Below are 57230 nucleotides of genomic sequence, written 5' to 3' on the forward strand. Positions count from 1 at the left end.
GAACGGCCTGAGTCCTGTGCAGTACAGAACCCAGGCCGTCTAAGCGAGCATCCAACCGTCTCAGTTTAAGGGGTCACATCACTGCGCGGGAACGACGGATCATAGGCCAACGAGTGCCGTTGGCCGCAACCTTATTTCAACTTCGGCGTCGCAACCTGCACGTCGCCGCACTGCGCCCGGTTCATCAGCGCGTGATCGATCAGCACCAGCGCCAGCATCGCCTCCGCGATCGGCGTGGCCCGGATGCCGACACAGGGATCGTGGCGGCCGAATGTCTCGACCGTCGCCGGATTGCCGGCCTTGTCGATCGAGCGGCGCGGCACGCGGATCGAGGAGGTCGGCTTGATCGCCAGCGACACCGTGATGTCCTGGCCGGTCGAGATCCCGCCCAGCACTCCACCCGCATGGTTGCCGACGAAGCCCTCGAGGGTCAGTTCGTCGCCATGCTCCGAACCGCGCTGCGCCACCGAGGCGAAGCCGGCGCCGATTTCCACGCCCTTGACCGCGTTAATCCCCATCATCGCATAGGCGATGTCGGCATCGAGCTTGTCGTAGATCGGCTGGCCCAGGCCGACCGGCACGCCGCGCGCCACCACGTCGATGCGCGCGCCGATCGAGTCGCCGTCGCGGCGCAGCTGGTCCATCGCCTCTTCCATGCGCTGCAGCAGGGCCGCGTCGCCGGTGGCGGCGAAGAAGGGATTGGCGTGCACGTGTTCCCAGCCCTCGAACGGCACGGCGATATCGCCCAGCGCGCTCATATAACCCATCAGTTCGGTGCCGTACTTTTCGCGCAACCACTTCCTGGCGACGGCGCCGGCGCCGACCACCGGCGCGGTCAGGCGCGCCGACGAACGGCCACCGCCGCGCGAGTCGCGCACGCCGTATTTATGCCAATACGTATAGTCGGCATGGCCGGGGCGGAAGCTTTCGGCGATATTGCCGTAGTCCTTGCTGCGCTGGTCTTCGTTGCGGATCAGGAGAGCGATCGGGGTGCCGGTGGTGACGCCCTGGTAGACGCCGGACAGGATCTCGACCCGGTCCGCCTCCTGGCGCTGGGTGACGTGGCGCGAGGTGCCGGGCTTGCGGCGGTCCAGCTCGGGCTGGATGTCGGCCTCGGAAAGGGTCATGCCGGGCGGGCAGCCGTCGATGACGCAGCCGATCGCGGGACCATGCGATTCGCCGAAGGTGGTGACGGAAAACAGCTTGCCAAATGTATTGCCGGACATGGGAATGATGAGTTCGGATTGATCGAATTACCATTTTAACAGGCGATCTGGCAAGCAGAAACGACATCGAACGATCGACTGTCGCAAATATGTTTCCATCAAGATATATTTTTCAACGACGGGCCGGATCGTGCCCTTGCCTTTTTACAATTGCATATATACTGAAGTTATCCATGCCGAGCCAACCTGGAGACGTAGCACATGCCAGCATCGATTACGCCCTCGGTACCACTGAAGGATGACAGCGTTATTGACGACCTCGTCTTTGCCGACGAAGCCGCCGCCGCCGCATCCCCGAGTCCAGCATGGCGGATCCTGGTGGTCGATGACGATGCCGACGTGCACTCGACCACTACCTTCGCTCTCGGCAACGTCGAGATGCAGGGCCGCCCGCTGGTCTTCCTGCACGCTTATTCCGCCAGCGAAGCCTTCGCGCTGCTGGCGCGTGAACACGATATCGCCGTCATCCTGCTGGACGTGGTGATGGAACGGGCCGACGCCGGCCTGCTGCTGGTGCGCCGCATCCGCGACGAACTGGGCCTGCACGACGTGCGCATTATCCTGCGCACCGGCCAGCCCGGCTATGCGCCCGAGATGGAAGCCATCCGCGGCTACGACATCAACGATTACCGCACCAAGTCCGAGCTGACCCGCACCAAGCTGTATACGACGGTGGCGGCCGCGATCCGCTCCTACCAGCAGATTCGCGCGCTCGAGGCCAACCGCATCGGCATGGAGCGCATCGTCGCCGCCTGCGCCGAGCTGATGGCCCTGCACGGCGTGCGCGACGTGGCGGCCGGCATCCTGGCCCAGGCCGGGCGCCTGGTCAGCCAGCCGCCCGAGGGTGTGCTGTGCACCCGCGACAGCGGCCATGGCCGCCCCGAGACCCTGCGCGCCGTGGCCGCCGCCGGCGCCTGCCGCAACCTCGACGGCCGTGAACTGAGCGGCCATTTCGCAGTCGCCGCCGAGCGCGCCCTGCTCCAGCGCCAGTGTGGCGCCGAGGACGGCCTGCTGAATATGTACTTTCCGGGCAAGGCGGGACGCGATTTCGTCGCCTGCATCCCGCTCGAGCGTCCGATCGACGAGGTGGAGCGGCGCCTGCTGAAGGTGTTCTGCGGCATGGTCGCGGTATGCCTCGACAACTGCGAGCTGGTCACCAGCCTGAACAAGTCGGCCTTCCACGACCCGCTCACCGGCCTGCCGAACCGCACCCGCGTGGTCGAGCTGCTCGACGCCATCCTGGCCGGACCGCGGCGCACGACCTCGGTGCTGGCCCTGGTCGACCTGGATCACTTTGCCGAAACCAACGACGCCCTCGGCCACCATTTCGGCGACCTGCTGCTGGTGGCGGTCGGCCAGCGCCTGAAGTCGCGCCTGGCGCCTGGCCTGGACATCGGCCGCATCGGCGGCGACATCTTCTGCGTGCTGGGCGACGCCGACGCGGTGCAGCCGGCTCAGGTGCAAGCGCTGTTCCGCGAATCGTTCCGCATCGACGGCCAGGACGTGCAAGTCTCGGCGACGCTCGGCCTGGTGCGCCTGCCGGAGCACGACGGCAGCGGCGCCGACGCCCTCAAGGATGCCGACATCGCGCTCAAGCGCGCCAAGTCGCAGCAGCGCGCCGGCCACTTCTATTTTTCGCGCAGCATGGGCGTCGAGATCCGCGAGCGGGTGCGCATGATGCACGCGCTGCGCAGCGGCTTCCAGCGCGGCCAGCTGTTCCTGCACTATCAACCGCAGGTCGACCTGGCCACCAATCGCCCGTTCGGCGCCGAGGCGCTGCTGCGCTGGCGCCTGGAAGACGGCCGCATGGTGCCGCCCGACCGCTTCATCCCGATCGCCGAATACTCGGGCCTGATCGTCGAGATCGGCGAATGGGTGCTGCGCCAGGCCTGCGCCGAACTGATGCGCCTGCGCGCCGCGGGCCACCGCGACTTCACGATGTCGGTGAACGTCTCGCAGGTGCAGTTCCGCCATCCGCACTTCGTCGACATGCTGCGCCGCGCGCTGCTCGATACGGGCGCACCGCCCGACTACATCGAGCTGGAGATCACCGAATCGATGGCGATGGAAGAACCGGCGCTGCTGGTCGAGAAGCTGGCGCAGGTCAAGCGCACCGGCGTGTCGATCGCGATCGACGATTTCGGCACCGGCTTTTCGTCGCTCTCGCATCTGCAGCGCCTGCAGGTGGACCGGCTCAAGATCGACCGCACTTTCGTCACCGAGATCACGGGATCGGCGCGCGGCAGCAGCATCGCGCAGATGGTGGTGCAACTGGGCCGCAACCTGGGATTGTCGGTGATCGCCGAAGGGGTCGAGGACGAGCGCCAGGCGCAGATCCTGCGCCAGCTCGGCTGTCCGCTGGCACAGGGCTTCCTGTATGCGCGGCCGCTGTCGCCGGAAGCGCTGCTGGAGTGGCTGGCGGGGAATCCGATGACGCGCGCGGCGTGAACGATGTCGTGATCGGCATCGTCCTCTTCATCGGTACATCAACCAACGTCGTTCCCGCGAAGGCGGGAACCTAAGTAATTTCGCGCTGCCGCGACAATAAAAGGCGTCGGCGGCGCGACGACCTTGGGTTCCCGCCTGCGCGGGAACGACGTGCATCTGCCGCTATTGGCAATTAGTCCGGCGCGTTCTGCTCCGCCGGCCAATCGCGGATATACGCCTTGAGCATGCGGTTCTCGAAGCTTTGCGCTTCCAGCACGGCGCGCGCGACGTCGTAGAACGAGATCACGCCCAGCAGGGTGCGGGCGTCCATTACCGGCAGGTAGCGCGCGTGCTTCTCGAGCATGATGCGGCGCACCTCGTTGACCTCGGTGTCCGGGGTCACGGTGATCGGGCTGTCGTTCATGTGGCGGCGCACGGTGCCGGCACCAACCGCGCCGCCGTTCGCGTGCAGCGCATTGAGCACTTCGCGGAAGGTCAGCATGCCGACCAGGTCGCCGTACTCCATCACCACCAGCGAACCGATATCGTTCTCGGACATCGTGGTCACCGCGTCGACCAACGGCTGGTCAGGCGTTACGGTGTACAGGATATTGCCCTTCACTTGCAGGATTTCCGAAACTTTCATGTTCGCCACCCCCGCTTCGTCAATATTGCTGATACTGGATAAATTTGTATAAGGCATAACACCGACTGTAGCCTATGCTCGCCAAAAAATCCAGCGTTGCGCTGTATCATGGTGCAAGCTCGGTTTCAACATGGTGCAGCGCAGATTGCGCAACAAGCCATAACTGCTAGGATGCGCCATTCCCACTCACCACGAGTCCAGCATGAGCGCTCCCCGACCACCCGGTTTCGACACCCTGTCCCTGCACGCGGGCAGCGCCCCCGATCCCAGCACCGGCGCGCGCGCCACGCCCATCCATTTCACGTCCTCGTTCGCTTTCCGCGATTCCGACCACGGCGCCGCCCTCTTCAATATGGAACAGGCCGGCCATGTGTATTCGCGCATCTCGAACCCGACCAATGCGGTGCTGGAAGAACGCATCGCCGCGCTCGAAGGCGGTGTGGCCGGCATCGCCACCGCCAGCGGCCAGGCGGCCATGCACCTCGGCTTGAGCACGCTGGTGGGCGCCGGCGACCATATCGTGGCCTCGCGCGCCCTGTACGGCGGCTCGCACAACCTGCTGGCCCATACCCTGCGCAGGTTCGGCGTCGAGACCACCTTCGTCGATCCGCGCCACCTCGATGCCTGGCGCGCCGCGATCCGGCCATCGACCAAGCTGCTGTTCGGCGAAACGCTGGGCAATCCGGGACTCGACGTGCTCGACATCCCGGCGCTCTCGGAACTCGCGCACGCGCACGACCTGCCGCTGATGGTCGACGCGACCTTCACCACACCCTGGCTGCAGCGCCCCTTCGACCTGGGCGCCGACCTGCTGTTCCACTCGGCCACCAAATTCCTGTGCGGCCACGGCACCGCGATCGGCGGCCTGCTGGTCGATGGCGGCACCTTCGACTGGCAGGCGGCGCATGAACGAAGCGGGCGCTTCGCCACCCTGTGCGAGCCGTATGACGGCTTTCATGGCATGGTGTTCAGCGAAGAGTCGACCGTCGGCGCCTTCGCCCTGCGCGCGCGGCGCGAAGGCTTGCGCGACTTTGGCGCGGCAATGAGTCCGCACAATGCCTTCGCCATCCTGCAGGGCATCGAGACGCTCGGCCTGCGCATGGAGCGCCACGTCGCCAATACCCGGCGCGTGGTCGAGTTCCTCGCCGCGCAGCCGATGGTGGCGTCGGTGTCCTACCCGGAACTCGACAGTCACCCGGACCGTGCACTGGCGCAGCGTATCCTGCCGAAAGGCTGCGGCGCCGTCTTCACCTTCGAGCTGAAAGGCGACCGTGCGGCCGGCCGCCGTTTCGCCGACGGTTTACAGGTGTTCTCGCACCTGGCGAACGTGGGCGACGCCAAGTCGCTCGTGATACATCCGGCGTCGACCACCCATTTCCGGGTGCCTGCCGAACACCTGGCGGCCAGCGGGGTCACCGAAGGCACGTTGCGCCTGTCGGTCGGATTGGAAGACCCGGACGACCTGATCGACGACCTCAAGCGTGGCCTGAAGCTGGCCGCGAAGGGGATTTGAGATGCTGCTCGATGTCAATGGCAATCAAGCCTATTGCTACACCGGCGGCAAGGCCTTCGACCCAGGCCTGCCGGCCATCGTGCTGATCCACGGCGCACAGAACGACCATTCGGTGTGGGCCTTGCAGAGCCGCGCCCTCGCCCACCGCGGCTACGCAGTGCTGGCGCCCGATCTTCCGGGACACGGTCGCAGCGGCGGCACGCCCTTGTCCACGGTCGAGGCCATGGCCGCCTGGGTGCTCGCCGTGCTCGATGCGGCCGGCGTCAGTCGTGCGCTACTGATCGGGCACAGCATGGGTTCGCTGATCACGCTGGAGGCGGCCCACATCGCGCCGCAGCGCGTGAGCGGACTGGCCCTGCTGGGCGCCACCTACCCGATGCGGGTGTCGGACGCCTTGCTGGAGGCAGCGCGCACCGAGCAGGACGCGGCCATCGACATGGTCGCCGCCTGGTCGCATGCCGCCTGGCTGCCCGGCCCCTCGACCGCGGGCCCGGGCACCTCCGTGATCAACACGGCGCGGCGCCTGATGCAGCGCATGGCGGCGCGCGGCGCGGATGGCCTGTTCCACACCGATTTCGCCGCCTGCAACGCCTATGCCAACGGCGAAGCCGCGGCGGCCTCGATCGCCTGCCCGACACTGTTCGTGCAGGGCAAGAAGGACATGATGACGCCGCCACGCTTGGCGCAGTTGCTGACCGGCGGGATCAAGCACGCCAAGATCGTCGGCGTGGACGCCGGCCACGCGATGATGAGCGAAGCGCCGGACGCGGTGCTCTTCGCCCTACTCCGCTTCGCCCAGGACGCCCACGAAGTTCAGTCGAACGGCTGAGGCCTCTTGGTCTTGTCGCTCGATGGCGGCAGGATCGGCAGCACGACCCGGGGCTGGTCGCCGGTCAGCGTCTGCAGGAAGGCGACCACGTCGGCGATCTCGGCCTCGCTGAACTTCCGGCCCAGCTGCAGGCGGCCCATCGTGTCCACGGCCTGGGCCAGGGTGTCGGCCGCGCCGTCGTGGAAGTAGGGATAGGTCAGCTCGACGTTGCGCAAGGTCGGCACCTTGAAGTAGAAACGGTCGATGTCCTGCTTGGTGACGGCGAAGCGGCCTTCAGCCGTGTTGGTCGTCTTGTAGGGCTCGATCAGTCCCATCTTCTGGAACGAGGCGCCGCCGACGTTGGGGCCATTATGGCAGGCAATGCAGCCGCTGCTCTTGAACAGCTCATAGCCGCGCAGTTCCTGCGCATTGATGGCCGTCTTGTCGCCCTGCAGCCACTTGTCGAAGCGCGCATTGGGCGTGACTAGCGTCTCCTCGAAGGCGGCGATGGCGGCGGTGACTTCGTCGATGCTGAGCTTGTCGTGGCCGAACACAGCCTTGAACTCGGTCACGTATTGCGGGATCGAGCGCAGCAGGTCGACCGCCAGGTCGTGCGTGAACGCCATTTCGCCTGGGTTGGCGATCGGGCCGCCGGCTTGCTCCTTCAGGTCTTTCGCGCGGCCATCCCAGAACTGCGCCAGGTTCAGGCTCGAATTGAGCACCGTCGGCGAATTGATCGGACCTTTCTGCCACCGATCGCCGATCGACGAAGTGATGTTGTCCGAGCCGCCCATGCTCAGGTTGTGGCACGAGTTGCAGGAAATGAAGCCGGAGCGTGACAGGCGCGGATCGAAGAACAGCTTCTTGCCCAGGTCGACCTTGGCGGCGTTGGTCACTTTCACCGCCACGATCGGCGAGATCGGCTCGGCGGCGTGGGCGGCGCCGGCAGCGAGCAGCAGCGCGGCCGTCATTGCACCGAGCGGCCTGGCGAGGGAAGGGATTCGCATGTTTTTCATCATCACTCCTGGCTGGAAAACGCGACCGGATTTAATTTCCGGGCAGTGCTTTCAGCCTAAGCGTGAGTCTTGCCGGAGGCAATATTGCTGGCCCTAACAGCGCGCCGAAACATAGCCTGAGTCAAGAAATCGCCAGCCGGGCCGACCTGCTCAGTTGGCAGCACGCGCCTCGATGTCCGCCATTACGGCTTCTTCGGGATCGCCGAAGTGCGCCGCCAGCGTCTGTTCGAGGCCGGCCTCGACCGCCTCCTCGACCTGGCGCGCCAGGTCGCCGACGTCGAGCGCCAGCGGCGTGTCCGCAACACCATCTTCGCGCTGCATCGCCTCGGCCGCCGCGCAATCGAACACAAACAGCTTGTAGACGTCGGCCAGGCGCAAGGTCCCCGGATCGGCCAGCAAGACCCAGTTCTCCTGGTTGCCGCCGCGATTGAAGCGCCAGCGGGCCCGCGCCGGAGCGTCGTCCTGCACCCGGCCGACCCAGCCTTCGGCCACCATGCGGTCCAGCAGGCGCCCGAGCTCGTCATACCCGATACGGGTATGGTCGCGGATCGTGCTGCCGGCCACCAGCGCATTGCCGCTCAGCTTCGCGCTGCCGTGCAACACCTTGAGCACCGACATCGCATCGACGAAAGCGCCGCCAGGCGCCGGCTGGTACCACCAGCGCTCATGCTTGACCACCGGCAGCGCCGCGCTCAGGATCGCGCCGACCAGCGTGATCATCCAGGTCACATAGATCCAGACCAGGAACAGTGGCAGCGCGGCCAGCGCGCCATAGATGATGGCGTAGGTCGGGAACTGGCGGATGAACAGGCCGAAGCCGCGCTTGGCGATCTCGAAGGCGATCGCGGCCGCCAGCGCGCCCCAGAAGGCGTCGCGCCAGGCCACCTTGCGATTCGGCACCACGACATACAGCAAGGTATAGCCGGCGGTGGTGACCGCCACCGAGGCCAGGGTGAAGAACAGCGTGCCGAGCAGGGACGCATCGCGCTCCAGGCCACCCGTCACATCCACCAGTTGCGACGTGAAGCTGATCGACAGGCCGAACAGTAGCGGCCCCAGGGTCAGCAAGGCCCAATAGACCAGCAGGCGCTGGGGCAGCGGGCGCGGCTGGCGCACGCTCCAGATCTGGTTGAACACGCGCTCGATCAGGCTCATCGTGGCGGCCGTGGTGAACAACAGCACCACCGCACCCAGGGCCGACAGGCCCTTGGCCTTGTCGGCGAACTGGGTCAGGTTGCCGCTGATGGTGCTGGCGATCGCCTTGGGCATCAGGTTCTGCACGAACCATGCGTCGATCATCTCGCGCACCTGGCCGAAGGCCGGGAACATCGTGAAGATGGCCAGCACGATGGTCAGCAGCGGCACCAGGGCCAGCGTCGTGGTGAAGGTCAGGCTGCCCGCCACCTGCGGCAGGCGCTCTTCGCGCAGGCGGCGCACGGCGAAGCGCACCAGGTCGCGCGCCTCGGGCCAGGTCAGGCCGCGCTCGTCGCTGCCATTGACGAACTCACCGCCGGCACGCGACAAGCCTTCTACCGTCTTGTTCAGCATGGTGTTGGATTCACCGTCATCGTCGTCTTCGCAAGCATGTCATTTGAACAAACCGCACTATAATACCAAGGATGAACACGACCCCTCTGAGCATCCTCGTCCTCTACTATTCGCGCCATGGCGCCACCCGCAAGCTGGCCGAGCTGATTGCCCAGGGCGTCGACAGCGTGCCGGGGGCCGAAGCGCGGCTGCGCACCGTGCCGCCGGTCTCGTCGGTGGCCGAAGCGACGGCGCCCGGGATTCCCGACCAGGGCTCGCCCTACGTCGACCATGATGACCTGCGCGAATGCGCAGGCCTGGCGCTGGGCTCGCCCACGCGCTTTGGCAATATGGCCGCGAGCATGAAATACTTCCTCGACGGCACCGCCACCGAATGGGTCAATGGTACGCTGTCCGGCAAGCCGGCGGTCGTGTTCGCCTCCACCGGCAGCCTGCACGGCGGCCAGGAGGCGACCCTGCTGTCGATGATGATCCCCTTGCTGCACCACGGGATGATGGTGATGGGCCTGCCCTATACGCATCCCGAATTGATGAACACCGCCAGCGGCGGCAGCCCCTACGGCGCGACCCACTGGGCCGGCGTCGATGGCAAGCGCCCCGTCACCGAAGAAGAGCGTACGCTGACGATTGCGCTCGGACGCCGCCTGGCAGAGGCGGCCCTGAAACTGCAGGGAAGCCGCTGATGGGAACAGGGAAAAAAGTCTTTCACATGGGGGCGATCGCCAGCCTGATCTGGCTGATCGGCTGGCTGGTCGCCTGGGAAGCCTTCGTGGCGCCCCTGCAGCCCGGTAGCTGGCTGCTGGCCCTGAAGGCCTTGCCCCTGTTGCTGCCGCTCCGCGGCGTCATCAAGCGCGACCTGTACACCCTGCAATGGTCGTCGATGCTGATCCTGATCTATTTTGCCGAAGGCGTGGTGCGCGCCTGGGCCGACCAGAGCGCGGCCTCGCGCCATATGGCCATCGGCGAGATCGCCCTGGTCGTGGTGTATTACTTCTGCGCCCTGCTCTATCTGCGCCCGTACAAGAAAGAGGCGCAGCGCCTGGCCAAGGAATTGCTCGACAAGGTCAAAGTGCCGCATGGCTGAAGACATATTGGGTCGCTGCCGCGCCATCGTCGGCGACGCCCACGTCATTACCGATGAAGCGACGATGGCGCCGTTCATGGCGGATTGGCGCGGCCGCTACAGCGGGCGTGGCCTGGCGGTGGTGCTCCCCTCCGACACCGCGCAAGTGGCCGCCATCGTCGCCGCCTGCGCAGCGGCGCGCGTGCCCATCGTCCCGCAAGGCGGGCGCACCGGGCTCGTCATGGGCAGCGTGCCCGACACCTCGGGCGCGGCCATCGTGCTGTCGCTGCGGCGACTGAACCGCATCCGCGCCATCGATCCCCTGAACCGCACCATGACGGTGGAGGCCGGCTGCATCCTGGCCGACGTGCAGGCCGCGGCGGGCGAGGCCGGGATGCTGTATCCGCTGTCGCTGGCGGCCGAGGGCAGTTGCACGATCGGCGGCAACCTGTCGACCAATGCCGGCGGCACCGCCGTCCTACGCTATGGCAATACCCGTGAGCTGTGCCTGGGCCTGGAAGTCGTCAACGCCCAGGGCGAGGTCTGGGATGGCTTGCGCGGGCTGCGCAAGGACAATACCGGCTATGCGCTGCGCGAACTCTTCATCGGCGCCGAGGGCACGCTGGGCGTGATCACGGCGGCGGTACTGAAACTGTATCCGGCGCCGCGCGCCGCGCTCACCGCCCTGGTTGCCCTCGATTCTCCGCGCCAGGCCGTCGAATTGCTCGGCCTGCTGCAGGCGCGCTGCGGGGCGGCGCTCACCGGCTTCGAGCTGATGTCCGCATTTTGCCTGGACCTGGTCGCGGCGCAATTTCCCGACCTGCCGCGGCCGTTCGCGGATCGCCATCCGCAGTACGCGTTGGTCGAGCTCTCGAGCAATGAATCCGATGCACATGCCCATGGCCTGCTGGAATCGAGCATCGGAGAAGCGCTGGAGGCCGGCGTCGCACGCGACGCCGTGGTGGCGACTTCGAACAAGCAGGCGTTGGACCTGTGGCGGCTGCGTGAACACATCCCGCTGGCGCAGGCGGCGGCCGGCAAGAACATCAAGCACGATATCTCGCTGGCGGTGTCGCGCATCCCCGGCTTCATCGCGCGCGCCGACGCCGCGCTGCAGCAGGCGTTTCCCGGTTGCCAGCCAGTCACCTTCGGCCACCTGGGCGACGGCAACCTGCACTACAACGTGGCACCACCTGCCGGAGAATCGCACGAAGCCTTCCTGGGACACCAGGCGGCCGTGAATCGCATCGTGCACGACCTGGTGGCCGATTGCGGTGGCTCGATCTCGGCCGAACACGGCATCGGCATGCTCAAGCGCGAAGAACTGGCGCGCTACAAGTCGCCGGTCGAACTTGGCATGATGCGTGCCATCAAAGCCGCGCTCGACCCGCTCGGCATCATGAATCCTGGGAAAATACTATGACCAGGAGTCGCGCATGCACCGCTTGCTCTCGATCGCCACGGCCTGCATCCTGTGCCAGGGCCAGGCCCAGGCCGACCTCGCCATCTACAAATGCCATGAAGGCGGCAGCGTGACCTACGCCGACCGTCCATGCCCCGGCGCCGGCGCCGAACTGGCGCTGCGCGCCGCGCCTCCACCCGATCCCGAGACGCAGGCGCGCATGGCCCGCGCGCGCGACATGGTCCTCGAGATCGATAAAGAACGCGCCGGGCAGGCACTGCGCGAGGAACGCGACGGCGAGCGCGCCCGGCGCGCGGCGCTGGCCCTGCGCAAGCGCTGCGACAAGCTGCGCCTGCAGCGCCAGTGGCTCGAAGAAGACTTGGCCAGAACACGGGGCGACGCAAAAGAGGCGGCCCGCATCAAGGTGCGGCGCCAGGCCGAGACATTGGCGGTGGAATGCCCGGCCTGAGCCAGCTGTCGCGTTGGCAGCTAGCAGGCGAGTGGCGCGCGCATCCGGTGCGGGCACTGGTCGCCATCGCGGCGATCGCCGTCGGCGTGGCGATGGGTTTCGCCATCCACCTGATCAACGCCGCCGCCTTCAACGAATTCTCGGCCGCCGTCAAGAGCCTGTCGGGCCAGGCCGACATCCAGGTGCAGGGCCGCGAGCCGCTGTTCGACGAATCCGTCTACCCCTTGCTGGCCGAACATCCCGAAGTGGCGCTGGCCTCGCCCATCCTCGACGTCCAGGCCGGCGTGCCGGGCGCCGACGGTCCGCTGCGCATCGTCGGCATCGACCCGTTTCGCGCCGGCGCCATCTCGCCCGACCTGCTCGGGGTGACGGACGAGGGCCGCCGGCTCGACATCCTGGCCGACGACGCATTGTTCCTGTCGCCGGCGGCCGAGGCATGGCTGAATAAAAGGCGCGGCGACACCCTGGTGCTACGCGCCGGCACTGGAGAAATCGCCCTGCGCGTGGCTGGACCGGTGCAGCGCGCCCGCGCCGGCCAGCGCCTGGCGGTGATGGACATCGGCGCCGCCCAGTGGCGCCTCAACCGCCTGGGCCAACTGTCGCGGGTCGACCTCAAGTTGCGCGACGGCGTCGACCGCGCGGCCTTCCAGCGCGATCTCGCCGCCCAACTCGATCGCACCTGGCCGGGCCGCTTCACGGTCGGCCAGCCGAAAGACGCCGACCAGGAAAGCCGCACCGCGAACATGAGCCGCGCCTACCGCGTCAACCTGACCGTGCTGGCGCTGGTGGCGCTGTTCACCGGCGCCTTCCTCGTGTTTTCGACACAGGCGCTGTCGGTGATGCGTCGGCGCAGCCAGTTCGCGCTGCTGCGGGTGCTGGGCCTGGAACGCGGCCAGTTGCTGCGCCAGGTGCTGCTCGAAGGGGGCAGCCTAGGCGTGCTCGGCGCGCTGCTCGGCATCGGCGCCGGCTATGCGCTGGCGGCGGCCGCCCTGCATTTCTTTGGCGGCGACCTCGGCGCCGGCTACTTCCCCGGCATCCGCCCGCAGGTCGCGTTTACCCCCGGCGCCGCCGTCGTGTTCTTCGCTTTGGGCCTGGGCGTGGCCCTGTTGGGCTGCCTGGCGCCGGCCTGGGAGGCGGCGCGCGCACGGCCGGCGGTGGCCATCAAGTCCGGGGCCGACGAAGCGCCGCTCACGCGCCTGGCGCGGGTCTGGCCCTCCTTCGTGTGCCTGGCGCTGGCCGCCGCGTTTTCCTTCGCGCCGCCGGTGTTCGAGCTGCCGCTGTTCGGCTACCTGGCGATCGCCCTGCTGCTGGTCGGCGGCATCGGCCTCATGCCGCGCTTCGCGGCGCTGACCTTCCGCGCGCTTGAATCTCTGCTGGCGCGGCGTAGCAGCGAAACACCGGTGCTGGCGCTGTCGCTGGCGCGCCTGGCCAATGCGCCGGGCCAGGCCTCGATTGCACTGGGCGGCATCCTGGCCAGCTTCAGCCTGATGGTGGCAATGGGGATCATGGTGTCGAGCTTCCGGGTCTCGGTCGACGACTGGATGGGCCACATCCTGCCGGCCGACCTGTACGTACGCACGGTCGATGCTGGCGGCACCGGCTTCCTGAGCGGCGCGCAGCAGTCTGCCTTGGCGAGCCTGCCCGGGGTCGAGAAAGTGCAGTTCCTGCGCACCCGGCGCGTGTCATTGGCGCCCGAACGGCCGCCGATCGTCGTCATCGCCCGCGACATCGACGCGAGCGACCCGGCGCGCGTGCTGTACCTGGTCGGAGAGTCCGCAGCGATCCCGGCAGGCAGCAGGCCGGCCTGGGTGTCGGAAGCGATGCTCGACCTGTACGGCGCCCGCGTCGGCCAGCACCTGGCCCTGCCGCTGGGCGGCGCGCAAGTGGAGTTCTTCGTCGCCGGCGCCTGGCGTGACTATGCCAATCAGGGCGGCTCGGTCGTGATCCAGCTGCAGGACTACCAGCGGCTGACGGGCGAGCTCGAGGTCACCGACGCTGCCTTGTGGAGCGCGCGCGGCGTGGACGCCGCGACACTCGAAGGCAGCCTGCGTGCGCTGCCATTCGGCGCGTCGCTGAACATGATGCGGCCCGGCGACATCCGAGCCATGAGCATCAAGATCTTCGACCGCAGTTTCGCCGTCACTTACCTGCTCGAGGCGATCGCGATCGCCATCGGCCTGTCGGGCATCGCGGCAAGTTTTTCGGCCCAGACTTTGGCAAGGGCGCGAGAATTCGGTATGCTGCGCCACGTCGGCGTTACCCGGCGCCAGGTCTTGCAGCTGCTCGCCTTCGAGGGTGGGCTGCTGACAGGCCTCGGCGTCGTCGCCGGCTTCGCGCTCGGGCTGGTGATCAGCCTGATCCTGGTGTACGTGATCAACCCGCAGTCCTTCCACTGGACCATGGGTTTGCACCTGCCCTGGCCCCTGCTTGGCAGCGTGGCCGCGGTATTGGTCGCGGCATCGGTTGCTACCGCGCTCGTTTCGGGACGCCAGGCTTTGTCCGGCGGTCCGGTGCGCGCGGTCAGAGAGGATTGGTAATGCGTTTTATTTTGTGCCTGCTGGTGTTGCTGTCGTTGTCTGCCCATGCCGCGCCGCCCGTGTATGCGCCGGTCACCCCTGGCGCCGGCCTGTCGTTCCCGCGCGACTACGGCGCCCATCCGGAATTTCGCACCGAGTGGTGGTACGTCACCGGCTGGGTCGAGACGCCGGACAAGCGCCCGCTCGGCTTCCAGGTCACCTTCTTTCGCAGCCGCACCGGCACCGACAATGCCAATCCGAGCCACTTCGCGCCGCGCCAGCTGGTGATCGGCCACGCGGCCCTGTCCGATCCCCAGGTCGGCCGCCTGGTGCATGACGAGCGCAGCGCGCGCGAAGGCTTCAGCATGGCCTGGGCCCGGCCCGGCAATACCGACCTGAAACTGGACGACTGGCGCATGGTCCGCGACGCGAACGGCATCTACCGCGTCACCATCCGCTCCAACCAGCTGACGCTCGAACTGCGCCTGAAGCCGACGCAGCCAGTGCTGGTGCAGGGCCAGGGCGGCTATTCGCGCAAGGGCCCCAGCGCCCAGCATGCGAGCTACTACTACAGCGAACCGCACCTTGAGGTATCCGGCACGGTCGGCCGCGCCGGCATGGCGGCCACCCAGGTCACCGGCAGCGCATGGCTCGACCACGAATGGTCGAGCGAGGCGCTGCAGCCGGACGCCGTGGGCTGGGATTGGGTCGGCGCCAACCTCGACGACGGCGGCGCCCTGATGGCTTTCCAGATCCGCGACCGCCAAGGTGGTAAACTATGGGCGCACGCCACCCGGCGCGACAAGGCCGGCAAGGTGGTGCACTACGCGCCCGAGCAAATCGCGTTCGCGCCGCAGACGCACTGGAAGTCGCCGCGCACCGGCGCCACGTATCCGATCGCGACCACGATCACCACGGGGACCGAGCGCTGGCAGGTGGTGCCGCTGCAGCAAGACCAGGAACTCGATTCGCGCCGCTCGACCGGCGCCGTGTACTGGGAAGGCGCGGTCACGATCGAGCAGGACGGCCGCCGGATGGGCCGCGGCTACCTCGAGATGACCGGCTACGTGCAGCCCATGAAGCTTTAACCAGACAACGATAATAAGAACGACCGAAACACCAAAACACGATGACCACCCGTAATACCGGCAAGACCGACCCAGAGACATCCCGCAAGAGCAGCCTGGCCACCCTCAGGGGCTTGAGTCCTTTCCTGCGTCCCTACCGCCGCCAGTTCCTGCTGGCCGGCATCGCCCTGCTGTTCGCGGCCGGCGCCACCCTGGCGATCCCCGCCGCCTTCAAGCAAATGATCGACCTGGGCTTCGGCGCGGCCGGCGCGGCTTCTGCAACCGCGGCCGCCGGCGCCGCCATCGAAGGCGGCAGCCTGGAACACATCAACGCCACCTTCCTGGCCCTGTTCGGCGTGGCCGCCGTGCTCGCGGTGGCCACCGCCGCCCGCTTCTACATGGTGTCCTGGCTGGGCGAGCGCGTCACCGCCGATATCAGGAGCGCAGTCTACGGCCACGTGGTGCGCCAGAGTCCCGAGTTCTTCGAGACCACCCGCACCGGCGAAGTGCTGTCGCGCCTGACCACCGACACCACCCTGATCCAGACCGTGGTCGGCACCAGCATCTCGCTGGCGCTGCGCAATACGCTGCTGTTCTTCGGCGGCCTGGTGATGCTGTTCGTGACCAGCCCGCGCCTGACCTCCATCATCCTGGGCCTCTTGGTGCTGGTGGTGCTGCCGATCGTGCTGTTCGGCCGCCGCGTGCGCAAGCTGTCGCGCGATTCGCAGGACCGCATTGCCGACGCCTCGGCGGTGGCCGGCGAGATCCTGAACGCGATGCCGACCGTGCAGGCGTTTACCCGCGAAGGCCATGAATCCGGCCGCTTCGGCAAGGAAGTCGAAGGCGCCTTCACCACCGCCATGCGCCGCATCCGCGCCCGCTCCACGCTCACCATGCTGGCCATCGTGCTCATATTTGGCGCCATCGTGTTCGTGCTGTGGCTCGGCGCCCACGCCGTGCTCGAAGGCACCATGACCGGCGGCGACCTGGGCCAGTTCATCCTGTACGCCGGCATCGTGGCCGGGTCGGTCGGCGCGCTGTCGGAAGTGATGGGCGACGCCCAGCGCGCCGCCGGCGCCACCGAACGCCTGCTCGAGCTGCTCGGCGCGCAATCGGAGATACAGGATCCGCTGCAGCCCAAGGCCCTGTCTGCACGCACCGAGAACGGCGCCCGCGTCACGCTCGACGACGTGACCTTCGCCTATCCATCGCGCCTGGACGAAGCCGCCCTGTCGCACCTGGCGCTCGACATCCGCCCCGGCGAAACGGTGGCCGTGGTCGGCCCTTCCGGCGCCGGCAAGACCACCCTGTTCCAGCTGCTGCTGCGCTTCTACGATCCGCAGGCCGGCGCCATCCGCCTCGACGGCGTCGACGTGCGCGACCTGGCGCTGCATACGCTGCGCGGCGCGGTCGGCATCGTGCCGCAAGATACCGTGATCTTCTCGCTCGACGCCATGGAAAACATCCGCTACGGCCGCCCGGACGCCAGCGACGACGAGGTGATCGCCGCGGCGAAGATGGCCGCCGCCCACGATTTCATCGAGCGCCTGCCGCAGGGTTATACCTCGTTCCTGGGCGAGCGCGGGGTGCGCCTGTCGGGCGGCCAGCGCCAGCGCATCGCGATCGCGCGCGCCCTGCTCAAGAACCCGCCGTTGCTGCTGCTGGACGAAGCGACCAGCGCCCTCGACGCCGAATCCGAACGCCTGGTGCAGCGCGCGCTCGAAGCGGCGATGGTCGGCCGCACCACCATCATCATCGCCCACCGCCTGGCGACGGTGCAGCGGGCCGACCGCATCATCGTGCTGGACGAAGGCAGGATCGTCGAATCCGGCACCCACGCCGAGCTGATCGCGCTGCGTGGCGTGTATGCCAACCTGGCGGCGCTGCAGTTCCAGACGCATGCGCCGGTGGCTGCGTAAAGACACGGCTTGAAACTACAATCCGTAGTATTACGTAACAACCCACCAAGCTGTTGTACCGGGGATACCAGGTAGCATTCCAAAACTCACTAATTGTTGCGGCAAGAAAAGTTTGCGAGGTATGATCGCGGGTTATATCCCTCTATTTTTCCTCACAATACATGAGCAACCGTAAATTTAGCCCAGCGAGCTGGAATGTCGGCACGCGCATCAGCGCAGTCACCTTCCTGCTGGCCGGCGCCATCATTGCCGCCCTGATCGCGACCATCACTGTCCTGACCTCCGGCATGCTGGAACGGCGCGCCATCGACGGCGTGAGGAACGAGCTGCATGGCGTCACCAGCACCGTCGAGCTGTTCAACAAGACCGTCAGCAGCCAGGCGGTCAGCTTCGGCCGCATCTTCCGCGCCGGCCTGCCTGGCGACTTCGCGCTGGACGAGGCGACCACCATCGATATCGGCGGGCGCCAGGTGCCGACCCTGAGCGTGGCCGGCCATCCGCTCAACCTCGATTTCAGCGCCCCTGACGCATTCACCGAACGCACCGGCGGCAACGCCACCATCTTCGCCGCCGCCGGCGAGGACTTCGTGCGCGTGACGACCTCGGTCAAGAAGGAAAACGGCGAGCGCGCGGTGGGCACCGCCCTCGACAAGGCCTCGCCGGCCTACCCGGCGCTGCGCGCCGGCCGCACCTATGTCGGCCTGACCACGCTGTTCGGCAAACAGTTCATCACCCAGTACGAGCCGGTGCGCGACGCGGCCGGCAAGGTCGTCGGCGCGCTCTACGTCGGGGTCGACATCACGGCCGACGTTGCCGCGCTCAAGGAGCGCATCCGCGCCGTCAAGGTCGGCGATACCGGCTACTTCTTCGTGCTGTCGGCCGCGCCGAAGACCTATGGCGACCTGATCGTCCACCCGAACAAGGAAGGCGAGAATATCCTCGACAGCCAGTCGGCCGACGGCCACGCCTTCATCAAGGAGATGCTGGAGAAGAAGGAAGGCACGATCAGCTACGACTGGCAGAACCCGGGTGAGCTCCGTGCCCGCGAGAAGTTCGCAGCCTATGCCGAGATGAAGGACTGGAACTGGGTCATCGCCGGCGGCACCTACCGCGACGAGATCACCGCCGCCGCGACCGAGCTGCGCAACCGCTTCATCGTGTTCGGCCTGGCGGCGCTCGCCGTGCTGGCCACCGTGCTGTACTTCCTGGTGCGCGCCACCGTCACCCGTCCGCTGGCCGAGGTACAGGCCGTCGCCACCCGCATCGCCGACGGCGACCTGACCGCGTCGGCCACCGCACGCCGTGACGACGAAATCGGCCGCCTCGTGGGCGCCATCAACGAGATCGGCGCACGTTTGTCGGGCGTGGTCGGCCAGGTGCGCGACGGCGCCGAGCACATCGCCACCGCCTCGCAGGAAATCTCGACCGGCAACCTGGACCTGTGCAGCCGCACCGAAGAGCAAGCAGCCAGCCTGGCCACCACCGCCTCGTCGATGGACCAGCTGACCACGACCGTGCGCCAGAACGCCGACAACGCGCGCCAGGCCGACCAGCTGGCCCGCAGCGCCTCCGAAGTTGCCCAGAAAGGTGGCAGCACGGTGTCGCAGGTGGTGGCGCGCATGGACTCGATTTCCCAGGCCTCGCGCAAGATCTCGGACATCACCAGCGTCATCGACGGCATCGCGTTCCAGACCAATATCCTGGCGCTGAACGCGGCCGTGGAAGCGGCGCGCGCCGGCGAACAGGGCCGCGGCTTCGCGGTCGTCGCGAGCGAAGTGCGCAACCTGGCCCAGCGCTCGGCGGCAGCGGCCAAAGAGATCAAGGTCCTGATCGACGCCTCCAACAGCGAAGTCAACGCCGGCAGCCAGCTGGTCGCCGAAGCCGGCGTGACGATGCAGGAAGTGCTGGACAGCGTGCAGCGCGTGACCGACGTCATTTCCGAGATCAGCAGCGCCAGCCAGGAACAGACGCAAGGCATCGAAGAGATCAACCGCTCGGTGGTCGAGATGGACACCGTGACCCAGCAGAACGCAGCACTGGTCGAAGAAGCCAGCGCCGCCGCCCAGGCCATGCACGAACAAGCCGACGCGCTGGCGCGTTCGGTGCGCCGCTTCCGCCTGGCCGACGAGCGCGATGGCGCCGCGCTGGCCACGCCGAAGCGCCGCGCGCTGATCGGGAACTGATAGAGTAGCGGGCTCGCCTTCCAGGAGCCCGCTTTGCCTGACACCGACCTGCAGCGCCGCTGCCAAACGATCTTCCCCGGCCATCGCCAGCCGCGCCCGGCCGAACTGTTCGCCGCCATGGCCGCCTGGTGCGAGGAGCACGACGTCGACCACGACGTCTACGGCAACGGCGCCCTGATCCAGGACTTCGAACGCAAGGTCGCCGTCCTGCTGGGCTTCGAGGCGGCCGTGTTCTGCATCAGCGGCACCATGGCCCAGGTCACGGCGCTGCGCCTCGGTGCAGACGACCGGGGCAGCCGCCTGGTGGCCCTGCATCCGACCTCGCACATCCTCAACCACGAACGTTCCAACTACCAGTTGCTGGACCATTTCCAGGCGCTGTCCGTGGGCGACCGTCACCGTCCCTGGGTCGAGGCCGACCTGGCGGCGGTGCCGGACCGCCTCGGCGCCGTCGGCCTCGAGATCCCGATGCGCGAGATCGGCGGCCAACTCACGGACTGGGACGAGCTGGAAGCGATCAAGCGCCATTGCCGCACCCGCGGCATCCACCTGCACATGGACGGCGCGCGCCTGTGGGAAGCGGCGGCCGGTTATGGCCGCAATGCCGCCCAGATCGCGGCCGGCTTCGATTCCGTTTACGTCTCGCTGTACAAGGGCATCGGCGGGCTGGGTGGCGCCATGCTGCTCGGCAGCCGCCCCTTCGTGGACCGCTGCGCCGAGTGGTTCCGGCGCCAGGGCGGCAACGTCATCCATCGCTCGCCCTATATCGTGGCGGCGGCCATGGGGTTCGACGCGCGGCTGGCGGCGATGCCCGCGTATTTCGAGCGCACCCGCTTCTTGTACCAGGCCCTGGGCGCCTATCCCGAGCTGCGCGCCAACCCGTTCGCGCCGCAGGCGAACATGCTACATATTCATCTGCCGGTCGACCGCGAACGCGCGCTGGCGGTACGCGATGCGCTGGCGCGCGAGCACGGAATCTGGATGTTCAACCGCGCCGTCCATGGCGCGCTGCCGGCGTCGAGCGTCATCGAGATCTACGTCGGCGACAACCTGCTGTCGATGTCCGATGACTCAGTGCGAGAAGCACTGCGGCTATTCGCCGCGGCGCTGGCGGCGAATGCTAAAATGACCGATTCTTCAACCACGTAACGCAATGCGCCAATATCTCGAATTCATGCGCCATGTGAAAGAGCATGGCGCCATCAAGACCGACCGCACCGGCACCGGCACCCGCTCCGTGTTCGGCCACCAGATGCGCTTCAACCTGCAGGAAGGCTTCCCGCTGCTGACCACCAAGAAGGTGCACCTCAAGTCGATCATCCATGAACTGATCTGGTTCCTGCAGGGCTCGACCAATATCGCCTACCTGAAGGACAATGGCGTGTCCATCTGGGACGAATGGGCCGACGCCGAAGGCAACCTGGGGCCGATCTACGGCTATCAGTGGCGCAACTGGCCGACCCCGTCCGGCGAGCACATCGACCAGATATCGCAGGTACTCGAACAGATCCGCGCCACGCCCGACTCGCGCCGCATGATCGTCTCGGCCTGGAACGTGGCCGACGTGCCGCAGATGAAGCTGCCGCCCTGCCACGCGCTGTTCCAGTTCTACGTGGCCGACGGCAAGCTGTCCTGCCAGCTGTACCAGCGCAGCGCCGACATCTTCCTGGGCGTGCCCTTCAATATCGCCTCGTACGCGATCCTGACCCATATGATGGCCCAGCAGGCCGGACTCGAAGTGGGCGACTTCGTCTGGACCGGCGGCGACTGCCACCTGTATTCGAACCACATGGAACAGGTCGAACTGCAGTTGTCGCGCGAGACCCGCGCAATGCCGCGCCTCGAGATCAAGCGCAAGCCCGATTCGCTGTTCGACTATCGCTTCGAGGACTTCGAGATCACGGGCTACGATCCACATCCCGCGATCAAGGCGCCGGTGGCCGTATGAACAGCGCTCCCCGCCTGACCCTCGTGGTTGCGGTCGACGCCAACAACGGCATCGGCCTGGACAACCAGCTACCCTGGCACCTGCCCGAGGACCTGGCGCACTTCAAGCGCGTCACCCTGGGTAAACCAATCATCATGGGCCGCAAGACGTTCGACTCGATCGGGCGCCCGCTGCCCAAGCGCCGCAACATCGTGGTCACCCGCAATGCCGGCTGGTCGCACGAAGGCGTCGACAGCGCGGCCTCGCTGGGCGCCGCCATCACGCTGCTCGATGGCGAGCCTGCCAGCATCATCGGCGGAGCCCAGGTCTTCCACGAGGCGATGAACGTGGCCGATGCCATGATCGTCACCCACATCGACCACGCCTTCCGCTGCGATACCTTCTTCCCGCCGATCGACCCGGGCTTATGGGTCGAGACCGCGCGCGAAACCCACCGCGCCGACGAACAGGGATTCAACTATGCCTTCGTGACCTACGAACGCAAGGCTGCCTGATGAGCGAAGCTTCACGCCCACCGGGTTCGCGCGGCGGCGACGGCTTCGCCGGCCGCGTCGCGGTATTGATCGCGGTGCTGGCCACGCTCGGCACCCTGTTCGCCTTCCTGGGCACGTCGTCGCACAACGACGCCAGCCTGTACAAGACCCAGGCGGCGATGGAAAAGACCAGCGCCGCCAATGCCTGGAGCCACTACCAGGCCAAGTCGAGCCGCCAGAACCTGGCCGAACTGGCCGCAACGCTGCCCGGCGTCGACGGCGTGCGCTACCGCGACGAAGCGGAGCGCTACCGGGAAGAAAAAGACGTCATCCGCAAGGAAGCCGAGCGCTGGGAAGCGGCGTCGGGCGAATCGAACCGCCGCTCGGACGAAGCCCTGCACCGCCAGCGCCAGTGGGCCGCCGCCTCGGTGGCCCAGCAGATCGCGATCTCGCTGGCCGCCGTCACGCTGCTGGCGCGCCGCACCTGGCTGCTCACGCTCACCGGGGCCGTGGCGGCCTTCGGCATCACGCTGGGCCTGTTCGCCTTCATGCACGGCAATGTCACGGCGCTGTCACCGATCCCGCTCCTTGGCGCCCTCGTCGCTGCGCTATTGACTGAGGGCATCCGGCGCGCCGGACGCCGAATGGATGGCTGAATGCGACTAGAGTGCGCCACCCTTCCGGAACAGTGGCTAACCTAGCAAAAAAACTTGCACCGGGACCCGTGTTTTCTGCGAAAATCCGCTTCTCATTTTTCTACGGTGCCGTGCGCGGCGGCCAGACCTTCCGGAACGTTCCGGCGAGGACCTGCCGCCTCCACGGCGCTTCGTTTTGGAGCTGTCCATGAAATTTCGTTTCCCTATCGTCATCATCGATGAGGACTTCCGCTCGGAGAATACCTCCGGTCTCGGCATTCGCGCCCTCGCGGCCGCGATGGAACAGGAAGGCATGGAGGTCGTCGGTGTGACCAGCTATGGCGACCTGTCCCAGTTCGCCCAGCAGCAATCGCGCGCATCGGCCTTCGTCCTGTCGATCGACGACGAGGAATTCGGCGGCGGCTCGCTCGAAGAGACCGACTTCGCCCTGACCGGCCTGCGCGCCTTCGTGAAGGAAATCCGTCACAAGAACGCGAATATCCCGATCTATATCTATGGCGAGACGCGCACCAGCCGCCACATCCCGAACGACATCCTGAAGGAGCTGCACGGCTTCATCCACATGTTCGAGGACACCCCGGAATTCGTGGCGCGCCACATCATCCGCGAGGCCAAGGCCTACCTCGACAGCCTGGCGCCGCCGTTCTTCCGCGCACTGGTCAACTACGCCTACGACGGCTCGTACTCGTGGCACTGCCCGGGGCACTCGGGCGGCGTGGCTTTCCTGAAGTCGCCGATCGGCCAGATGTTCCACCAGTTCTTTGGCGAGAACATGCTGCGCGCCGACGTCTGCAACGCGGTCGAGGAACTCGGTCAGCTGCTCGACCATACCGGCCCGGTGGCCAAGTCCGAGCGCAACGCCGCGCGCATCTACAGCGCCGACCACTGCTACTTCGTGACCAACGGCACCTCGACCTCGAACAAGATGGTGTGGCACTCGACCGTGGCGCCGGGCGACATCGTCGTCGTGGACCGCAACTGCCACAAGTCGATCCTGCACTCGATCATCATGTGCGGCGCGATCCCCGTGTTCCTGATGCCGACCCGGAATCACCTGGGCATCATCGGACCGATCCCGCTCGAAGAATTCACGCCCGAATCGATCGCCCGCAAGATCGAGGCGAATCCGTTCGCGCGCGACGCCGTCAACAAGAAGCCGCGCATCCTCACCATCACCCAGTCGACCTACGACGGCGTGGTGTACAACGTCGAAACCCTGCGCGAAATGCTGGACGGGAAGATCGACACCCTGCACTTCGACGAAGCCTGGCTGCCGCACGCCACCTTCCACGATTTTTACAAGAATATGCACGCGATCGGCCAGAACCGCCCACGCGCGAAAGAGTCGATGATCTTCTCGACCCAGTCGACGCACAAGCTGCTGGCCGGCCTGTCGCAGGCTTCGCAGGTGCTGGTGCGCGAATCCGAATCGGTCAAGCTCGACCAGGACGCCTTCAACGAGGCCTACCTGATGCACACCTCGACCTCGCCGCAGTATTCGATCATCGCCTCGTGCGACGTCGCCGCGGCCATGATGGAAGCGCCGGGCGGCACCGCCCTGGTCGAGGAATCGATCCTGGAAGCGCTGGACTTCCGCCGCGCGATGAAGAAGGTCGACGAGGACTTCGGCGACGACTGGTGGTTCCAGGTCTGGGGTCCGGATAAATTCTCGGAAGAAGGCATCGGCACCCAGGACGACTGGATGATCCGCGCCGAAGAGAACTGGCACGGCTTCGGCAAGCTGGCGCCGGGCTTCAATATGCTCGACCCGATCAAGGCCACCATCGTGACCCCGGGCCTGGACCTGTCGGGCCAGTTCGGCGAGACCGGCATCCCGGCCTCGATCGTCACCAAGTACCTGGCCGAGCACGGCGTCATCATCGAGAAGTGCGGCCTGTACTCGTTCTTCATCATGTTCACCATCGGCATCACCAAGGGCCGCTGGAACACGCTGGTGACGGCGCTGCAGCAGTTCAAGGACGACTACGACCGCAACGCCCCGATGTGGCGCGCGATGCCGCAGTTCGCCTCGGCCAATCCGCGCTACGAGACGCACGGCCTGCGCGACCTGTGCACCGAGATCCACACCTTCTACAAATCGCGCGACGTGGCCCGCCTGACCACCGAGATGTATTTGTCGGACATGATCCCGGCCATGAAGCCGTCGGACGCCTTCGCCCATATGGCGCACCGCAAGATCGAGCGCGTGGCGATCGACGAACTCGAAGGCCGCATCACCGCGATCCTGCTCACGCCATACCCGCCGGGCATTCCGCTCTTGATCCCGGGCGAGCGTTTCAATCGCGTGATCGTCGACTACCTGCGCTTCGCGCGCGACTTCAACGAACGCTTCCCGGGCTTCGAGACCGACGTCCACGGCCTGGTCAAGCGTGAAGTCGACGGCAAGCGCGGCTACTTCGTCGATTGCGTGATGCAGGACGCGTAAACCGAACCGGGGGCTGGGGCTGGAGCCTCTGCCCGCCGAGAGAGGCCCGGATCGAATCCGGGCCTTTTTTTTCGCGTATCATTTTCGCCCATGGATACCTTCGACATCGACTCCGCCGCCTTCTTCACCGCCCGCCGCCCGCGCCTGCAGCGCATCGCCTACCGCATGCTCGGTTCGGTGGCCGAGGCCGAGGACGTGGTGCAGGACGCCTGGCTGCGCTGGCACGGCGCCGACCAGGAAGCGGTACGCGAACCGGAAGCGTTCCTGGTGCGCACCGTGACGCGCCTGTGCCTGGACGTGCTCAAGTCGGCGCGCATCAAGCGCGAGGAATACATCGGCCCCTGGCTGCCGGAACCCTTCATCGATCCCGCCGATGAGGACGACGACGACATCACCCTGCCCCTGATGCTGGCGATGGAGCGCCTGTCGCCGCTGGAGCGCGCCGCCTTTTTGCTGCACGACGTGTTCGATATGGACTTCGACGAGGTGGCCGAGGCGATCGGCCGCGAACCTGCGGCCTGCCGCCAGCTGGCCAGCCGTGCGCGCGCCCACCTGGCCGGCGCGCGACCGCGCTTCCCGGTACCGCAGGCGCGCCAGGAAGAGATCGCCGCCGCCTTCTTCGCCGCCTCGCGTAGCGGCGACGTGGCCCAGCTCACCCGCTTGCTGTCGAGCGACGTGGTGTTCTATGGGGACGGCGGCGGCAAGCGCCAGGCCACCATGAACCCGATCTTCGGGCAGGAGAAGGTGCTGCGCTTCCTGCTGGCGCAGAAGGTGAAGGCGGCGTGGGACGCGGCCGAGCTGCTGCAGTCGGCCAGCATCGACGGCCTGCCGGGGCGGATCACGCTCGAACCGGATGCCATGCTGCAGACGATGGCGCTCGAGATCGACGACGGGCGCATCAAGGCCATCTATGTGATGCGCAATCCCGACAAGCTGGGGCACCTGGCGCCCTCGGGACACCGGGCGCGCCAGGACGACTGAAAACCGCTCAGGTCTTCGGCAGGGTCACGCCGTGCTGGCCCTGGTACTTGCCGCCACGGTCCTTGTACGAGGTTTCGCAGACTTCGTCGCTTTCGAAGAACAGCACCTGGGCGCAGCCTTCGCCCGCATAGATCTTGGCCGGCAGCGGGGTCGTGTTCGAGAACTCCAGGGTCACATAGCCTTCCCACTCCGGCTCGAACGGCGTCACGTTGACGATGATGCCGCAGCGCGCATAGGTCGACTTGCCCAGGCAGACCGTCAGCACATTGCGCGGGATGCGGAAGTACTCGATGGTGCGCGCCAGCGCGAACGAGTTCGGCGGGATGATGCAGACGTCGCTCTTGACGTCGACAAAGGAGTTCGAATCGAAGTTCTTCGGGTCGACGATGGTGCTGTTGATGTTGGTGAACACCTTGAATTCGTCGGCGCAGCGGATGTCGTAGCCGTACGAGGAGGTGCCGAAGGAGATGATGCGGCGGCCGTCCTGCTCCCGTACCTGCTGCGGCTCGAACGGCTCGATCATGCCGGTGCTTTCCGCCATGCGGCGGATCCATTTGTCGCTCTTGATAGTCATTGTCGGTTTCCAGCAGGGAGAAAATCCCGCGATTTTACGCGAAATGACGGCGCCGGTGATGGTCGTCGATAGCTGGCCTGTCAATATACATTGCGAACAAGTGCAATTGTGAATACCATAAGTCACCCTATTCGATGGAGATCCACATGCAGCATCTGCCCAAGGCCCTGATCGGCGTGTTCGTCCTGACCCTCGCCGCCTGCACGGCCGCGCCCACTACCGACCAGCCGACGCCCGCGGCCGCGGCGGCGCCGACCGTCGCGGCCAAGGTCGACGATGAAACCATGACCGGCTCGCGGATTCCGAAAAAAGGCGGCGGCGACCGCACCGTCAAGACCATCGGTTCGCGCGACGCGCGCGACTCTTTCGACAACCAGACCAAGCCGATGGACCGCCAGTGAGCTAGGGCCGCATCGGTGCGGCCAGCAGCCGCTCGATCATCGCCTGCGTGAGGCGCGCCGTCTCCTGCGGCTTTTCGAGCGGGTACAGGTGGCCGCCCTCGATCATCACCAGGTTCTCGCCCACCAGCTTGCGGGTGCCGTCCATGCCGGCCTGGCGCATCTCTTCCGAGCGGGTGCCGGCAACGAAGCCGACCGGCACCGGAAACGGTTCGCGGATCACGGCGTCCATGTGGTGCGGGAGCGTCTGGTAGATGGCCGATTCCACGTCGCGCCGGAAACGCAGGGTCACGCCGTCCGGATGCGGCGCCAGGCCGTGTTCCAGGTAGTCGTCCAATGCGCCCGGGGCCCAGGCCTGGAAGATCGGCTTGGCGTTGAAGTGCTGGAAAGCGGCTTCGCGGCTCGGCCACAGCTCGCGGCGCTTGCGGGCGAAGCGCGCGGGCGACAGGCGTTCTCCCCAGCCGGCCAGCTTGGCCAGGCGCCAGCCCAGCGCGCGCCAGCCCGCCACCACCGGAGAATCGAGCATCACCACGCAGCGCGCCAGGTCGGGGCGGCGCTTGGCGGCCAGCATGCACAGCATCCCGCCCAGCGAATGGCCGACCAGGATCGCCGGCCGGCCATAGCCCTCGAGGTGCTCGACCAGTTCGTCGACCAGCGCGCCCCAGCCGTCGGCGACCGGGTGGCGCGGATCGTGGCCGTGCATGTCCAGGGTGCGCACGTCGTAGTGCTCGCGCAGCTGCGCCAGCAGACGGTTGTAGGTGCCGGCCGGGTAGCTGTTGCCATGGGCGAAATGAAGCAGGGGTCTGGACATGGGGCGGGCGCGATCGGGTGCAGGAGCGGCCCATTGTAATGTCCAGCGCCGCCCGGCGGTCCGCCTTTAGAAGGAAACGCCTACAAGCAGCTCGGCGGTATAGCCCTGCACCGCATTGCCTGTTACGTTCGCCATCTGCAGCGCCGTGCCGTCGGCAAAGACGTTGTCCGTGGCGTAGCTGATGCGTCCCAGGTTGCGCACGCTGCTGGCGTAGCCGCTGCTGGCATAGGCATCAATGAGCGTCGCCAGCGGGAAGGCGAACTGCGAGGTCTTGATCCGGTTCGCCGCGCTGTTCGCCTTGGCCAGGCTCGGATAGACCTCGAAGTGCACGTGCGGCATACGGCCGTCGTAGCAGCCGGGGAAGATGGTCGTGAACGTGACCCAGCCTTCGCTGTCGGCTTCCTGCACGCCGCGCAGGTAGTTCTCGTCCACGATGCCGCTCGAGTACATCGAGTAGCCCCCTTCGCGCGTGCAATGCCACAGATAGACGGCCGCCCCGCCCGCCGCCGCGCACCCCTGAAGCACATTCTCGATCTTCAAGCGGATGACCAGCGGCACGCCCTGGGCCACGCCGCTGGCGCCGCCCACGCTGGCGCGGATGTCGCCGCGCACGATGCCGGACAGGGTCAGGGCATTGGCCACGCCGTTGGCATTGCGGTTGGTGCCGTCGCCCGGATAGGGGCCGCCGGTCTCCTCGGGGATGACGGAACAGGCCACGTTGCCCCCGGCCGTGCTGCCGCTCGTGCCGCTGCCGGTCGTGGTGGTCGAGGTCGAGATGCCGTAGCCATCGTCCACGCTGCCGCCGCAACCGGCCAGCGGCATGACCGCCGTGCCGACGCCTGCGCCCAGCCAGCGCAGCGACTGGCGGCGCGTGACCGGACGCGCCAGCATGCGCGCGAGGTCGGCGGCCAGTCCAGGGTGGTGGTCGTCGCTGTCCTCGTGTAGGGCCCGCGGGGCCGCCAGTGCGCTCATTGGCCGGCCTCGCGCTGCTTCGCACGCGCGCTTGCCTTGGCGCCGCGGCCCTTGCGGCCCTCGCCGCGCGGCGCGTCGAGCTGCGCGCGCTGCGCGGGGGTGAGCACCGCCTTGATCTGGGCGCCGGTCTGCAGCCGCAGCAACTCCTGGTCGGCGATTGCCTGGCCCAGGGCCTGGGCGCTGGTGGAAGCACGCGCTTCGTCCAGTTGCGTCGCGCGCGCCAGGTCGCGCAGCGCCTGGAAGGCCTTGCGCTCGGCCTTGTCGAGTGCGCGCCGCTTCGGCGCCTGGGCGTGCAGGATGGCGGACACACGGTCCTGCTGTTCCTCGCTCAGGTCGAGGTCGCGCAGGAACGGTGGGCCGGCGTGCATGCCTTCTCCAAAGGCCCAGAACGGCGCCCCGGCGCGGGCGTCAGGCTGCTCGAAGCCCGGCCCGGCATCCGGACCGTCGGCAGGTGGCATCGCTTGCGCCAGGACGGCGGGCGCGGCCAGCAGGCAGGCGCACAATGCGGCGGCGGCGCGCAAGGCAGTGAATGTGGTTGGCAGTGTCATCGAGGGTCCTCCTGTGGTGTTGAACGCGGCCATTGTGTGGCGCCCGGGTGTAAAGCGCGCCTAAGCGAGGTAAATCCGGGTAAAGCCCCGCCATGCGGAAAAGACCGCGGCGCGCGACTGCGCTATCCTGTCGCCATGAACCATGTATTGCTTATCGACGACGACGTCGAACTGGTCGGCATGTTCGCCGAATACCTCGAACAGGAAGGCTTCAGGGTCACCTGCGTCCACAACGGCGACGATGGCGCGCGCGAAGCGCTCAGCGGCCGCCACGCCATTGCCATCCTCGACGTCATGATGCCCGGCACCAGCGGTATCGACGCCCTGCGCCAGATCCGCGCCGCCAGCCGCATCCCGGTCCTGATGCTGACCGCGCGCGGCGACGACGCAGACCGCATCCTCGGCCTCGAACTGGGCGCCGACGACTACGTGGCCAAGCCCTGCACGCCGCGCGAACTGACGGCGCGGGTGCGCGCCATCCTGCGCCGCACCCAGGCGCAGCCGGAAAGCATTCCTGGCGCGGCCCTCACGGTCGGCAAGCTGACCATGCATCCTGAGGGGCGGCGCGCGACCTGGGACGGCGCGCCGCTGGACCTGACCAGCACCGAGTTCAACCTGCTGGAGGTACTGGCGCGCAATGCCGGCAAGCCCGTCAGCAAGAACGAGCTGTCCGAACAGGGGCTGGGGCGACCGCTGGCCCGCTTCGACCGCAATATCGACGTCCACCTGAGCAGCCTGCGCCACAAGCTGGGACCGCTGGCGGACGGCCGTTCCTGCTTACAGACCATCTACCGCCAGGGCTACCAATTGATCAAGGAGTAGCATGGGGCGGCTGTTCTGGAAGTTCTTCCTTTGCATTCTGCTGGCGCAGCTGACGGCCACCATCGCCATCGGCGGCGCCTTCTGGCTACGCGACCAGGCGCGCCAGAAGGCCAGCTCGAGCCTCGATTCCGGCCCGCCGGCCGCGGTCGCCCTCGACGCGGCGGCCGCCACCCTGCGCCACGGCGGAGAAGCGGCGCTGCGCGGCCTGCTGGCCGACCTGCGGCGCCCGCAGCTGTACGTGCTCGACGCGGCGCGCCGCGACCTGCTCGGGCGCCCGGTGCCGGCCGAGCTGCCGAAGGAAGCCGAGCGCCAGCTCGGCAACGGTGAACAGCGCGGCGCCTGGCGCGGCGCACGCTATCTGGTCGGGCCCGGCGGCGAGCGCTATCTGGCCTTCGTCCCGCGCCAGTCGGGCCGACCGGAGGGGATGCGCGGCGGCCCGTCGGACCCGCTGACGCCGGCGCTCGACCCCGGCGCGCGCCGCCGCATCGGCCAGACCGTCGTGATCGGCGCCGCTGTCGTGGCCAGCCTGCTGTTCGCGGCCCTGCTGGCCTGGTATTTCTCGCGTCCGATCCGCGCCCTGCGCAGCGCCTTCGAGGCCGCCGCCGCCGGCGACCTGGCGCCGCGCTTCGGCCGCGCCACCAAGGGCGGCGACGAACTCTCCGACCTGGGACGCGACTTCGACCGCATGAGCGGCCGCCTGCGCACCCTGATGGATGGCCAGCGCCGCCTGCTGCACGACGTCTCGCACGAGCTGCGCTCGCCGCTGGCGCGCATGCAGGCGGCGGTCGGGCTGGCGCACCAGCAGCCGGACAAGTTCGCGAGCACGCTCGAACGCATCGAGCGCGAAAGCAACCGCATGGACAAGCTGGTCGGCGAGCTGTTGACCCTGTCCCGCCTGGAGGCCATGCCCGACGCGCTGCGGCGCGAGCCGGTCGACCTGACCGAGCTGGCCGACGGCATCGTGGCCGACGCGCGCTTCGAGGCGGCCGAGTCGACCCGGATCCTGATCGAGGCCGAAGGCGTGGTCAGCGTGACCGGCGACCCCGACCTGCTGTGGAGCGCCCTGGAAAACGTGGTGCGCAACGCCGCCAAGCACGGCGCCCAGGGCGGCATCGTGACCGTCGCGCTGTGCGCCGACCAGGGGCTGGCGCGCATCGACGTGCTCGATCGCGGGCCGGGTATCCCGCCAGCAGACCTGGCGGCGGTGTTCCAGCCGTTCTTTCGCGCCGGCGCCTCGCGCACGGGCGTCGACGGCCACGGCCTCGGCCTGGCGATCGCCCAGCGCGTGGTGCAGGCCCATGGCGGAGAGATCGTGGCGCACAACCGCGAGGATGGCGGGCTGCGGGTAACGATCACCTTGCCGCAGGCGTGAGCCGGCACAACATCAGCGGCCGTGCCAGTAGCGGGCGTGCGTTTCGCGATGGGTCTCGACCTGCAAGCCGGGACCGAAGCGCAAGGTGACGGCGCCCCGCTCGTCAGTCCGCAGGCGCCGTATCCCCTGCTCGGCATAACGCTCGTAGACCTCTTTTTTGGGATGTCTGTAACGATTACGATGGCCGACCTGGAAGATGCCCAGCGACGGCCCCACCGCCTGCAGGAAGGACGCGGTCGACGAGGTGCCGCTGCCGTGGTGGGGCGCAAGCAGTACGTCGGCCCGCAATCGTGCGGCGTCCGTGACCAGCAGCGCGGCCTCCTGCGCGGCCTCGATGTCGCCGGCCAGCAGGATCGCCTTGCCATCGGCGCTCACTCGCAGCACACAGCTGCGCGCATTGGCTTTCAGGCGCGGATTGGCGTAGCTGGCGGCGTCCGGCGCCAGCATCTCGAAGCGCACGCCGTCCCACTCCCAGCCCTGGCCGGCCAGGCAGCGCTGCCGGCGCGCAGCCGTCCGCAGCAAGGGGTGCGCGGGCGATAGCGACGACCTCACCTCTCCCACCTCCAGCGTCTCCAGCACGGCGTCGGCGCCGCCGACGTGATCCAGGTCGCTGTGCGAAACCACCAGGGTGTCCAGGCGCCCGATGCCGCGCCCGCGCAGGTAAGGCAGGATGACGCGGGTAGCGCCGCTGGCGCCCGGCGCGTACTGCGGGCCGGTATCGTACAGCAGGCGGTGGCGCCGGGTTTCGACCAGCAGCGCCATGCCCTGGCCGACGTCGAAGGCGGTGACGGTGAACGCGCCGGGTGGCGGCGCCGACGGCAGCTGCGTCAGCAGCGGGGTCCAGGCCGCAAGGCCAACCCAGCGCCGGGGCCAGCCGCGCGGCGCCAGCATCCATGCGGTGCCGAGTAGCGCCAGCGCGAGGATCCAGGGCGACGGCGCCGGCGCGGTCCATACCGCCAGCGCCGGCGCCGCCAGCCGCTGCAGCGGCCAGGCCAGCCATTCGATCGCCAGATGGGCCATGCCCAGGACCAGGCCGGCCAGCGGCGACGGCAGGATGCTGCCGACCAGCGCCAGCGGCGTCACGAACAGGCTGATGACGGGGATCGCGACCGCGTTCGCCATTGGACTGACCAGCGAAATCTGGCCGAACAACAGCAGCGTGAGCGGCGCCAGGCCGATGGTGACGGCCCATTGGGTGCGCGCGGCCACCAGCAGCCCCGCGCGCCAGCCGCGCGTCCGTTCGCCAAGCCGTCCGCTGCAGGCGTACAGGATCGCAGCGACCGCGCCGAAGGACAGCCAGAAGCCGGGCCACAGCATGGCCCAGGGATCGAGCAGCACGACGATGCCCAGCGCCAGGCACAGAACGTGCGAACTGGATGCGATGCGGCCGCACCACACTGCCGCCGCCACCACCGCCAGCATGTAGAAGGTGCGCTGGGCCGGCACGCCGAAGCCGGCCAGCAGCACGTACATCAGCGCCACGGTCGCTCCCGCCAGCGCGGCGGCCTTCTGGGCTGGGAGGCGCAGCGGCAGCTGGGCGTCGGTCCAGAACGAGCGGCGCCACAGGCTCGCGGCGATCCAGGCCGCGAGGCCCGCCACCATCGTGATGTGCAGGCCGGAGATCGACACCAGGTGACTGATGCCGGTGCGGTTGAAGACGTCCCAGTCGTCCTGGTCGATGCCGCGCTGGTCGCCGATGACCAGGGCCACGATCACGCCCGCGTAAGGCTCGCCTTCCAAGATGGCCAGGATGCGCGTGCGCAGGTAGCCGCGTGCGCGTTCGATCGCGTAGCCGGCGCCGGGAGTCCAGTCGTCGAGGCGTTCGTTGCGGCTGCCGGCGGGACGCACGTAACCGGTGGCGCGTACGCCCTGCTCCAGCAGCCAGGCTTCGTAGTCGAAGCCGTGGGGGTTGGCGTTGCCATGGGGGCGCTGCAGGCGCACGACCAGGCGCCAGCGTTCGCCGGGGTGGATGAAGGCAGGGTCGGCGGCGGTGGCGCCGTACCAGGACAGGACGATCTTTGGCGGGACGGTGGCGTTACGGGTTTCCGTATGCGCGACGTCGAACTGGAAGCGCACGCCGCCGTCGAAGCGATGCGGAAGGCTGGCGATGGCGCCGGTGACGGTAATGTCGCGGCCTTCGTCGTCGTGGGGCAAGGCCTGGCTCAGTGCCAGGTGGGCGATGAAGGCGGCCCAGCAGAAGCCGAGCAGGAGGCCGGTCGTGATCGTTCGGGGCAGGCCGCGCAGCCGGAGGCAGGCCACGATCGTCGTGGCTGCGCAGGCAAGCATCACGCTGGCGGGCGGCAGCGTCGATTGAAGCTGGAGACCGGCGGCGCCGGTGGCGAACGCGAGGATCGCGCTGCGCATGGAATGGGAACGTTACGTTTCCAGCCGATCGGTGTCAGCATGGCTCGGGTTATCCGCATAGCGTATGAGCTGCCAGGCACTGCGCCGATGAATCAGTTCAGGATGTGTATTGACTCGCCCGTGCAACTGCGCACGGAATGTTGCCGCAGGCAACAAACTCCCGGCGGCGAACCAACGGGTCCCGTCGAGGGCATGGCTGTCCTCGCATCGCCACCATCCACTTGCCGGGCATGCCGTCCCCGTTTTTGCAACGCTGCCGATCGGTGCTTCGATATGCGCCGTCGGCGTATCACTGGCAGGGATCGTGAGCAGTTCGAAACCCGATATGGCTTGCTCGAGAACAGCCGGCGTCGAGACGCGCACACTATTCCTCTTGTCTACCAGAGTCCATAATGTCGGATGACGGTTCTCATAGCTTGGCTGCACACCGCGCAATCGTTGCCACATGGTGGGCTGGGGCAGCAGCAAGGCTTGGGGCATTCGCTGGCCTTGCTTCAGGAACTGGCGTTCGCCGCCCAGGATCCCGGTCGCAGGACTACTGTCGCCGCACTGCCACCAGCCTGTCTGTGGGCAGATGTCCCAGGCGTAGGCGCCAGTTCCGAGCGCCATGGTGACAGGCTCAGGCAGCGTTGCCTTGTCCGGCTCGGTCGGCCGCAAACGAATGCTGCTCGCAATCTGTTCCCAAAGATCGAACATTGCCTCTTCTGACAATGTGGACTGTACCGGCTTGCCGCCAGTAACAGGATTTGTGCCAGACTCGAGTTCGAGGGTCAATAAAGGCGCGAGAACGTCTTCCCTCTCGACCTGCGCCTCCCATTGAAACGAATAGCCGGTGGTAAAGTTAGACTCGCGTATGCGCGTTACCAGTTCCTCGCCCTGGAGTCCATTGACGGCGCGTGCCTGCTCACGCAGATTGGTGAATGCCATTTGCACGAACACAGGCTCACGCGCTGCCGCAGCAGCATTGCGTTGCAACAGTCCGGGCGCAGGACTGCTGCCCGACATCGACGATAGAACGATGTTGACGTCAGGATGCCCCGGGAGACCGGCGAACATGACAACGCTTTCGGAATTTCGGTGCTCGTATGGATCACGCACCAGGGCATCGGCGAGACAGAAGCCGCGTTCTTTGGGAATCTCATGCGGATGCAACGGTCGAATTCGTCCCAAAAGACGCACCACATCATCGACATAATCCGGGTCCAGCCAATCCGCATTACCGGTAACGCTCAGACCAGGAAAGCGTAGCACGCTATGGACGGCAACATTCTCCACGGAGACGATGTGGTCTCCCCTATGCAGTTTCGACCGCCTCCGATTGTGGACAAACAGCGTGCCTTTGGCCGCCTCGCCTGAAAGCTGCCGGACAGATTCAAGGCTTTCCCGGGAGTCTTCGTTCAGCGTTCCCGCGATGTCGGTCTCCGTCTTCTGGACCCGGCTTGCAAACTCTTCCTCCGATTCGTGCATGGTACTCGACAAGTCGATTCCACCGATGGCTCCTCGACCGATCGTCACCTCGGCTGCCGCAGGAAGGTCGATCAGAAAGCGACCAACGCAAACGGTCTTCATCTTGTCCGTCATCTTTGCCACCTTTTGCTTGTCATGGACGGTCTGGACCGAGTTGGCGAAGAACGACGCGAGCGCCAGTGCCAACGCTGTGACCCCGCACACCCACCGCACTCTCCGGCTGCCAAGCCGCTTCATTGGACTTCCTGGACAATCTTGACAATGAGATGCCTCGTCAGAAGAAGCATCGACTCATGCTGAAAACTCTCTTGATGACGAAATCCTTCCGGTGCGAATATCTGGCGTATGTACTGAGCCGGGGCAGAAGCGGATTGGACCGGGACAGTCTCATCGCCATGGGAGTCCTGCGGCCACAACGCGAACCGCAGCCGCAGGTTAGTTTCGATTTCCACCTCACGCGCGCCATTCTCGGCAGACAGGACCAGTCTCCCCGAGCGAATATTCCCCGCCGTTAGTGCGGTCGAACCGGTACGCTCTTCACGAGCCACCCACCGAATCTGCCCGTACGCTTTGAATGTCCGATCTGCGCCGTAGAACGCATACGAGTTCGGGTGATAGTAGGGCCGCAGTGGTCCACCTTTGCCGTCACTCGTCGTGAGCACCTCGGTATGAAAGCGCTCAGCCTCGTCGATCGACTTGACGATCAGGGCTTCGGCGCCTCCTCGGGATGCAGTATATCTGCCGGCCGGATCTGCCAGCATCGGGTCGATCATGCGGTACCACGACTTCATATCACGATAGAAATCGTATGGATTTCCGTCTGGTAGCGAAAGGTGATCCCGCACCTGTTCCCGCCGATTGACCACACTGACCGTCTTAATCGATAGCCAGGGCTTAGGGTAAAGATGATTCGGCAGCAACTGAAGTATTCCGGCCGATACGGCCATCACCGGTGTGGTCTCGGCGCTTGTGTCACCCGCTACCTCGGCGAACTTCCCTGCCCTTAGATTGTCGGAAAGCCCATTCGTGAAATTACCTCCCTCAGTACCGCTGGCAATCCGACGGTATGCGACCGGCGCGCCCAAGGCCGGCATCACGGCATGAACAATGCCTGCGATATCCGGCGCACTGCCATCACCAGGTTGACTCGCCCGAGCACATGCCCGCGCAACCAGTCCGCCCATCGAATGGGTCACGAGGATCACCGTCCGACATTCATGCTTCCGATCAATCCAGAACTTCTTGATCTCGTCGATCCGCTGACGCAGCCGTCGCGCCGAGACGGAACAGGACTCCAACCAGTTGTAACCGAACGCATAGACGGGATACTGAAATGCCGCGTACTTTTCCAACTCGCTTTCGGTAACTCTGTCGACACTGCGTACGCCCCACTGTGCCGGCTGACACTGCATCACCCGGCGCCAGAAGTGACGGATCTCGCGGTTGCCGTGCGGCGTTACCTGGAACGTCTTGTCCAGATGCCTCTGCAGATCCACGAGCAAGGCACCGTAGGAATCCGCAAAGACCTCACCCCAGCCGCGCTCTCGCAACTCTCGACGATCGAGCGCATAAGGTGCGAACTCCAGCTCACCTCCGGGATCGACTTCCAGAAGACTTCCATCCAGAATGCGCTGGCGATGCGACGGGCCTCGGCGCGACCATTTTCGTGCCTCTTTGTATCCATCAACAGCGCCATTTGGCGGACGCCACGCCGCCTCCCCCGGCTTGAGGATATCGTCTTTGCGGGCCACCATGTCGCGCCTGGCCCGCAGATTCGAGCCCATGATGCCCGGCACGAATATCACCGGAATCACCTTGCGCGACCCAATAGTGACCCTGGCCCTCACCTTGAAGGCCGTCGGTGTCGCGACCGTATGCGCCACCAGGCTTCCATCGGTGTCGACAGTTGGCTGGGGAATTGGACGGGTCGGCTCCTTCATGCCCGGCCCGCACCGGGATCGTCTGCTTCGTCGTCGGGCAACAGGCGGATTTCAATGTCGCCCATGGCGTAGCTGCTCAGGATGCTGGTACGCCCCTCATCGTCGGTGACGCCCTGGATGCGGGTGCCGTCTTCGTGGCGGGCGACGTAGCGCTTGCCACGTGCAGGCAGGTTCGTCTGGCGATCGAGCACCACCACCCGCTCGTCGGTTTCCAGTTCGGTCGCCGGCAGGTGCAGGCCGGCCGGCGTGCCGCCGCCGGGAGACAGGTGCTCCACCGAGGCCGCCCTGACCACGTGCTTGCCGCTGCTCTGGTGCGTGATGGTGCCGCCGTCCCAATCGGTCTGGGTGCCCTGCGACACCACTTTCACCGACGGCGCTTCGAGCTCGATACCGGTGGCGGCGATCAGGCGGATGCGGCTGGACGACTTGATCTCGATATCGCCGCGGTGAGTCTCCACCACGATGTCGCCGCGGGCGGCGATCAGCTTCATGCCCAGCTCATAGGCGAACATGCTGAGCGCGCGCGAGGCGCGCAGGAAAAGGCTGCGGCCGGTCGCCAGTTCGGCGTCGCCGGTCGAGACGATGTCGATCTTGGTCTGGGCGCCGAGGGCGATACTGTCGTCGCTCGCGACCACCACGCCGGCCGCGGCGTTCACGGCCACCAGCGGCTCGCCCCCCGTCCCTGAACCAGGCGCGACGTTCGAGCCGTCGTGCCAATGGCGCAGGCGTTCGGCGAGCGCGTCCAGGCGGGGCTTGGCTTCTTCGCTCTCGCCATGGTCGCCCGCCAGCCGCCCGAGCGTATCCAGCACGCCGTGCATCGTTTCCACGATGCCGACCAGGCTGGCGCGCTCGAGCTGGGCGCCGGCGTCAATCTGCTTGCCGCCGGCGCTGAGCAGGATGCCTTCGCCGCCACGCAGCGCGACCGCCTTGTCGCTGCGCAGTTCAGCGCCTTCGCCGCGCGGGCCGGCCTGTCCGTTCGCGCGCGGCTCGGACAGCCAGCCGAGGTTCAGCTCCGACGCCGCATGCTCGCTGGCCAGCTGCACCGCGATCTGGCCTGGCGTGTCGTCGAACAGCAGTTGGCCGCCGCGCGCGCCCCCGATCTCGCGGCTGCGCATCCCCGACAGATACCGATTCCCCGGCAACTCCCCCGCCCGGCTCAGCGCCGGCGGCTGCGCGCGCTGGTTATACAGCTGCGACAGGATCACCGGCCGGTCCGGATCGCCACCCATGAAGGCCACCAGTACCTCGGTGCCGACGCGCGGCAGGCCAAGCGAGCCCGCCTGCTGCTGGCTGCCTGGCCCGGCCCCGGCCCAGTTGGAGGCCACCCGCACCCAGGCCGAATCGGCCGGCGTGTCGGAGGCGCCTGCGCCGTGCGCATGGCGGTGGTCGCCCGTGCGCATGCCGGGAAAGCGGATCTTGACCCGGCCCAGCGCGTCGCAATGCACCTCTTCGCCGGGCGGGCCGGTGACGATCGCGCTTTGCAGCTGCGGATGCGGCAGGTCGACACGCGGATCGAAGCTCGGCACCAGCGGAATGCCGCGCCGCACCGCGTCGAAGCTCACCCGTACCCGAACCGCGCCGAGCGATGGCGGGGTGTCGGGAAAGGCGGCGCTTTCCAGCCAGGCACCCATCAGGCGCCGCACGCGCGCCGAGACGTCGGCCGGGAGGTTGTTCTCGGCCTCGACGTGCAGCGCGGTGATGGTGAAGTCACGTTCGGGCGCCGGGTGGGTATCGATCTCGGGGTGGCCGCAGAGGGTGAACCATTCGCCGGCGCGCAGGTCGCGTACCCCGCCTTCGCCATGGAAGCACTTGGTCTCGAATTCGTGCCGGTTCATGCGCACCTGCCCGAGGCGCCAGTGGTCCTCGACGTCGTTGCCGGCATGCGGCATCTCGACCTGGTAGTCGTCGAGGCTGGCGGCGAGCTGGTTGCCACTGCGGCCCTGGTCGGCCATGCTGCGAGCGGTGGCGGTCATGAACTGGGTGCCGAGCGGGTTGCGGTAGTCCCAGCTGTGGCGCGTGGTGCTGCCCGCTTGCAGGCGGCGCGCGGCGCTCCAGGACACGATGGTGTCGCGCTCTTCGCTGGCGCCGCCGCGGTGGTAGCGCACGGTGCCGGCGCCGTTGCGCGGCAGCGAGTTGGAATCGGCGAACAGCACCAGCGTGTGCACCGGCGAGGTGTCGCGCTCGACCTCGAGCGTGCGAGTGCGCGCATGGCCGGGGCGGAAGGTCCAGGCCACCCCACGCCGGCGCAGCAGGCGGCGCACGAAGGCGGCGTCGGACTCGTTGTATTGCATCGTCTGTTCGCGCGGCGGGAACTGGCGCATGTCGAACAGTGGATCGAGTTCGTACTCGAAGGCGCTGGCCAGCACGCCATTCGATTGACGCCATTCGTCGAACAGCACCTGCACGATCTCGAGTTCGTTCTGGTAGCGGAACACGCGGCTGTTGACGCGCTTTTCCATGATCGCCAGCGCGTCGCGGATCACCAGCTGGTAAACACCCAGGCCGCCGTCATAGTCGCCGGCCCTGGCCTCGGCCACGATGCCGCAGGCGCTGCGCAACTGGCCGCGGTCGGTGACGAACTGGATTTCGGCCGGCAGCGCGATCAACTCCTTGAGCGGCAGGCGCGGGGTCGAGGCGACGCAGGTGACGATGTATTCGAGGCTGCCGCAAACGGACTCGCTGCCGCTGACCCGCTGCGGCAGCAGGACTTCATCGGCGAGGTGGTCGGCGTGACCGAGGCGTAGCCGGATGGCCCGATGGGCCGTCGTCAGCGATTTCTCGTGCTGCAGCATGCGCAGGAATTCGCTCGCGCTGTCCAAGTGTGTCTCCTGTCCGGTGATCGCTGAAGTCAGCGCAACTCGTCGAAACAGAATCTTGGCACGGCGGTATCAATTACGGTTTGCTCGCGCTCACAATTGACGAGTGAACTACGGCGAAAAACGATACTCGTGGCTTTCGTGTCAAGGACACAGCGCCGCCAGGCGGGGAATCGCTGCCAGCGAGGCGCGGTAAGCGGCTTCGCGCACCTCGTCCACCCCGATCCCGCGCAACTCGGCCAGGGTGGCGCCGATGCCGGGGAGTTGATCGGGACTATTGCGTCCCGGATGAATCCAGCTCGGCGCGATGTCGGGCGAGTCGGTTTCGAGAACGATGGACTCCAGGGGCAGCTCGGCCGCCAGGCGCCGGATCTGCAGCGCACGCGTGAAGGTCATATTGCCGCCGAATCCCAGATGGAATCCGAGCTCAATGAAATTCTGCGCCTGCTGGAAACTGCCGTTGAATGCATGGGCAATCCCCCCTGGCGGGCGAATCTGGCGCAGGTGCTTGAGCACCTGGTCTTGCGAGCGCCGCACATGCGTCAATACCGGCAGGCCGAAGTCGCGCGCGATGCGCAGCTGTTCGCGGAAGAACCGTTCCTGCTTGTCGCGCATGGCGGGGTCAAGCAGCTCCGGGATGAAGAAATCCAGGCCGATTTCTCCAATGCCCACGAAGCGCGGGTCGCTCATCGCCTGCTCCACGCGGGTGCGCATATAGACCAGGTCTTCGTCCTGCGCCTGCGGCACGCAAATCGGGTGTATGCCGAGCGCATAGCAGGCATTCGGGCTGCCGTGCGCCAGGCCGGCGACGGCATCGAAATTGCCCCGTTCGACCGCCACGATCACGATCATCGACACCCCCGCCTCGCGCGCCTTCAGCGCCACGCCGGCACCGTCGCCGCCGTACTCGCGCGCATCGAGGTGGACGTGGGTATCGATCCACATCGCTCAGCCTTCCGCCGGCTGCAGGCCGTGCTCGGTCATGCGCAGCACGCGGTCGCAGCGGCGCGCCAGTTCCATGTCGTGGGTGACGATGACGAAGGCGGTGCCGAGGGTGCGCGACAGTTCCAGCATCAGGTCGAAGATGATTTGCGCCGTGGTGTGATCGAGGTTGCCGGTTGGTTCGTCGGCCAGCACGCATGCCGGCTGGGTGACCAGCGCGCGCGCCAGCGCCACCCGCTGGCGCTCGCCGCCCGACAGTTCGCCGGGGCGGTGCACCACGCGCTTGCCCAGGCCCACCCGTTCCAGGATCGCCTGCGCACGCTCCATCGCGACCGCGCGCGGTTCGCGCCGGATCAAGAGCGGCATCATGACGTTGTCGAGCGCCGTGAATTCGGGCAGCAGGTGGTGGAACTGGTAGACGAAGCCCAGCGCCGTGTTGCGTAACTCGCCGCGGCGCGCCTCGGACAGGTTGGCAAAATCCTCGCCGTGCAGGGTCACCGAGCCGCTGCTCGGCGTATCCAGGCCGCCCAGCAGGTGCAGCAGGGTCGATTTGCCGGAGCCCGAGGCGCCGACGATGGCGACCCGCTCGCCGCGGTGGACGGCGAAATCGATGCCGTCGATCACGCGCACATTGGCGTCGCCCTGCTTGAAGGTTTTGCCAAGGCCGCGGCAGGCGAGCACCGGCGCGCCGTTGAATGCATCACTCATAACGCAGCGCCTCCGCCGGTTTCACGCGCGAAGCGGCCCAGCTTGGATAAACGGTGGCGGCAAACGCCAGCAGCACCGAGATGACGCCGATGATGGCGACGTCCGGCCCGTGCAGGTCGGACGGCACGGTACTGATCAAATATATATCTTTGGACAAGAACTCCACTCCCAGCAAACGTTCGATGAACGGAACGATGACATCGATGTTCATGCTCACCATCACCCCCATGCCGACGCCGGCCAGCGTCCCGAGCACGCCGATCACCCCGCCCTGCACCATGAAAATCTTCATGATCGATTGCGGCGAGGATCCCAGCGTGCGCAGGATCGCGATATCGGCCTGCTTCTCGGTCACCGTCATCACCAGGCTCGAGACCAGGTTGAAGGCGGCCACCGCGATGATCAGGGTGAGGATAATGAACATCATCTTTTTTTCGGTCTGTACGGCAGCGTACCAGTTGGCGTTGAGCTTGGGCCAGTCGCGCACCGTCAAGTCTCCCGTCATCTGGCCCTTCAATTGCTCGGCCACTTCAGGCGCCTCGCGCATATTGGCGATGCGCAGGCGCAGGCCCGACGGTGCCGGCAAGCGCTCAAGGCGCTGGGCGTCTTCCACGTGGATGAAGGACAGCGCCGCATCGAAATCGAAGTGGCCGGCCTCGAAGATGCCGGCGACGGTGAAGCTGCGCGTGCGCGGCACCATGCCGGCCGGCGTGACCTGGCCCTGGGCCAGCACCATCGTGACCTTGTCGCCCAGGCCGACGCCGAGCGCACGCGCCAGCGCATAGCCCAGCACGATATTGAACTGGCCCGGCTTGAGGGCATCAAAACTGCCGGCCCGCACCTGGCGCGCCACGGTCGATACATTGTCTTCCTCGCCCGGCAGCACGCCGCGCACGATCGACGGGCGCATCACGCCGTCGCGCACCAGCAGGCCCTGGGTCTCGACGAAAGGCGCGGCGCCCAGCACGTTCGGATTGCGCAGCGCTTCTTTTGCGGACGCGCGCCAGTCCGGCATGCTGCCCGAATCGTCGAATACCTCAATATGCGCCAGCACCGACAGCATGCGGTCGGTGACCTGCTTTTGGAAGCCGTTCATCACCGACAGCACGATGATCAGGGCCGCGACGCCGAGGGCGATGCCGGCCACCGAGATCAGCGAAATGAAGGAGATGAAGCTGCTGCGCCCGCTGCGCTTGCCGGCGCGCGTATAGCGCAGGCCGACCTGCCACTCATATGGCAGTTTGTGGATGATGCTCATGCGTTCCTGAATCGAAAATGTGAACCGGAGTGTGCCATCGCGCCGCGCTCATTCATACCGCAGCGCCTCGGCCGGCTTGACGCGCGACGCCGCCCAGCTTGGGTAGATCGTGGCCAGGAAGGACAGCACCACGGCCATGCCGCCGATCCAGCCGACGTCGTTCCAACGCAGCTCGGACGGCATCTCGCTGATCAGGTAGACCTCTTGAGACAGGAAGTGCACGCCGAGCAGGCGCTCGATGCCAGGGACGATCACGTCGACGTTCAGCGCGACCAGCACGCCAAAGGCCACGCCGAGCAGGCCGCCCAGCATGCCCACCAGCGTGCCCTGCACGATGAAGATCTTCATGATGCCGCGCGGAGATGCGCCGAGGGTGCGCAGGATGGCGATGTCGGCCTGCTTGTCCTTGACCGTCATGACCAGGGTCGAGACCAGGTTGAAGGCGGCCACCGCCACGATCATGGTCAGGATAATGAACATCATGTTCTTTTGCGACTGCACGGCGGCGAACCACACGGTGTTCACGCGGGTCCAGTCGCGCATGATCAGGTCGCCCGCCATCGACTGCTGCAGCTCATAGGCCACGCGCGGTGCCTGCTGCAAGTCGGCCAGGCGCAGGCGCAGGCCGAGCGGCGCCGAGGCCCCGGTCGCGGTTTCGGCGTCAAGGATATTCACCAGCGCCAGCGTGGAATCGAATTCGAAGTGGCCGGCCTCGAAGATGCCCGAGACGGTCAGCGCGCGCGAGCGCGGCAAAGGATTCTCGCCGGGCGAAGCGGCGCCGCCCAGGATGCCGCTGCTGGCCACCAACAGCGACACGCGATCGCCCACTCCGACCCCGAGCGACTTGGCGAGCGCGCGGCCCAGCACGACGTTATAGGAACCTGGACGCAGCGAATCGAAGCTGCCCTCCTTCATCTGCTGGACGATGTCGGACACCTTGGCTTCTTCGGTCGGCTCGACCCCGCGCAGCAGGGCCGGCTTCATGACGCCATCGACCAGCAGCATCGACTGCGCATCGAGGAAAGGCGCGGCGGCGCGCACCTCGGGATGGCGCAGCGCATCGGCGCTGGTGGCGCGCCAGTCCGGCAGCGCGCCGCGCGCATCGAAGATCTCGACGTGGGCCAGCATCGACAGCATGCGGTTGGTGACTTCCTTCTGGAAGCCGTTCATCACGGACAGCACCACGATCAGGGCGGCGACGCCGAGTGCGATGCCGGCCACCGAGGCCATCGAGATGAAGGAAATAAAACTGTTGCGGCCGCTGCGCTTGCCGGCGCGGGTATAGCGCAGGCCGATCTGCCATTCATACGGAAGTTTATGGGTGATGCTCATACAATCCTGTCGGTTCTTGTTCTTTTGGCTGCGCCAACCCGGCAGTTTGCCAGACAAACCACTTTTGTGGCGCGGATTAGCAAAAAACCATGTGCAAACGCCGTCCGGCAAGCCAAGATCAAACCCGCCAGCCGGCCGATTTTGGCCTAAAATAGCGGGATGGCTCATATTACGCTTGTCCTGCCGTTCGCCCTCCCGCTCCCCGAATTCGCCCCCGACCTGATCCGCGCCCTGCAGGCGCCGGCCTTGGCCGCGCTGCTGTCGCGCACGTCGAGCGCGCGGCGCGCCCCCAAGGCCGACTCCGCCCACGCGCTGCCGCATGAAACCTGGCTGGCGCGCGCGCTCGGCCTGGCCGACGATGGCCGCACCCCGTTCGCCGTCGCCGCAATGCACGGTCTCAATCTCGATCCCGGCGCCGGCCGCTGGCATCTCGTCACGCCGGCCCATATCCAGATCGCGCGCAGCCACCTGATGATGGCCGATACGCGCCAGGTGAGCCTGGACGACGCCGATGGCCGCGCGCTGTTCGACGCCGCGAGACAGCTGTGCGAAGAAATCGGCCACGAACTGCGCTATGGCGACGCCCACACCTGGTTCCTGCGCGCCGACGACTGGACCGGTTTCGACACGGCCAGCCCGGACACGGTCGCCAATATGGACCTGACCGACTTCATGCCCAAGGGCGTCGGGGCGCAAGCCTACCGGCGCCTGCAGAACGAGGTACAGATGGCCTGGCACGCGCACCCCGTGAACGCCGCGCGCGAGGCGCGCCGGCTGCCTGTGGTAAACGCTTTTTGGCTGTGGGGCGCCAGCGTGCAGGCGCAGCAGCCTGTGACCAAAATAGCGAGCTACGCCGTCCCCGGCTGGCTGGCCGCCCTCGGCCAGCAGCGCCTGCCTTCGCTCGAGCGCCTGGACGACGTCCTGGCGCAGGGTGGCCTGCTAGTCGCCGGCAACCTGGGCGAGGCCGCGCTGGCCGCCGACTGGCACGGCTGGCTGCAGGGCATGCAGCACCTCGAAGAAAAACTGTTCGTGCCGCTGCTGGCTGCCCTCAAGAAGGGCCGCGTGCGCGAGCTGCGCCTTGTCCTGAGCAGCCGCGAAGGCCTGGCCGACTACACGACGACCGCGATGGCGCAACGCAAATTCTGGCGCCGCCCGACACTGGATTCACTGACTTGACCCAACAGACCCGCATCTCCACCCGCCCCTGCCCGTTCCGCATCTCTGAACTGCTGCGCCAGGATGGCGTCCACCCGGTGCTGGCGCGCATCTATGCCGCGCGCGGCCTGGAGCACGTGCGCGAGCTCTCGAGCGAGCTGACGGCGCTGTCGCCGCCCTCGGGCCTGAAGCACATCGACACCGCCGCCGTGTTCCTGGCCGACGCCATCGGGGCTGGCAAGCGCATGACAATCGTCGCCGACTACGACTGCGACGGCGCCACCGCCTGCGCGGTCGCCCTGCGCGGCCTGCGCGCGATGGGCGCCGAGGTCGACTACTTCGTACCCAACCGGGTCGTGCACGGCTACGGCCTCACGCCCGGCATCGTCGAGATTACGGCGCGCGAAAAGAACCCCGACATCATCGTCACGGTCGACAACGGCATCGCCAGCATGGAGGGCGTGCTCGAGGCCAACCGGCTCGGCATCGAAGTCGTCGTCACCGACCACCACCTGCCGGGCGACACCCTGCCGCCGGCGCGCGTGATCGTCAACCCGAACCAGCCCGAATGCGGCTTCCCGAGCAAGAACCTGGCCGGCGTTGGCGTCGTGTTCTATGTGCTGCTGGCGCTGCGCGCCGAGATGCGCCGGCGCGGCGTGTTCGACGCCCAGACCCAGCCCAAGCTGGACAGCCTGCTCGACCTGGTAGCGCTGGGCACCGTGGCCGACGTGGTCAAGCTCGACGCCAACAACCGCATCCTGGTTGCGCAAGGCCTCAAGCGCATGCGCGCGGGCCGCATGCATGCGGGCGTGGCCGCCCTGTTCCGCGTGGCCGGCCGCGAAGCGCGCTGCGCCTCGCCGTTCGACCTGGGCTTTGCCGTCGGCCCGCGCCTGAACGCCGCCGGCCGGCTGGAAGACATGGCGCTCGGCATCGAGTGCCTGACCACCGACGACGAAGGCCGCGCCTGGGCCATCGCCCAGCAGCTCAACGAGATCAACCTCAAGCGGCGCGAGATCGAGGCCGAGATGCAGGACACCGCCCTGCTGCACCTCGACAGCTTCGAGCCGACCAGCGCCAGCACCATCGCCGTGTTCGACGAAGGCTGGCACCAGGGCGTGATCGGCATCGTCGCCTCGCGCCTGAAAGAAAAATTCTACCGGCCGACGATCACCTTCGCCCCTGCCGGCGACGGCTGGATCAAGGGCTCGGGCCGCTCGATCCCGGGCTTTCACTTGCGCGACGCGCTCGACCTGGTGTCCAAGCGCGTGCCTGGTTTGATCGACAAGTTCGGCGGCCACGCGATGGCGGCCGGCCTGTCGATCCGCCACGACGCCTTCGAGCATTTTTGCCAGGCCTTCGAGGCGGTCGGCCAGGCCTGGCTGACCGAGGCCCAGCTCGAGCGCATCGTCGAGACCGACGGGCCGCTGGAGGATGAGTTTTATTCGACCCAGTTCATCGAACTGATGGATGGCCAGGTATGGGGCCAGGGCTTTGCGCCGCCGGTGTTCTGCGACGAGTTCCGTGTGGTCAGCCAGCGCGTCCTGAAGGAACGCCATCTCAAGCTGCTGCTGGAGAAGAACGGCCGCCGCTACGATGCGATCTGGTTCGGGCACCCCGACAGCCTGCCCGAGCGCGCGCGGGTGGCGTTCAGGCTCGATGCGAATGAATACAATGGCGTGACCAAGGTGCAGCTGCTGGTGGAGCATGCGGAAGCCGCCTAGGACGTAGCTCCTGATTTCAGGCGATACCAGGCAAGCCCGATCAGCTCGTACGAGGCATACCACGAACGGCGCATCCCCTCGGCACTCGGCACCCAGGCAGCCAGGCCGCGCGCCTGCTCGCCGAAGAACATGGTCGGCGCGTCCGTCACCTGCAGGCCGGTGCGCTGGAACACGGTACGCGCACGTTCCATGTGCATCGCATCGGTCACCAGCAGCACCCGCTCGACCTTCTCCGAGCCAAGCAGCGCGGCGCTGAAGGCGGCATTCTCGGCCGTATTGCGCGAACGTCTCTCGACCCAGCGCACCGGCACCCCGAAATCCTCGCGCAGCGCGCTGGCCATTGCATCGGCAAGGATCGTGGCGCCTGGACGTGGCGCGCCGCCGCTGACCAGAATGGGCAGTCCGGTGCGCCGATGCAGGTGGGCCGCGTAGCGCAGGCGCGCCAGCGCGAGATGGTCGGGGATGTCGAGGTCGCCATATTCCGGCGCCGCTCGCACGCGACCAGCCGCCAGCACCACGATCGCCTGCGCGCCGGCGCTTCCGGTATCGCGCAGTGGCGTGGCCATCGCTTCCAGCGGCGCGACCAGGAAGCGCGCGCCGGCATTGCTCGACAAGAAGACCAGCAGCACCAGAGAGAAGCCAGCAACGATGCTGCCGGCACGCCGCCAGCGGCGGCGCAGCAACAGGCCAATTGCGATCAACAAGAGCGGGCTGGCGGGAGGAAGGATCAGGTTGCGCGCGATTGCATTGAACAGTTCTGTCACTGAAGGATGTTGGATGACTGGGATGACGCAGTATAACCCCGCATGAATTTCAGGATAATTCCCGGCGACATGTAGAGTGCATACCCGCTATGATTGGCCGGTTCTGGACTACCCTCGCCGGCCTCGATCGGTATAAGTACGCATGTTTTCACTCATCCTCAATGGCATCGGCACGCTGATGCATTTCTACGTGGCGCACCGCCTGTATGCGCTGGCACCGATTCGCACGCGAGTCAAAGCACGCTGGTGGTGGCTGGGCGCGGTCGTGGTCTGGGCCGTCTACCTGCTCGGCGTGCGCCTGGGCGACGCCGCCCTCGACTGGCGCTGGTGGCCGGGCCAGTTCGCCATGACCTGGCTCGGCATCCTGTTCGTGATGACGCAATACCTGCTGCTGGCCGACCTGGTGACCGCCTTCGGACTATGGCTGCGCAAGTGGGCGCGCAAGATCCTGGCAGCCGGCGCCATCGCCGGCATGTCGGTGAGTGCCTTCGCCATCTTCCAGGCGGTGCGGGCGCCGGCGATCGTGGAATATGAACTGCCGCTGGCCGGCCTGCCCCAGGCGCTGGACGGCATGACCCTGGTCGCGATCAGCGACACCCACCTGGGCGCCCAGCGCCGCGCCGCCTGGCTCGGCAAGCGGGTCGACCAGATCAATGCACTGGAACCGGCCGCGGTGGTGATGCTGGGCGACCAGGTCGAGGATGAGCCGATCAACGACGACCAGCTGGCGCCGGTGTTGCGCCGCCTGCGCGCGCCGCTGGGCGTGTGGGCGGTAACGGGCAACCACGAATACTACGGCGACGCCGGCGGCACGATCGCGGAATTTTCCGCCGGCGGCGTGAAATGGCTGCGCGACGAGCGGGTCGAGATCGCGCCTGGCCTGCACCTGGCGGGCCTGGACGACATCGGCCGCGCCATGCACGGCGGCGATATCTACGCCGGGCTGGAACGGACGATCCCCAACCGCGCGCAGGGCGCCACGATCCTGCTCGCGCACATCCCGGCGCCCGGCCTCGTCGAGCGCGCGGCGCGGGAAGGCGTGAGCCTGATGCTGTCCGGACATACCCACGGCGGCCAGATCTGGCCGTTCAACTACCTGGTCAAGCGCGAATTCCCGCACCTGGTCGGGGCGCACCGTGATGGCGAGATGCAGCTGGTGATCAGCCGCGGCGCCGGCGGCTGGGGGCCGCGCATGCGGCTGTGGCAGCCGGGCGAGATCCTCAAGCTGACCCTGCGCGCGCCACAAACGTGATCGCTATCGGGGAGCCGGCGCGCGATACGTCTCCCCGATCTTCATCACGAAGAATTCATCATCGGCCACGCCCTGCACCTTGCGCGCGGTGGCCAGGTCGATCGCGGCCTGGTCCAGCCGCTCCTGCCCCATCGGATACGTCCCCCAGTGCATGCCGACGCTGCGCTTGACCCGCAGTTCGCGGTGGATACGCAGCGCTTCATCGGGACTCACGTGCGAATTGCGGTACCAGACCGGCTGGTAGGCGCCGATGCCGATCGCGGCCAGGTCAAAGCCGTCGAAGCGCGCCGCGATGTCCTGGATGTCTTCCGAGTATCCCAGGTCGCCCGAGAAGAAGAAGGAATGCCCCGGCCGCGTCACCGCGAAGCCGCCCCACAGGGTCTCGTTGCGGTCCCACAGCGAGCGCGCCGACCAGTGGTGCACCGGCAGCAGGTGCAGTTCGAGGCCCTGGTAGACGGTCTTGTCCCACCAGTCCAGCTTGACGATGCGCGAGCGGTCGCCGCCAGTCACGTTCTTTTCGAGCCAGAGGTCCACGCCGAGCGGCGCCACCAGCAGCGGCGGGCCGCCGGCCTGGCGGTACAACTGGCGCAGCGAGTCGCGCGACAGGTGGTCGTAATGCGAGTGGCTGATCAGGACGACGTCGATGCGCGGCAGGTCGGCGATCGCCACGCCCGGCGGCTGGTGCCGCTTCGGGCCAGCGAAGGACAGCGGCGAGGCGCGTTCGTCGAATACCGGATCGAACAGCAGGTTGACGCCGGTCCCGGTCTGGAACAGAAAGGTCGCATGGCCGATCCAGGTCAGCGCCGGAATATCGCGGTTGGCGTGGATGAAGGTCAGATCGGGCGCCACGGTCGGAATCGGCGCGCTCGGGGCGCGCGCGGATTCGTCCTCGGTCCAGTTCCTGATGCGCGCCGCCCAACCCTCGAAGAAACCGAGTTTCGGCCGCTGGTAGGCGGGATTGTTCGGATAGTTGTTGGCAAAGCCTTCGGGCCGGTGGTGCGGCTTGCTAGAGTCGAAATAAGGATTTTGGTTCGCACATCCAGACCCAAGCAAGACAAGGATCATGATGAGTAGTACGGGTAAAGTACGCATGCAGCAAAGCCCTGGCTGTCGAAAACGCAAGTGTACGCGGAGTTGCGGACCGAGTTGCGGGCTTGTTATCGGGAAATTGCCGATAACTTGGCAAGCTTGCCATGATCTGCCCCCTGATGGCGGCCTCGGGGGCGTAATGACGCCCCATTCGGCATCAATTTCGGCCCGATATCGCCTCTGCCTGATGTGTTTTGCGTGGCTTTCCGGTACGATAGCGCCTTTGCTGGCAGGCCATTTGGCGCCAGCAATCCCGCAGCGACATCATCGCTTCCGGGACGTTCACTGTCAGAGCCCGCCGGTGCAGGTCGCAACTGCTGGGTTCCCTCTACTGGAAGCGAATGGAGAATCCCCAGATCCCTCAGCCGCGCCCCCGCAATCTCGTCTTGCTCGGCTGTGTGCTCCTCCTGCTGCTCATGCTCGGCGCCGAGGGCCTGCGCTGGAGCCGCAGCGCCCACGCTGCCGCCCAGCCGAGTCTGGCCGGCGCCATGCGCGGCGGCCCGGTCACGCTCACCGAACTGTCGAGCACCCACATTCCGGCGCCGCACGGCATGCCGTCGGCCCACGCCAGCTCGATGACGCCGCTGCCGGGCAACCGCATGCTCGCCTTCTGGTGGGCCGGCAGCCGCGAGAGCGGCCCCGACGTCAAGGTGTACGCCTCGACCTGGGCCAATGGCGCCTGGAGCGCGCCGTGGATGGTCGCCAGCCGTGAGTCGCTCGGCGCCGCGCTCGGATTCGGCGTGCGCCGCATCGGCAATCCCGTCGCCTGGACCGACCGCGACGGCAAGATCCACCTGTACGTCGTGGCAACCGGCCTGGGCGGCTGGGCGGCGTCGCGCATCGCCCACATCGTCTCGACCGACCAGGGCGCCAGCTTCCGGGTCCGCCGTGTGCTGCCGACCTCGCCGCTATTCAATACCAGTGCGCTGGTGCGCACCTCTCCGCTGGCGCTCAGCGACGGCGGCTGGTGGCTGCCCGTCTATTTTGAGATCGGCAATAAATACCCGATGCTGATGGCGTTCGACGCCCAGGGCAACCCGACCTCGCTGGCGCGCATCGGCCAGAGCACCTCGACCCTGCAACCGGCCATCGTGGCGGTGTCGAAGACCGAGGTGCGCGCGCTGCTGCGCGACGACAGCGAGGCGCGCCGCATGCAGCACGCGGCCAGCACGGACGGTGGCGCCAGCTGGCACGATCTGCCGGCGCTCGACCTGCCCAACCACAATACCTCGATGGCAGCCATCCGCCTGTCCAGCGGCCAGTTCCTGATGCTGCACAACCACGCCGCCGACGATGCATCGGCGAGGAGCGTGCTGCGCCTGTCGATTTCCGACGATATGCGCACCTGGCGCACGGTGGCCGACATCGCCAAGGGCAAGGCCGGCGACGAATTCTCGTATCCGACGCTACAGCAGGTCGGCGACGAACTGCACGTGACCTATACCTGGCAGCGCCAGGCGATCGCCCACCACCGCTATCGCATCGACGCCGGAGGAACGATTTGATGAACCTGCCGGATCTCTCGCTACAAATCCTTTACGGCCGCCTGGGCTGGGCGATCGTCCTGGCCACCCTGCTGTGCGCGCTGTGGCGCCGGTCGGCGCCGATGTCGCGCGTGGCGCTGGCCGCCGTGCTGGCGCTCACGCTGGCGGCGATGGCCCTGCCGGGCGAACTGTCCCCGGCCTGGTGGCTGGGCCTGGCTTTCCAGTACCCGAGCGCTCTGCTGGTCGGCTGCTGCCTGCTGCGCCTGGCCGAGCGCTGGAACGGCATCCGCCGCAGCCAGGTCATGCCGCAGGCGCTGGCCGGCGTACTGGTCGTCAGCGGCGCCCTGCTGTATCTGGATGCCGTCGGTTTCCTGGCGCGCGGCTTTTATTTTGCCGGCTTCGGCCAGGCCGCCGCGCCGCTGGTCGGCATCGCCGCCGCCATCGTCTGCGTGTTCGCCATCGTGCGCGGCCATGCGCGCTGGCCGGCGGCGAGCCTGCTGGGCGCGCTCGCCCTCTTTGCGCTGTTGCGCCTGCCCACCGGCAACCTGTGGGATGCCCTGATCGACCCGCTGCTGTGGGCCTGGGCCGTCGCCGCCCTGCTCGCCGCCGCCCTGCGCCGCACCGGACGCCGCGTTTCCGATCGTCTGGCGGAACCCGAATCCGATCCGGTCCCGGCACCTGCCCTGCAGCCGCTGGCGACCGAACATTTTTCGTCTTTGAAGGAGTAATTTAGTGGTAGATAACAAATGGTATAAGCATCCGGTGATCGTCTCGGCCACCATCATCAACACGTTCTGCCTGCTGCTGGCCCTGATCTGGGCAAACAATCCCCATGAACTGGCGCGCCTGCTGGTGGAGGACGGCATCGTCGAATGGATGCAGTTCCTGGCATTCTCGCTCACGTCCGGCCTGCTCGGCTACGTCGCGATCGACCGTTACAAGACCGAGGGCTTCAATCTCGGCGTGCTGGTGCTGGCGGGCCTGACCGGCCTGGTGGCCCTGGCCGCGCTGGAAGAGATCAGCTGGTTCCAGCGTATCCTGCAGATCCAGTCGCCAGAATGGTTCCTGCAAAATAACCGCCAGGCCGAGACCAATCTGCACAACCTGGGCTTTGGCGAAGAGAGCCTGCACAAGGCGGTGCTGCTGAAGATCATCGTCATCACCGGTCTGATCCACAACCTGTTCCTGCCGCTGCTGGCGCGCAAGCGTCCGGCGATCCGCGACTTCGTCGAGCGCTTCGGCCTGTACCTGCCGCCGCTGGCCGCCTCGGTGCCTTACCTGATCCTGGTGATCCTGTCGCACCTGCTGGTCGACCATCCACGCAAAGGCGAACTGGGCGAGACTTTCGGCGCGGTGCACTATATGGCCACCGTGTTCGGCGCCTATTTCGTCGGCGTTGCCTACAACAAGAAGCCGCTGTTCGAAGGCATCAACGCGCGCCGCGTGTCGGTGCTGTTCACGCTGCTGATGTTCTACCTCCTGATGACCGGCTGGATGCTCAGCGCCGGCGCCGGCGCCGATGCAGCGCTGCTCAGCGGTATCGGCAAGGACTAAGCCACTCCCGGCACGCGCCCGCGTGCCGATGCAGTTCCCCGGGTCGGCGCTTCATCGCGCTGACCCGCGCAGCCTCAGTAGTCGATCAGCCGCCGCCCTGGCGGTATTCGCTGAACACCTCTCCCATGAAATCCACCACCGCCCGGATGCGCGCGCTCGTGCGCAGGCCGCTGTGCATTGACAGCCAGATATCCTGGTCTAGTTCAGGGATATGGGGGATTGCTGCGACCAGGTTTTGCTGGTCGGTGGCCAGGAAAGTCGCGAGCACGCCGAGGCCGGCGCCATGCGCGACGCCATCCAGGATCCCGAGCCCATAACTGCAGCGCATCCACGGTGCCGGCTCGCCAGGCAGAGCGCGCAGCCAGCGGTCCGACTGGAACTCGGCGCGCGGCTCGTCGAAACCGACGAATGGCAGGCTGGCCCAGTCGCGCCGCGCCAGCGCGTCCGCATGGCGCGCCGCCACCTCGCGGCTGCAATACAGGCCGAAAGACAAAGTACCGAGGCGGCGTGTGACCAGGTCGAGCTGTTCGGGCCGAAACGGCCGGATCGCGATGTCCGCTTCGCGCTGCGCCAGGCTGTAAGGCCGGTGCGAGGTCACGATTTCGACCTCGACGTTGGGGTAGTGGTCGTGGAAACGCGCGAAGCGGGTCGTCAGGAAGTACGACAGCCACTCATCGGTATTGATGCGCACGATGCCCGAGGCCGCATGCGCATCCTGCCGATCGCGGGTGCGCTCGATTTCCAGCGCAATCTCGCCCATCTGACCGGCCCAGGCGATGATGTCGGCCCCAAAGGCGGTCGGCACGCAGCCCCCCTGGAACCGCTCGACCACCTTTTGCCCAAGCGCTCCTTCGAGGTCGTCGAGGCGGCGCGACAGCGTCGCCGGGCTCAGTCCCGCCTTGCGCGCCGCACTGCGCAAGGCGCCTTCCTGCACGATCAGCAGAAGCAGGCGCAAGTCATCCCAGTTGGTGTGTTTCATATTTGAAGCATGATGCCTCGATTTTACCGCTGTGCATATATTTATCGTGTGTGCCATGATGCGGCCCCACGTCAGCTCAGAGGATGTTTTATATGCGCACTTTCCGCGACCGCGTTCGACACGCGCTCCTGTTCGAGGCCGTCGCCCTTGCCATTTTCATTCCGGGATCGGCCGCCGTGTTCGACCAGCCGGTCGACCACATGGGCGTGATCGGCATCGCCTCCGCCACCATCGCCACCGTCTGGAACTTCGTGTTCAATATGGGATTCGATAGGGCCATGCTGCGCCTGCGCGGCAGCGTCGACAAGACGATGGCGATCCGGGTCGCGCATACTTTCCTGTTCGAGGCGGGCCTGGTCGCGATGCTGATCCCGCTGATCGCCTGGTACCTGGGGATCGGGCTGTGGGCGGCCTTGCTGATGGACCTGGCCATCGTGACGTTCTACCTGGTGTATGGATTCCTGTTCAACCTGGCTTACGACCGGGTGTTTCCCGTCACGGCCGCGACGCCGCATGGCGCATGATGTCGGGTCACTGCGGCTGGCTCCTGCAGTCGCACCCGCGATCGAACACGACCGCCCAGCGCCCCGGCGCTTCGAGCCGCCAGACTGAATTGAAGGTGCCGACTCGGCGCCCGGACGCATCGCGGATCGGACCGGTACTGTAGGCCAGCGTACCCGATTCGACCACCTCCACCTGTTCCGGCTCCCAGGAAAACGGCGCCTGCTGGCCGTCATAGTAACGGCGCCAGGCTTTCATCACTGCGTCCTTGCCGCGCTGGGCATCCGCGCCCGTCATGAATACGGCTTCGCTCGACAGGTAGCGCCCGAAGCCCTCGAAGTCGCGCGCTGCCATGGTGGCGGCGAAGGCGCGCTCGTGCGCCAGTACCTGGCTGCGCAAGTCGTCGTGCGACACCCGCGCGCGGCCGGCGGCTATGGCGGCCACGAGACACACGACGATCAATGATAGCGAGCTGAGGCGCATTCGGTGAGTGCAAAAAACTTTGCTGTTTGGCAATCGCGCGATTCTGTCACGCAGCGGCCGGCTTGACAACCGCTCCTTGCATGCCATACTCAATCGGAGTATAAATACTCCTGAATCGGAGGAATCATGAATCTGGCCTACGCCTATCCCAAGAGCCGCTTCGAGCCGGCGACCCTGGTTGACCTCAATTCGCGCGCCGAGCGCGAGCGCTTGTCGCAATCGGCGCTGAAGGGCTTCTTCCGGCTGGCCGGCGCCTGGAACCTGCGCGACGAAGATGCGCGCGAACTGCTCGGCGGCCTGTCGTCCTCGGCCTTCTACGACTGGAAGAAGAACCCTGACCGGCTCCTCGAGGTCGACCGCATCACCCGCGTCTCCTACCTGCTCGGCATCTATAAAAGCCTGCACATCCTGTATGGCGACAAGCTGGCCGACGAATGGGTGCAGCTGCCCAATTCCAACCCTATTTTCGCCGGCCGCACGCCGCTCGCCTTCATGCTCGGCGGCGGCCTGCTCGCGATGCAGAGCGTGCGCCGCCTGCTCGACGCCCGCCGCGGCGGCCTGTGATCGATGGGTAATCTGCGGCCACGGCTGACGCCCCTGCGCCAAAACGACACCTGTCGCCTGATCCCCTCACGCTTCGCCGACATGGAAGACTCGGTGCTGGCGCCGCTGGCCGAGGGCGACGACGTGCTGCGCGACCTGTTCGACCTCGATAACGCCACCAACGACCGCCTGCGCGGCGAGTCCGGGCTGTTGCCGGGCATCGGCGTGGACGAGCTGGTGTTCGGCGTGCCGAACTTCCGCATCATCAATGCCGCCTTTACCTATGCACGGCCCGAGGGCAGCCGCTTCAACGACGGCGACCGTGGCGCCTGGTATTGCGGCTTCGACGCCGCGACCTCGCTGGCCGAGGTCATCTTCCACAAGACGGTGGAATACGCCGAGATCGACCGCTTCGACGACAGCGTCACCTACCAGTGCCTGCTGGCCGATTTCAGCGCCAGCTTCCATGACGTGCGCGGCGTCGCCGCCTACGAAGACTGTCTCGACCCGGCCAGCTACGTCGCCTCGCAGGCACTGGCGAGCGAGCTGCTCGACGGCGGATCGATGGGCGTCATCTATCCCAGCGTGCGGCATCCGGGCGGCACCTGCCTGGCCTGCTTTCGGCCCGCGCTGGTCGGCAATGTACGCAAGGCGCAGACCTATCGGTTAACATGGGCGGGTTCGCCGCATCCTGCGGTCGAGATTCTTTGAACAGATTCACGATGAAAACCAAACCCGAGAACGACACCGAGCTGCACGACAAGATCAACCGCGAAACCGGCCGCGTCAAATGGAGCGAGCTGGAACGCCACTTCGCCAGCGGCTCGGTGATCTGGGTCAGCGAAGCGCTGGACCTGATCGACGTCGCCCTGCGCGTGGCCCACGACGACCGCGAGAGCGTCGCGCGCTGGATGAACGAGGGCAGCGTGGCCAAGGTCAGCGATGCGCAGGCGCAGGGCTGGCTGGAAGCGGACGAGGTCTTGTGGGCGTCGGTGGTGAGCCCGTTCGTGCTGGTGCAGGCGGAGAAAAAGCAGCTGCATTGAACGAAGCAGCTGCATCAAATACGTCGTCCCC

At 66.8% G+C, this 57230-nt stretch carries 50 protein-coding genes; 30 read left to right on the top strand and 20 right to left on the bottom strand.

Features of this window, described 5'->3' with window-relative positions; genetic code table 11:
• Positions 1-131 precede the first annotated feature (131 nt).
• Entirely contained in the window at positions 132-1226 is a 1095-nt protein-coding gene (gene aroC / locus FVD38_RS22825) for a chorismate synthase (RefSeq protein WP_147936907.1), read from the bottom strand.
• Positions 1227-1427: 201 nt separating this feature from the next.
• On the opposite strand from aroC, the gene FVD38_RS22830 reads away from it, so the two are divergent.
• The gene (locus FVD38_RS22830; RefSeq protein ID WP_147936908.1) at positions 1428-3674 is read left to right on the top strand and encodes a GGDEF/EAL domain-containing response regulator; all 2247 of its coding nucleotides are present in this window, start codon (positions 1428-1430) and stop codon (positions 3672-3674) included.
• A gap of 172 nt (positions 3675-3846) precedes the next feature.
• Here the strand turns inward: FVD38_RS22830 and FVD38_RS22835 are convergent, their stop codons facing one another.
• Positions 3847-4299 (bottom strand): CBS domain-containing protein, encoded by a 453-nt coding sequence (locus FVD38_RS22835; protein WP_123071116.1) that lies wholly within the window; start codon positions 4297-4299, stop codon positions 3847-3849.
• Between the two features lie 202 nt (positions 4300-4501).
• On the opposite strand from FVD38_RS22835, the gene FVD38_RS22840 reads away from it, so the two are divergent.
• Positions 4502-5812 (top strand): O-acetylhomoserine aminocarboxypropyltransferase, encoded by a 1311-nt coding sequence (locus FVD38_RS22840; protein ID WP_147936909.1) that lies wholly within the window; start codon positions 4502-4504, stop codon positions 5810-5812.
• Position 5813: 1 nt separating this feature from the next.
• Positions 5814-6641 (top strand): alpha/beta fold hydrolase, encoded by an 828-nt coding sequence (locus FVD38_RS22845; RefSeq protein WP_147936910.1) that lies wholly within the window; start codon positions 5814-5816, stop codon positions 6639-6641.
• Here the strand turns inward: FVD38_RS22845 and FVD38_RS22850 are convergent.
• Positions 6626-7636: a cytochrome-c peroxidase gene (locus FVD38_RS22850; RefSeq protein WP_308617204.1), complete on the bottom strand. Its 1011-nt coding sequence runs from the start codon at positions 7634-7636 to the stop codon at positions 6626-6628. The genes FVD38_RS22845 and FVD38_RS22850 overlap by 16 nt on opposite strands.
• A gap of 150 nt (positions 7637-7786) precedes the next feature.
• On the bottom strand, positions 7787-9184 hold the full coding sequence (locus FVD38_RS22855; protein WP_147936912.1) for a YihY family inner membrane protein: 1398 nt from the start codon (positions 9182-9184) through the stop codon (positions 7787-7789).
• A 71-nt stretch (positions 9185-9255) separates the two neighbouring features.
• Between FVD38_RS22855 and wrbA the strand changes: the two genes are divergently transcribed.
• The 14 genes from wrbA to FVD38_RS22925 all read left to right on the top strand — a co-directional run bounded on the left by wrbA (position 9256) and on the right by FVD38_RS22925 (position 26307).
• Entirely contained in the window at positions 9256-9867 is a 612-nt protein-coding gene (gene wrbA / locus FVD38_RS22860) for an NAD(P)H:quinone oxidoreductase (protein ID WP_147936913.1), read from the top strand.
• Positions 9867-10268 carry a DUF2069 domain-containing protein gene (locus FVD38_RS22865; protein WP_147936914.1) on the top strand — a complete coding sequence of 134 codons (402 nt, stop codon included), beginning with the start codon at positions 9867-9869 and terminating at the stop codon, positions 10266-10268. The genes wrbA and FVD38_RS22865 overlap by 1 nt, the downstream gene beginning before the upstream one ends.
• Positions 10261-11670 carry an FAD-binding oxidoreductase gene (locus FVD38_RS22870; RefSeq protein WP_147936915.1) on the top strand — a complete coding sequence of 470 codons (1410 nt, stop codon included), beginning with the start codon at positions 10261-10263 and terminating at the stop codon, positions 11668-11670. Before FVD38_RS22865 ends, FVD38_RS22870 begins: the two co-directional genes overlap by 8 nt.
• A gap of 13 nt (positions 11671-11683) precedes the next feature.
• Positions 11684-12118 carry a DUF4124 domain-containing protein gene (locus FVD38_RS22875; RefSeq protein WP_147936916.1) on the top strand — a complete coding sequence of 145 codons (435 nt, stop codon included), beginning with the start codon at positions 11684-11686 and terminating at the stop codon, positions 12116-12118.
• Positions 12106-14655 (top strand): FtsX-like permease family protein, encoded by a 2550-nt coding sequence (locus FVD38_RS22880; protein WP_147936917.1) that lies wholly within the window; start codon positions 12106-12108, stop codon positions 14653-14655. Before FVD38_RS22875 ends, FVD38_RS22880 begins: the two co-directional genes overlap by 13 nt.
• Positions 14655-15722 (top strand): lipocalin-like domain-containing protein, encoded by a 1068-nt coding sequence (locus tag FVD38_RS22885; protein ID WP_147936918.1) that lies wholly within the window; start codon positions 14655-14657, stop codon positions 15720-15722. The genes FVD38_RS22880 and FVD38_RS22885 overlap by 1 nt, the downstream gene beginning before the upstream one ends.
• Positions 15723-15763: 41 nt before the next feature.
• Positions 15764-17620: an ABC transporter transmembrane domain-containing protein gene (locus FVD38_RS22890; RefSeq protein ID WP_147936919.1), complete on the top strand. Its 1857-nt coding sequence runs from the start codon at positions 15764-15766 to the stop codon at positions 17618-17620.
• A gap of 161 nt (positions 17621-17781) precedes the next feature.
• On the top strand, positions 17782-19803 hold the full coding sequence (locus FVD38_RS22895; RefSeq protein WP_147936920.1) for a methyl-accepting chemotaxis protein: 2022 nt from the start codon (positions 17782-17784) through the stop codon (positions 19801-19803).
• 33 nt (positions 19804-19836) lie between these two features.
• A complete protein-coding gene (locus tag FVD38_RS22900; protein ID WP_147936921.1) occupies positions 19837-20952 on the top strand; it encodes a threonine aldolase family protein in 1116 nt (371 codons plus the stop codon).
• Between the two features lie 4 nt (positions 20953-20956).
• A complete protein-coding gene (locus FVD38_RS22905) occupies positions 20957-21751 on the top strand; it encodes a thymidylate synthase (protein ID WP_147936922.1) in 795 nt (264 codons plus the stop codon).
• Positions 21748-22245, top strand: a complete 498-nt coding sequence (locus FVD38_RS22910; protein ID WP_147936923.1) for a dihydrofolate reductase — start codon at positions 21748-21750, stop codon at positions 22243-22245. The genes FVD38_RS22905 and FVD38_RS22910 overlap by 4 nt, the downstream gene beginning before the upstream one ends.
• Complete coding sequence (locus tag FVD38_RS22915; protein WP_147936924.1) at positions 22245-22880, top strand: DUF4337 domain-containing protein; 636 nt, start codon at positions 22245-22247, stop codon at positions 22878-22880. The genes FVD38_RS22910 and FVD38_RS22915 overlap by 1 nt, the downstream gene beginning before the upstream one ends.
• 187 nt (positions 22881-23067) lie before the next feature.
• Positions 23068-25326: an arginine/lysine/ornithine decarboxylase gene (locus FVD38_RS22920; protein ID WP_147936925.1), complete on the top strand. Its 2259-nt coding sequence runs from the start codon at positions 23068-23070 to the stop codon at positions 25324-25326.
• A gap of 90 nt (positions 25327-25416) precedes the next feature.
• The gene (locus FVD38_RS22925; protein WP_147936926.1) at positions 25417-26307 is read left to right on the top strand and encodes a sigma-70 family RNA polymerase sigma factor; all 891 of its coding nucleotides are present in this window, start codon (positions 25417-25419) and stop codon (positions 26305-26307) included.
• Positions 26308-26314: 7 nt separating this feature from the next.
• Here FVD38_RS22925 and dcd read toward each other — a convergent pair whose 3' ends face one another.
• Positions 26315-26881: a dCTP deaminase gene (dcd, locus tag FVD38_RS22930; protein WP_123068242.1), complete on the bottom strand. Its 567-nt coding sequence runs from the start codon at positions 26879-26881 to the stop codon at positions 26315-26317.
• A 146-nt stretch (positions 26882-27027) separates the two neighbouring features.
• Here dcd and FVD38_RS22935 point away from each other — a divergent pair, with 146 nt between their 5' ends.
• Entirely contained in the window at positions 27028-27282 is a 255-nt protein-coding gene (locus tag FVD38_RS22935; protein ID WP_147936927.1) for a hypothetical protein, read from the top strand.
• Position 27283: 1 nt separating this feature from the next.
• Here the strand turns inward: FVD38_RS22935 and FVD38_RS22940 are convergent, their stop codons facing one another.
• The 3 genes from FVD38_RS22940 to FVD38_RS22950 form a co-directional block, all read right to left on the bottom strand.
• Complete coding sequence (locus FVD38_RS22940) at positions 27284-28090, bottom strand: alpha/beta fold hydrolase (protein WP_147936928.1); 807 nt, start codon at positions 28088-28090, stop codon at positions 27284-27286.
• A 66-nt stretch (positions 28091-28156) separates the two neighbouring features.
• Positions 28157-29062: a peptidase associated/transthyretin-like domain-containing protein gene (locus FVD38_RS22945; RefSeq protein ID WP_147936929.1), complete on the bottom strand. Its 906-nt coding sequence runs from the start codon at positions 29060-29062 to the stop codon at positions 28157-28159.
• On the bottom strand, positions 29059-29610 hold the full coding sequence (locus FVD38_RS22950) for a Spy/CpxP family protein refolding chaperone (protein WP_147936930.1): 552 nt from the start codon (positions 29608-29610) through the stop codon (positions 29059-29061). Before FVD38_RS22950 ends, FVD38_RS22945 begins: the two co-directional genes overlap by 4 nt.
• Positions 29611-29745: 135 nt before the next feature.
• Between FVD38_RS22950 and FVD38_RS22955 the strand changes: the two genes are divergently transcribed.
• Together FVD38_RS22955 and FVD38_RS22960 are read left to right on the top strand one after the other, a co-directional pair.
• Entirely contained in the window at positions 29746-30432 is a 687-nt protein-coding gene (locus tag FVD38_RS22955) for a response regulator transcription factor (RefSeq protein WP_147936931.1), read from the top strand.
• 1 nt (position 30433) lies between these two features.
• On the top strand, positions 30434-31804 hold the full coding sequence (locus FVD38_RS22960) for a sensor histidine kinase (RefSeq protein WP_147936932.1): 1371 nt from the start codon (positions 30434-30436) through the stop codon (positions 31802-31804).
• 12 nt (positions 31805-31816) lie between these two features.
• Here FVD38_RS22960 and FVD38_RS22965 read toward each other — a convergent pair whose 3' ends face one another.
• The 8 genes from FVD38_RS22965 to FVD38_RS23000 form a co-directional block, all read right to left on the bottom strand.
• The gene (locus tag FVD38_RS22965; RefSeq protein WP_147936933.1) at positions 31817-34168 is read right to left on the bottom strand and encodes a DNA internalization-related competence protein ComEC/Rec2; all 2352 of its coding nucleotides are present in this window, start codon (positions 34166-34168) and stop codon (positions 31817-31819) included.
• Between the two features lie 12 nt (positions 34169-34180).
• Complete coding sequence (locus tag FVD38_RS22970) at positions 34181-35872, bottom strand: T6SS immunity protein Tli4 family protein (protein WP_147936934.1); 1692 nt, start codon at positions 35870-35872, stop codon at positions 34181-34183.
• Positions 35869-37575 (bottom strand): esterase/lipase family protein, encoded by a 1707-nt coding sequence (locus tag FVD38_RS22975; RefSeq protein WP_147936935.1) that lies wholly within the window; start codon positions 37573-37575, stop codon positions 35869-35871. The genes FVD38_RS22970 and FVD38_RS22975 overlap by 4 nt, the downstream gene beginning before the upstream one ends.
• Positions 37572-40394 carry a type VI secretion system Vgr family protein gene (locus FVD38_RS22980; protein ID WP_147936936.1) on the bottom strand — a complete coding sequence of 941 codons (2823 nt, stop codon included), beginning with the start codon at positions 40392-40394 and terminating at the stop codon, positions 37572-37574. The genes FVD38_RS22975 and FVD38_RS22980 overlap by 4 nt, the downstream gene beginning before the upstream one ends.
• 141 nt (positions 40395-40535) lie before the next feature.
• Positions 40536-41336, bottom strand: coding sequence for a TatD family hydrolase (locus FVD38_RS22985; RefSeq protein WP_147936937.1), 801 nt, complete (start codon positions 41334-41336; stop codon positions 40536-40538).
• 3 nt (positions 41337-41339) lie between these two features.
• On the bottom strand, positions 41340-42041 hold the full coding sequence (gene lolD, locus FVD38_RS22990) for a lipoprotein-releasing ABC transporter ATP-binding protein LolD (RefSeq protein ID WP_123071159.1): 702 nt from the start codon (positions 42039-42041) through the stop codon (positions 41340-41342).
• Positions 42034-43299 carry a lipoprotein-releasing ABC transporter permease subunit gene (locus tag FVD38_RS22995; protein WP_147936938.1) on the bottom strand — a complete coding sequence of 422 codons (1266 nt, stop codon included), beginning with the start codon at positions 43297-43299 and terminating at the stop codon, positions 42034-42036. Before FVD38_RS22995 ends, lolD begins: the two co-directional genes overlap by 8 nt.
• A gap of 48 nt (positions 43300-43347) precedes the next feature.
• Positions 43348-44631 (bottom strand): lipoprotein-releasing ABC transporter permease subunit, encoded by a 1284-nt coding sequence (locus tag FVD38_RS23000; RefSeq protein ID WP_147936939.1) that lies wholly within the window; start codon positions 44629-44631, stop codon positions 43348-43350.
• 159 nt (positions 44632-44790) lie between these two features.
• On the opposite strand from FVD38_RS23000, the gene FVD38_RS23005 reads away from it, so the two are divergent.
• On the top strand, positions 44791-45807 hold the full coding sequence (locus FVD38_RS23005; RefSeq protein ID WP_147936940.1) for a hypothetical protein: 1017 nt from the start codon (positions 44791-44793) through the stop codon (positions 45805-45807).
• On the top strand, positions 45804-47507 hold the full coding sequence (recJ, locus tag FVD38_RS23010) for a single-stranded-DNA-specific exonuclease RecJ (RefSeq protein WP_147936941.1): 1704 nt from the start codon (positions 45804-45806) through the stop codon (positions 47505-47507). The genes FVD38_RS23005 and recJ overlap by 4 nt, the downstream gene beginning before the upstream one ends.
• Here the strand turns inward: recJ and FVD38_RS23015 are convergent.
• Positions 47504-48271: a YdcF family protein gene (locus FVD38_RS23015; protein ID WP_147936942.1), complete on the bottom strand. Its 768-nt coding sequence runs from the start codon at positions 48269-48271 to the stop codon at positions 47504-47506. The genes recJ and FVD38_RS23015 overlap by 4 nt on opposite strands.
• Before the next feature lie 142 nt (positions 48272-48413).
• On the opposite strand from FVD38_RS23015, the gene FVD38_RS23020 reads away from it, so the two are divergent.
• Positions 48414-49523, top strand: a complete 1110-nt coding sequence (locus tag FVD38_RS23020; RefSeq protein WP_147936943.1) for a metallophosphoesterase — start codon at positions 48414-48416, stop codon at positions 49521-49523.
• Positions 49524-49526: 3 nt separating this feature from the next.
• Here the strand turns inward: FVD38_RS23020 and FVD38_RS23025 are convergent, their stop codons facing one another.
• On the bottom strand, positions 49527-50615 hold the full coding sequence (locus FVD38_RS23025) for an MBL fold metallo-hydrolase (protein ID WP_147936944.1): 1089 nt from the start codon (positions 50613-50615) through the stop codon (positions 49527-49529).
• A gap of 338 nt (positions 50616-50953) precedes the next feature.
• Between FVD38_RS23025 and FVD38_RS23030 the strand changes: the two genes are divergently transcribed.
• Genes FVD38_RS23030 through FVD38_RS23040 form a run of 3 tightly spaced genes read left to right on the top strand, consistent with a single transcriptional unit; the run spans position 50954 to position 53650 of the window.
• Positions 50954-52117 (top strand): sialidase family protein, encoded by a 1164-nt coding sequence (locus tag FVD38_RS23030; RefSeq protein WP_147936945.1) that lies wholly within the window; start codon positions 50954-50956, stop codon positions 52115-52117.
• Positions 52117-52824, top strand: coding sequence for a hypothetical protein (locus tag FVD38_RS23035; protein WP_147936946.1), 708 nt, complete (start codon positions 52117-52119; stop codon positions 52822-52824). Before FVD38_RS23030 ends, FVD38_RS23035 begins: the two co-directional genes overlap by 1 nt.
• Before the next feature lie 4 nt (positions 52825-52828).
• The gene (locus FVD38_RS23040) at positions 52829-53650 is read left to right on the top strand and encodes a hypothetical protein (protein ID WP_147936947.1); all 822 of its coding nucleotides are present in this window, start codon (positions 52829-52831) and stop codon (positions 53648-53650) included.
• Positions 53651-53735: 85 nt separating this feature from the next.
• On the opposite strand, the gene FVD38_RS23045 is transcribed toward FVD38_RS23040, so the two are convergent.
• Positions 53736-54629 carry a LysR family transcriptional regulator gene (locus FVD38_RS23045; RefSeq protein WP_187271682.1) on the bottom strand — a complete coding sequence of 298 codons (894 nt, stop codon included), beginning with the start codon at positions 54627-54629 and terminating at the stop codon, positions 53736-53738.
• Between the two features lie 92 nt (positions 54630-54721).
• On the opposite strand from FVD38_RS23045, the gene FVD38_RS23050 reads away from it, so the two are divergent.
• Positions 54722-55153, top strand: coding sequence for a PACE efflux transporter (locus tag FVD38_RS23050; protein WP_147936949.1), 432 nt, complete (start codon positions 54722-54724; stop codon positions 55151-55153).
• Positions 55154-55160: 7 nt separating this feature from the next.
• On the opposite strand, the gene FVD38_RS23055 is transcribed toward FVD38_RS23050, so the two are convergent.
• Positions 55161-55574, bottom strand: a complete 414-nt coding sequence (locus FVD38_RS23055; RefSeq protein WP_229493928.1) for a YybH family protein — start codon at positions 55572-55574, stop codon at positions 55161-55163.
• Positions 55575-55739: 165 nt separating this feature from the next.
• Here FVD38_RS23055 and FVD38_RS23060 point away from each other — a divergent pair, with 165 nt between their 5' ends.
• Genes FVD38_RS23060 through FVD38_RS23070 form a run of 3 tightly spaced genes read left to right on the top strand, consistent with a single transcriptional unit; the run spans position 55740 to position 57199 of the window.
• Positions 55740-56177 (top strand): antitoxin Xre/MbcA/ParS toxin-binding domain-containing protein, encoded by a 438-nt coding sequence (locus tag FVD38_RS23060; RefSeq protein WP_147936951.1) that lies wholly within the window; start codon positions 55740-55742, stop codon positions 56175-56177.
• A gap of 3 nt (positions 56178-56180) precedes the next feature.
• Complete coding sequence (locus FVD38_RS23065) at positions 56181-56867, top strand: RES domain-containing protein (protein ID WP_147936952.1); 687 nt, start codon at positions 56181-56183, stop codon at positions 56865-56867.
• A gap of 11 nt (positions 56868-56878) precedes the next feature.
• Positions 56879-57199: a DUF2288 domain-containing protein gene (locus FVD38_RS23070; protein ID WP_123071143.1), complete on the top strand. Its 321-nt coding sequence runs from the start codon at positions 56879-56881 to the stop codon at positions 57197-57199.
• Positions 57200-57230: the final 31 nt, after the last annotated feature.

The sequence above is a fragment of the Massilia arenae genome, from assembly GCF_008014745.1.
Classification (GTDB): domain Bacteria; phylum Pseudomonadota; class Gammaproteobacteria; order Burkholderiales; family Burkholderiaceae_D; genus Telluria; species Telluria arenae.

Excerpts from the sequence above, each read along its gene's own strand:
- aroC (WP_147936907.1), bottom strand. The coding sequence starts at position 1,226 with ATGTCCGGCAATACATTTGGCAAGCTGTTTTCCGTCACCACCTTCGGC.
- FVD38_RS22830 (WP_147936908.1), top strand. The coding sequence starts at position 1,428 with ATGCCAGCATCGATTACGCCCTCGGTACCACTGAAGGATGACAGCGTT.
- FVD38_RS22835 (WP_123071116.1), bottom strand. The coding sequence starts at position 4,299 with ATGAAAGTTTCGGAAATCCTGCAAGTGAAGGGCAATATCCTGTACACC.
- FVD38_RS22840 (WP_147936909.1), top strand. The coding sequence starts at position 4,502 with ATGAGCGCTCCCCGACCACCCGGTTTCGACACCCTGTCCCTGCACGCG.
- FVD38_RS22845 (WP_147936910.1), top strand. The coding sequence starts at position 5,814 with ATGCTGCTCGATGTCAATGGCAATCAAGCCTATTGCTACACCGGCGGC.
- FVD38_RS22850 (WP_308617204.1), bottom strand. The coding sequence starts at position 7,636 with ATGAAAAACATGCGAATCCCTTCCCTCGCCAGGCCGCTCGGTGCAATG.
- FVD38_RS22855 (WP_147936912.1), bottom strand. The coding sequence starts at position 9,184 with ATGCTGAACAAGACGGTAGAAGGCTTGTCGCGTGCCGGCGGTGAGTTC.
- wrbA (WP_147936913.1), top strand. The coding sequence starts at position 9,256 with ATGAACACGACCCCTCTGAGCATCCTCGTCCTCTACTATTCGCGCCAT.
- FVD38_RS22865 (WP_147936914.1), top strand. The coding sequence starts at position 9,867 with ATGGGAACAGGGAAAAAAGTCTTTCACATGGGGGCGATCGCCAGCCTG.
- FVD38_RS22870 (WP_147936915.1), top strand. The coding sequence starts at position 10,261 with ATGGCTGAAGACATATTGGGTCGCTGCCGCGCCATCGTCGGCGACGCC.
- FVD38_RS22875 (WP_147936916.1), top strand. The coding sequence starts at position 11,684 with ATGCACCGCTTGCTCTCGATCGCCACGGCCTGCATCCTGTGCCAGGGC.
- FVD38_RS22880 (WP_147936917.1), top strand. The coding sequence starts at position 12,106 with ATGCCCGGCCTGAGCCAGCTGTCGCGTTGGCAGCTAGCAGGCGAGTGG.
- FVD38_RS22885 (WP_147936918.1), top strand. The coding sequence starts at position 14,655 with ATGCGTTTTATTTTGTGCCTGCTGGTGTTGCTGTCGTTGTCTGCCCAT.
- FVD38_RS22890 (WP_147936919.1), top strand. The coding sequence starts at position 15,764 with ATGACCACCCGTAATACCGGCAAGACCGACCCAGAGACATCCCGCAAG.
- FVD38_RS22895 (WP_147936920.1), top strand. The coding sequence starts at position 17,782 with ATGAGCAACCGTAAATTTAGCCCAGCGAGCTGGAATGTCGGCACGCGC.
- FVD38_RS22905 (WP_147936922.1), top strand. The coding sequence starts at position 20,957 with ATGCGCCAATATCTCGAATTCATGCGCCATGTGAAAGAGCATGGCGCC.
- FVD38_RS22910 (WP_147936923.1), top strand. The coding sequence starts at position 21,748 with ATGAACAGCGCTCCCCGCCTGACCCTCGTGGTTGCGGTCGACGCCAAC.
- FVD38_RS22915 (WP_147936924.1), top strand. The coding sequence starts at position 22,245 with ATGAGCGAAGCTTCACGCCCACCGGGTTCGCGCGGCGGCGACGGCTTC.
- FVD38_RS22920 (WP_147936925.1), top strand. The coding sequence starts at position 23,068 with ATGAAATTTCGTTTCCCTATCGTCATCATCGATGAGGACTTCCGCTCG.
- FVD38_RS22925 (WP_147936926.1), top strand. The coding sequence starts at position 25,417 with ATGGATACCTTCGACATCGACTCCGCCGCCTTCTTCACCGCCCGCCGC.
- dcd (WP_123068242.1), bottom strand. The coding sequence starts at position 26,881 with ATGACTATCAAGAGCGACAAATGGATCCGCCGCATGGCGGAAAGCACC.
- FVD38_RS22935 (WP_147936927.1), top strand. The coding sequence starts at position 27,028 with ATGCAGCATCTGCCCAAGGCCCTGATCGGCGTGTTCGTCCTGACCCTC.
- FVD38_RS22940 (WP_147936928.1), bottom strand. The coding sequence starts at position 28,090 with ATGTCCAGACCCCTGCTTCATTTCGCCCATGGCAACAGCTACCCGGCC.
- FVD38_RS22945 (WP_147936929.1), bottom strand. The coding sequence starts at position 29,062 with ATGAGCGCACTGGCGGCCCCGCGGGCCCTACACGAGGACAGCGACGAC.
- FVD38_RS22950 (WP_147936930.1), bottom strand. The coding sequence starts at position 29,610 with ATGACACTGCCAACCACATTCACTGCCTTGCGCGCCGCCGCCGCATTG.
- FVD38_RS22955 (WP_147936931.1), top strand. The coding sequence starts at position 29,746 with ATGAACCATGTATTGCTTATCGACGACGACGTCGAACTGGTCGGCATG.
- FVD38_RS22960 (WP_147936932.1), top strand. The coding sequence starts at position 30,434 with ATGGGGCGGCTGTTCTGGAAGTTCTTCCTTTGCATTCTGCTGGCGCAG.
- FVD38_RS22965 (WP_147936933.1), bottom strand. The coding sequence starts at position 34,168 with ATGCGCAGCGCGATCCTCGCGTTCGCCACCGGCGCCGCCGGTCTCCAG.
- FVD38_RS22970 (WP_147936934.1), bottom strand. The coding sequence starts at position 35,872 with ATGAAGCGGCTTGGCAGCCGGAGAGTGCGGTGGGTGTGCGGGGTCACA.
- FVD38_RS22975 (WP_147936935.1), bottom strand. The coding sequence starts at position 37,575 with ATGAAGGAGCCGACCCGTCCAATTCCCCAGCCAACTGTCGACACCGAT.
- FVD38_RS22985 (WP_147936937.1), bottom strand. The coding sequence starts at position 41,336 with ATGTGGATCGATACCCACGTCCACCTCGATGCGCGCGAGTACGGCGGC.
- lolD (WP_123071159.1), bottom strand. The coding sequence starts at position 42,041 with ATGAGTGATGCATTCAACGGCGCGCCGGTGCTCGCCTGCCGCGGCCTT.
- FVD38_RS22995 (WP_147936938.1), bottom strand. The coding sequence starts at position 43,299 with ATGAGCATCATCCACAAACTGCCATATGAGTGGCAGGTCGGCCTGCGC.
- FVD38_RS23000 (WP_147936939.1), bottom strand. The coding sequence starts at position 44,631 with ATGAGCATCACCCATAAACTTCCGTATGAATGGCAGATCGGCCTGCGC.
- FVD38_RS23005 (WP_147936940.1), top strand. The coding sequence starts at position 44,791 with ATGGCTCATATTACGCTTGTCCTGCCGTTCGCCCTCCCGCTCCCCGAA.
- FVD38_RS23020 (WP_147936943.1), top strand. The coding sequence starts at position 48,414 with ATGTTTTCACTCATCCTCAATGGCATCGGCACGCTGATGCATTTCTAC.
- FVD38_RS23025 (WP_147936944.1), bottom strand. The coding sequence starts at position 50,615 with ATGCGTACTTTACCCGTACTACTCATCATGATCCTTGTCTTGCTTGGG.
- FVD38_RS23030 (WP_147936945.1), top strand. The coding sequence starts at position 50,954 with ATGGAGAATCCCCAGATCCCTCAGCCGCGCCCCCGCAATCTCGTCTTG.
- FVD38_RS23035 (WP_147936946.1), top strand. The coding sequence starts at position 52,117 with ATGAACCTGCCGGATCTCTCGCTACAAATCCTTTACGGCCGCCTGGGC.
- FVD38_RS23045 (WP_187271682.1), bottom strand. The coding sequence starts at position 54,629 with ATGAAACACACCAACTGGGATGACTTGCGCCTGCTTCTGCTGATCGTG.
- FVD38_RS23050 (WP_147936949.1), top strand. The coding sequence starts at position 54,722 with ATGCGCACTTTCCGCGACCGCGTTCGACACGCGCTCCTGTTCGAGGCC.
- FVD38_RS23060 (WP_147936951.1), top strand. The coding sequence starts at position 55,740 with ATGAATCTGGCCTACGCCTATCCCAAGAGCCGCTTCGAGCCGGCGACC.
- FVD38_RS23065 (WP_147936952.1), top strand. The coding sequence starts at position 56,181 with ATGGGTAATCTGCGGCCACGGCTGACGCCCCTGCGCCAAAACGACACC.
- FVD38_RS23070 (WP_123071143.1), top strand. The coding sequence starts at position 56,879 with ATGAAAACCAAACCCGAGAACGACACCGAGCTGCACGACAAGATCAAC.